At 52.0% G+C, this 57671-nt stretch carries 35 protein-coding genes (2 of these 35 running past the window's edge); 9 read left to right on the top strand and 26 right to left on the bottom strand.

Features of this window, described 5'->3' with window-relative positions; all coding sequences use genetic code 11:
• The 13 genes from EJ361_RS21985 to EJ361_RS21925 form a co-directional block, all read right to left on the bottom strand.
• Positions 1–1924 carry the 5' portion of a glycoside hydrolase domain-containing protein gene (locus EJ361_RS21985; protein WP_126248391.1) on the bottom strand. The gene continues 95 nt to the left of window position 1, outside the view, so the window shows 1924 of its 2019 coding nt (coding positions 1–1924); its start codon is at positions 1922–1924; its stop codon lies off the left edge, out of view.
• A 42-nt stretch (positions 1925–1966) separates the two neighbouring features.
• Positions 1967–3394, bottom strand: coding sequence for a purple acid phosphatase family protein (locus EJ361_RS21980; protein WP_240646707.1), 1428 nt, complete (start codon positions 3392–3394; stop codon positions 1967–1969).
• Positions 3395–4019: 625 nt separating this feature from the next.
• The gene (locus EJ361_RS21975; RefSeq protein ID WP_164714365.1) at positions 4020–4844 is read right to left on the bottom strand and encodes an AraC family transcriptional regulator; all 825 of its coding nucleotides are present in this window, start codon (positions 4842–4844) and stop codon (positions 4020–4022) included.
• A gap of 227 nt (positions 4845–5071) precedes the next feature.
• Complete coding sequence (locus EJ361_RS21970; protein ID WP_126248385.1) at positions 5072–6805, bottom strand: LamG-like jellyroll fold domain-containing protein; 1734 nt, start codon at positions 6803–6805, stop codon at positions 5072–5074.
• A 34-nt stretch (positions 6806–6839) separates the two neighbouring features.
• The gene (locus EJ361_RS21965; RefSeq protein ID WP_126248383.1) at positions 6840–8420 is read right to left on the bottom strand and encodes a DUF5008 domain-containing protein; all 1581 of its coding nucleotides are present in this window, start codon (positions 8418–8420) and stop codon (positions 6840–6842) included.
• 34 nt (positions 8421–8454) lie between these two features.
• A complete protein-coding gene (locus EJ361_RS21960; RefSeq protein WP_126248381.1) occupies positions 8455–9165 on the bottom strand; it encodes a hypothetical protein in 711 nt (236 codons plus the stop codon).
• A 5-nt stretch (positions 9166–9170) separates the two neighbouring features.
• Complete coding sequence (locus EJ361_RS21955) at positions 9171–10685, bottom strand: RagB/SusD family nutrient uptake outer membrane protein (protein ID WP_126248379.1); 1515 nt, start codon at positions 10683–10685, stop codon at positions 9171–9173.
• 24 nt (positions 10686–10709) lie between these two features.
• The gene (locus EJ361_RS21950; RefSeq protein ID WP_126248376.1) at positions 10710–13823 is read right to left on the bottom strand and encodes a SusC/RagA family TonB-linked outer membrane protein; all 3114 of its coding nucleotides are present in this window, start codon (positions 13821–13823) and stop codon (positions 10710–10712) included.
• A 53-nt stretch (positions 13824–13876) separates the two neighbouring features.
• Positions 13877–14911: a DUF5007 domain-containing protein gene (locus tag EJ361_RS21945; RefSeq protein ID WP_126248374.1), complete on the bottom strand. Its 1035-nt coding sequence runs from the start codon at positions 14909–14911 to the stop codon at positions 13877–13879.
• A gap of 3 nt (positions 14912–14914) precedes the next feature.
• Positions 14915–15571 carry a fasciclin domain-containing protein gene (locus EJ361_RS21940; RefSeq protein ID WP_126248372.1) on the bottom strand — a complete coding sequence of 219 codons (657 nt, stop codon included), beginning with the start codon at positions 15569–15571 and terminating at the stop codon, positions 14915–14917.
• 12 nt (positions 15572–15583) lie between these two features.
• Positions 15584–17107, bottom strand: a complete 1524-nt coding sequence (locus tag EJ361_RS21935) for a RagB/SusD family nutrient uptake outer membrane protein (protein WP_240646703.1) — start codon at positions 17105–17107, stop codon at positions 15584–15586.
• Positions 17108–17153: 46 nt separating this feature from the next.
• On the bottom strand, positions 17154–19979 hold the full coding sequence (locus EJ361_RS21930; RefSeq protein WP_394344735.1) for a SusC/RagA family TonB-linked outer membrane protein: 2826 nt from the start codon (positions 19977–19979) through the stop codon (positions 17154–17156).
• A 1093-nt stretch (positions 19980–21072) separates the two neighbouring features.
• A complete protein-coding gene (locus tag EJ361_RS21925; RefSeq protein WP_164714364.1) occupies positions 21073–21951 on the bottom strand; it encodes a helix-turn-helix domain-containing protein in 879 nt (292 codons plus the stop codon).
• Between the two features lie 180 nt (positions 21952–22131).
• Between EJ361_RS21925 and EJ361_RS21920 the strand changes: the two genes are divergently transcribed.
• From EJ361_RS21920 to EJ361_RS21910, 3 genes are read left to right on the top strand one after another with little or no spacing between them, the layout of a single operon-like run.
• Positions 22132–25326, top strand: coding sequence for a DUF1553 domain-containing protein (locus EJ361_RS21920; protein ID WP_205687078.1), 3195 nt, complete (start codon positions 22132–22134; stop codon positions 25324–25326).
• A gap of 4 nt (positions 25327–25330) precedes the next feature.
• Positions 25331–26845, top strand: a complete 1515-nt coding sequence (locus EJ361_RS21915; protein WP_126248361.1) for a DUF1501 domain-containing protein — start codon at positions 25331–25333, stop codon at positions 26843–26845.
• Between the two features lie 53 nt (positions 26846–26898).
• Entirely contained in the window at positions 26899–28215 is a 1317-nt protein-coding gene (locus tag EJ361_RS21910) for a DUF2231 domain-containing protein (protein WP_126248353.1), read from the top strand.
• A 79-nt stretch (positions 28216–28294) separates the two neighbouring features.
• Here the strand turns inward: EJ361_RS21910 and EJ361_RS21905 are convergent, their stop codons facing one another.
• Positions 28295–30046, bottom strand: a complete 1752-nt coding sequence (locus EJ361_RS21905; protein WP_126248351.1) for an SGNH/GDSL hydrolase family protein — start codon at positions 30044–30046, stop codon at positions 28295–28297.
• 153 nt (positions 30047–30199) lie between these two features.
• Positions 30200–31084, bottom strand: a complete 885-nt coding sequence (locus EJ361_RS21900) for a hypothetical protein (protein ID WP_126248349.1) — start codon at positions 31082–31084, stop codon at positions 30200–30202.
• Positions 31085–31692: 608 nt separating this feature from the next.
• Between EJ361_RS21900 and EJ361_RS21895 the strand changes: the two genes are divergently transcribed.
• The 6 genes from EJ361_RS21895 (at position 31693) to EJ361_RS21870 (ending at position 39286) form a co-directional block, all read left to right on the top strand.
• Positions 31693–31908 (top strand): hypothetical protein, encoded by a 216-nt coding sequence (locus EJ361_RS21895; protein ID WP_126248347.1) that lies wholly within the window; start codon positions 31693–31695, stop codon positions 31906–31908.
• A 187-nt stretch (positions 31909–32095) separates the two neighbouring features.
• Positions 32096–33148, top strand: coding sequence for a BF3164 family lipoprotein (locus EJ361_RS21890; RefSeq protein ID WP_126248345.1), 1053 nt, complete (start codon positions 32096–32098; stop codon positions 33146–33148).
• A gap of 6 nt (positions 33149–33154) precedes the next feature.
• Positions 33155–33769, top strand: a complete 615-nt coding sequence (locus tag EJ361_RS21885) for a redoxin family protein (RefSeq protein ID WP_126248343.1) — start codon at positions 33155–33157, stop codon at positions 33767–33769.
• Positions 33766–34638: a GLPGLI family protein gene (locus tag EJ361_RS21880; RefSeq protein ID WP_126248341.1), complete on the top strand. Its 873-nt coding sequence runs from the start codon at positions 33766–33768 to the stop codon at positions 34636–34638. Before EJ361_RS21885 ends, EJ361_RS21880 begins: the two co-directional genes overlap by 4 nt.
• A 105-nt stretch (positions 34639–34743) precedes the next feature.
• Positions 34744–37377 (top strand): TonB-dependent receptor, encoded by a 2634-nt coding sequence (locus EJ361_RS21875; protein ID WP_126248339.1) that lies wholly within the window; start codon positions 34744–34746, stop codon positions 37375–37377.
• Between the two features lie 25 nt (positions 37378–37402).
• Entirely contained in the window at positions 37403–39286 is a 1884-nt protein-coding gene (locus EJ361_RS21870) for an O-antigen ligase family protein (protein WP_126248337.1), read from the top strand.
• A gap of 128 nt (positions 39287–39414) precedes the next feature.
• Here the strand turns inward: EJ361_RS21870 and EJ361_RS21865 are convergent, their stop codons facing one another.
• From EJ361_RS21865 to EJ361_RS21815, 11 genes are all read right to left on the bottom strand, one after another.
• Positions 39415–41091 carry a LamG-like jellyroll fold domain-containing protein gene (locus EJ361_RS21865; RefSeq protein WP_126248335.1) on the bottom strand — a complete coding sequence of 559 codons (1677 nt, stop codon included), beginning with the start codon at positions 41089–41091 and terminating at the stop codon, positions 39415–39417.
• Between the two features lie 30 nt (positions 41092–41121).
• Positions 41122–42789, bottom strand: a complete 1668-nt coding sequence (locus tag EJ361_RS21860; RefSeq protein ID WP_126248333.1) for an alkaline phosphatase family protein — start codon at positions 42787–42789, stop codon at positions 41122–41124.
• A gap of 16 nt (positions 42790–42805) precedes the next feature.
• Positions 42806–44422, bottom strand: coding sequence for a DUF5008 domain-containing protein (locus tag EJ361_RS21855; protein WP_164714363.1), 1617 nt, complete (start codon positions 44420–44422; stop codon positions 42806–42808).
• A 19-nt stretch (positions 44423–44441) separates the two neighbouring features.
• Positions 44442–45122, bottom strand: a complete 681-nt coding sequence (locus EJ361_RS21850; protein WP_126248329.1) for a fasciclin domain-containing protein — start codon at positions 45120–45122, stop codon at positions 44442–44444.
• A complete protein-coding gene (locus tag EJ361_RS21845) occupies positions 45119–46585 on the bottom strand; it encodes a RagB/SusD family nutrient uptake outer membrane protein (protein ID WP_126248327.1) in 1467 nt (488 codons plus the stop codon). Before EJ361_RS21845 ends, EJ361_RS21850 begins: the two co-directional genes overlap by 4 nt.
• A gap of 10 nt (positions 46586–46595) precedes the next feature.
• Positions 46596–49715 carry a SusC/RagA family TonB-linked outer membrane protein gene (locus EJ361_RS21840; protein WP_126248325.1) on the bottom strand — a complete coding sequence of 1040 codons (3120 nt, stop codon included), beginning with the start codon at positions 49713–49715 and terminating at the stop codon, positions 46596–46598.
• A gap of 11 nt (positions 49716–49726) precedes the next feature.
• Positions 49727–50794 carry a DUF5007 domain-containing protein gene (locus EJ361_RS21835; protein WP_126248323.1) on the bottom strand — a complete coding sequence of 356 codons (1068 nt, stop codon included), beginning with the start codon at positions 50792–50794 and terminating at the stop codon, positions 49727–49729.
• Positions 50795–50803: 9 nt separating this feature from the next.
• Positions 50804–51811 carry a hypothetical protein gene (locus tag EJ361_RS21830; protein ID WP_126248321.1) on the bottom strand — a complete coding sequence of 336 codons (1008 nt, stop codon included), beginning with the start codon at positions 51809–51811 and terminating at the stop codon, positions 50804–50806.
• Positions 51812–51822: 11 nt separating this feature from the next.
• Positions 51823–53328, bottom strand: coding sequence for a RagB/SusD family nutrient uptake outer membrane protein (locus EJ361_RS21825; protein ID WP_164714362.1), 1506 nt, complete (start codon positions 53326–53328; stop codon positions 51823–51825).
• Positions 53329–53347: 19 nt separating this feature from the next.
• A complete protein-coding gene (locus tag EJ361_RS21820; protein ID WP_164714361.1) occupies positions 53348–56212 on the bottom strand; it encodes a SusC/RagA family TonB-linked outer membrane protein in 2865 nt (954 codons plus the stop codon).
• 311 nt (positions 56213–56523) lie between these two features.
• On the bottom strand, positions 56524–57671 hold the 3' portion of the coding sequence (locus EJ361_RS21815; protein ID WP_126248315.1) for a SusD/RagB family nutrient-binding outer membrane lipoprotein. 343 nt of this gene lie beyond the right edge of the window; the window shows 1148 of its 1491 coding nt (coding positions 344–1491); the start codon falls outside the window, past its right edge — the gene reads right to left on this strand; the stop codon is at positions 56524–56526.

The following is a 57671-nucleotide window of genomic DNA, read 5'->3' as shown; positions in this document are numbered from 1 at the left end:
TGATGGCGTCCGCGGTTTGCCGGTTATAGGTCTTTATCCTAAATGTCTTTCCGTTAGCCAGGTGAATCCGGATTTCGTCGAACAGCGGCGAGGTGATTTCATATACCGGCTCCCCTACAACCAACGGAAACAGCCCCGTGGCGGCAAATACATACCATCCACACATCGTGCCGTCGTCCTCATCCATCTCGGGAAGAAATCCTTGCACGTCGTTCTTGAAGATACGGCTGGTAATAGGCGTGGGATATTCTGCATTTCCGCCGTAAATGTGCTTCATTTCCTCGGTCAACATCCGGGTAACGATTTTTTGGCTCAATTCCGGGTATCCCAGGCGGTTAAAGATAAACGGCGCATGAATGCCGGCTTCCGCGCCCTGGTTATTTAAACTGGCGGAAAAGAAATAATCCAATTGCTTCATGATCGTGCTGTTGCCCCCGCTGCCGGCGGTCATGACATCCAGGTACTGGGGCACCGCCCAGCGGTATTGCCAACGTGTGCCCTGGTACAGCCCGCTTTTCCGCATATTTCCGAATGTGCTGTCTATGTTTTTGAAATCTTTGTCCCAGGTAACCGTAAACAGCTCTTTCGCGCGCCGGCCATAGTTTCGCTCATCTTCCCGGCGGCCGGTTTCACCGGCGATATTGCTGAGCGCCCAGAGGTCGATGCAGGTTTCAAAAGCCTGGTCGGGCCGCTCGGCGCGGAGGCTATCCACTTCACTTTTGATGGCCGTGTATACGGCGTCGAAGTTTATGCCTTTAATCCCTTTCCGGTACGCATCCAGCAATACGGCGATCGTATGTTCCGTTCTTACGGTGGGAGTGGATTCAAACGGGGTGGCCCAGTTCTTTTTTCCGAATTCGTATAATTTCAGCAACGACTGGCAGAAATCGCTCATTCTTTCAGGGTCGAGCAGGGTAATAAGGGGGAACTTCGTCCGGTAATTATCCCACATCGACCAGGAGCTGTAGTATGTAAAACCTTCCACATGCTGTACCGTGCCGTTCGTGGCCAGGAATTTCCCGTTCCGGGACGTGGTATTGGCTGGGCTGAGGAATACCCGGTACAGGGAGGTGTAGAATAAGGTCCGGTCGCTGGGGGAACCGCCTTTGATATCTACCCGGCCCAGCATTTTTTCCCATTCGGCGGCGGCTGCCTGCCTGATGCGCCCGAAGGATTTTCGTGCCAGCGCTTTATTCTCCATGGCCGCGGCCTCCTCATCGATCGCCGATAGCGCGATCCTGACTTCTACAGGCGCGCCGGTACTTTTTCCGAAACTCAGTTCCAGTTTATTTTTATCGTGGGAAAGAAGGGTGAACGATTGGCTGGCAACCAAATGGAAAAACAGTTTATAGGTACCCGCGTTGCAAGTGGTACCGGCCACAATATACCCGGAAATTTCCCTGTCAGACATGACCTGTGCCGATGCGTCCCGCACGCTTGTGAACGAAGAAGCGGCATTTAGGCTAAAGAACATTTCAGTGCCTTTAGGATACAGGAATTTTTCCACCGCTACATTGTTGCCGGCCGTCAATTCAGCTGCTATTCCATTGCTCAGCGTAACGGCATAGTAGCCTGGCCGGGCTTTTTCCGTGGCTTTCAGTAACTGCAGGACGCTGTCTTTCAAGGCGGGCTTGATACTGAAATGTCCGCCGTTGCCGCCACACCCGATACCAGACAACCGGTTGACGGAAAAACCCGAGATTGTAGTCACGGCGTAATCATAGCCGCTATGACTTCTCGGCCTGGTGTCCGGGCAAACCCGCGCCATTCCGTAGGGAACGCAGGCTGCGGGGTCTAGCTGACCGTGATCGCCGCTTGTACCAATAAAAAGGTCAACCAAATCGGTCTTCCGTTGCGCCAGGGCACTTGAAGCGACGCAAATAGCGGCACAGCCTACCAGAGCCCATCTCTTAATTCTAAACATAAAAAAAAGTATACTTCCGGATGATGATTGGATTTTCCGGGCTTACCTGGGCGCAACGTCTACACGGAGGGTGTCTGCCAGCTGCCGCTTGTCATCGGTGACAATGAAATTTTGCGAACGGGCCGGCCTGATCCGGATGGAACGGGATTGCGCTCCATTATTCCACCTGTAATCTCCCGGCCAGGATGCCGATATTTTCACGGATTGTCCACGTCGTACCATTTGAGTGGAAGAGCGGTTCACATCTTTCATGATCGTAAACTGGTCGGCTACAACACTGTCTCGCCGGATGAATTTAGCATCGAGCCGGTTGTCTTCCACTTCCAGGTACAACATACCGCCATCGTTCATGGAATAGGGCATGGCGTTGTGCGGATAATCTTTCTGGATGTGACCGCTGGCGCCGGCAGATCCGGCAACTACGTAAACGGTCCCTTTATCCGCCGCGCCCGACGCGGTGAAATACGGAGCGGAGTTTTCGCTGCCGTCATATTTCCCGCTGGATGAACTAACGGCATGAACGCTTTCATTATAATCCTCTTCCATCCCATAGTGGCCGTGCATCAGCCTGGATCTTTCGTAATTGTGGCTATGGCCGCACAGCACAAGATCTACACCGAGGCGTTCCAGTATCTTGATAAAATTTTCGCGGATTAGCCGGAGCTCCCCTTCCTTGTCTGAATTATGGCTTCCCATGGTGAAGGGAGGATGGTGCCAATAGGCAATAACCCATTGGCTGGTATTGGCGGCAAGGTCTTGTTTGATCCACGAAACCTGTGGCCCGAGCGTATCGTACAGCCTTTGCTTCATGTCAGTCTCCGTTCCGTAGGAGTCCAGCGAAAGAAAATGGATATTTCCCCAATTGTAAGAATAATAAGCTTCCGTGCCGGATGGGACCCCGCCACATTCTGCAGCGGTGGGCATTGTGAAATTCCTGTAATATGCACCATCCCGCGACGCAGGAGATGAACTGTAGTAGTCATGGTTGCCCGGCGCGGGGAACAGGACATGGTTCTTCAGGATGGTACCTTCGTAAGCGGGAAAGAAATTCTTCGAATATTCCGAATCCTTGCCGCTGGAGTAGGCGTTGTCGCCCAGCAGCAACATGATTTCTGCAGGTTGGTTGCCAGTCAAACGCAGATAGGAATTCAACGTGCCAGCTTGATAACCTTTGCTGTTGGTACCACAGTCCCCGAACGCTGCGATTCTTATTTTCCGCTTTGAGGACGCCGGGGGAGCGGTTCGGAAGAAATTGTCGTTCCCTTTTTGAAGTGTCTTATTGTTGCTAACAATCCGGTAAAAATATTTCGTGTCAGGAAGCAGGCCGGTAACCCGGACGATATGCTCCGTGGTAATTTCACCGGACTTAAAACGCCATTTGAACTTCCTGGCCGTGGCACCGACTTCCACATATGAATCGGCAGGTATATTCGTGCGCCACCTGATGGTTACCGCAGTTCCACTGCCCATTTGCAGATAAGGCCCCCTGATCAGTTGGAGGCTGCTGTCTGCCTTCGGGGAATTGGGAACCTGCGGGCTTCCAGCCACGGCGAATCCATTAAGTACGATCGCCAGGATCGGAAAAACAATTATACGGGCCTTCAGTTGCATGTGCATCATATTTATTTCAACTACCACAAGGCGTTAGCCGCCATGGTAAACATTGTGGCCAAAATTAGCGAAGCGATCATTGCGGCATCTCATTGATATTATTGAAATGCGATGCTTTTTTTGCCATATGGATTTAACGGACTGTACCATACATACGCTGCCATTCCCATATTTTAATTTTCTGTTAAAAAAACATCCGTTAAGAAGTATTATGCATCGATGACAGTGGCGGCGGCTGGCACGCAAGGCATATGTATATGCAGGTTGCTGGCGGCGAAAAATCCGGCAGCAATGCCTATCCGTATCACGTTAGCATTTCGGCCACCCGTCTGTACCAAATACTTCGTGGCACTCGCCAATCACCCCATTTACACTGGTTTTCGAAAATACGGGAGTGCTGACGGAAAAAATGGGCAAACTGGATACTCTTCCGGTTTGCCCATTTTCAGGCCATCAAATACCCTGCCTTTGTTACACCAGGTGCCTACTTCGCATACGCATCCGCCTTATCCTGGAACTTTTTCAGAAACTCCGTTGGGGAGCAGCCTTTTATATCCCTGAAATGTTTATTGAAGTTGGAAAGATTGTTGTACCCGCATTCATAACAGGCGCCCGAAACATTATGCGCCCCCTCCAGCAATAATTTACCGGCATAACCTATCCTCACTTCCTGAATAACATCTGTTAGCGTTTTATTTGTTTTCTGTTTGAAAAAGCGGCAAAATCCGGTGGTTGACATATGTACGAGCGCAGCCACTTCCTGCAGGGATATTTCATTCCGGAAATTGCTATAGACATAGTTGAGCACCTCCCTGATCTTATGGCCATCAGCAAATGTTTCTTTACTATTGTAATAAGGAGAGGATAAAACCTGGTAATTACTTGTTATTGTCAGTAAATGTAACAGCTGCAGGAAAGTAACGATCCGGTTGAAATCATTATCCGTCAACATTTGCCGGATGAATACCCGCGCTTTCCCGACCGTATCTCCGGTAAACAGGACTCCCCTCGCAGCAAGACTGAACAATTCTTTCAGTGGTTTCATTTCCGGGATCTCCAGCATTTCGCTGCCCAAAAAGTCGGGCATGAAATGGATCACATAGACTCGTGGTTCATCGGCAGGATCTTTTACTTCCTGGTACTGCCAGCAATGTGGCAGATAACTGCCCAGCAGCACAAGTTCAGGCGTATCGAACGGCTCGATGGAATCACCAATCAGCCGCTTTCCCCTGCAGTTTTCAATCAGGGCAATTTCAAAATGAACATGGCTCTTGAAAGTAGTATACCGCTTCATTTCCAGTGTTTTCACAGTTACAGTGAAAGACTGGTTGCCGGGGAATACAAAATTTTCGAATATCTGTTTCATTGTTCAACTATCATTTTCTCAAGACGCCATTCCCGGGTCCGGCGCAATCGGATAGCGCTTTATATGTATAAGACTGGCGGCCAGAGAAAAGGACACCCTTCACCCTGACTTTTATCATACGAAGCGTCTCCCACAGCTACAATCGAATGAGGGAAGCGTTCGCTTTGTCATTATTTTACACCTACTTGCTCCGTGATCCATACCTGCCCCTCCAACTGCCAGGCAGGGTCTGGAATGATGTTGAGCCATGTCAGCAGTAACAGCGGCAAATCCTTTCCCGCCGGAACCAGACTGGATAAATTGCTGGAAACCGGCGGATTCAGCACAGTGGAAAAAGGTTCCCACAAATATGTGCCGGACGGAGAGCCCTGTAATTTGAAGTCGTATTCCAGCAGCGACCTGTCTTTGAAAACCGCACCCGCACCATCGGTGGCCGGCCAGTAACCGAGCAGGAAATCGCGGAAAGGATGGTCGTCGCGCACCCTTATCGCCGCCGCATCCTGGGCGATAACAGCGTCTCCCAGTACGGCCTTGAAAATCCGCACTTCCGCCATATACACGTCGGCCGGTATATTGTCTGACCCCGGCAAATGCCCGATGGTGAGTGGCGCCGGGCTATTGATATTTCCCTGTCCGGTAATATCCTTTTCTTCCCCGAACCTGCCATCGGTATAAGTTCTGGCATATCGCTTTCCATTACGGTTGAGCACGGAAACGGCAATATTATGCCATTTCCCGTCGCCGATTACGCCACCCCTGGCCTGAACGTTCCCCTTCCCGACCTGGCCAAAATTCACCTGCCAGAAATTGTTTTCCAGGAACATCACCCAGCCCGGTACGCCTCTACTGAATGACTCACGTTTCCCCAGCACCGAAGGGTACCGGTAGTTGTACGACCCGTCGGGCCGCTGGTTCACTTTAATATTGAGTTCGACAGTGAAGGAAGTCGTATCCCCAAAATTGTATTCATCGATGGCACCCGGTACTGTCCCGAATATCGCATCGTCTTTACCAAAGAGGCGGACGGTACTTCCGGAGAACTTGGTCCCGTTGAAGGGCCGGTCCAGGAAGAGGGGTTTGAACGTGGGGGAATAAACAATGGTGAAAGTATTGAACAATGGTTTACTGAATACGGAATTATCATTCATTTCCGGATCAACCGGGTAATCCCCTCCCATACTGGACGCCACCACCACGAGCCATTTCTCGTCTGCAAACCCTTTACGCGCCCGCAGCTTGAGCATAATATCTCCCAGGTGCTTATCGAAAGCCATGATCGCCTCACGGTACTGCGGTATGGAGGCATCGTATCCGAATGCAGCGCCGGCGGCGTTCACTCCGCCGAAATTCGCAATGATCAGTCCAGCGGTGTCGGCAGACAAGGCATTCAGCACGGCGGTCTTCACAGCTGCATCATCGTTCCCGAAGGCAACTGCCTTATCGGCGCCTGCGGAGAGGTGGGCCGGCAATAAAGGGTTGGCGCTGTAAAAATGGACAGGATAACCGGGCAGGCGGTCCTTTACCAGCCGGGTAAAAGACGGAAAAGCGGACAGGTTGTTTCCGGCGAAATCGTTACTGCGCACTCCATGGCGATCTTTCCCCACTCCGGTCAGCATATCCGCCCAGGAAGCCGCCTGAACGCCCAACGTATCGGTAAGCGAATTCCAGGAATAAATGGAATTGGCCTTCAGGGCCGTCAAATTCGGCGGCGCCACCTTGTTGACGGATTCGCCCCGCCCACCGTCTACGATGATGTACAGGACTTTGGGTTGCGGATCTTTCGTAATGGTATCTTTCCCTTCCGGGAAATTGCGCGTGGCAACGGCATCTTTATTACACGCCAGGAATGCGGTGAACGCCATCGGCACCACGAACATGCTTGTTATCTGATAAAAAAGCTTCATGCAAATGAAAAGTTATCCGGTGTTAACGACGAAATTATTTGATGAGCAGGCGCGTCATATTACCAGCCGGCTGCCCGTTAAAAGAATTAAAATTGCCCAGCAATGTGATGCGGGATTCTCCGTTGACGCCTTTCGATTCCACCAAGCCCGACAACGACCCGTAGAACCGCCCGATGGCGTTGTACCCTGGCGCGAGCTTGCCTGCGGCGTTCAACACCATGATACCGTTTCGCGGCACGCCGTCATACTTTGAGAAAAAGCCGGTAGCGAAAATGAGACCATTGCCCATCTGTGCCGCGAAATTGATACTTCCGCCCTCGAGCAGGCCGGTTGCAAACCCCGGGACGGGGTCGAACTGCTCATCGACCAACACTATTCTGTTAAACCGGGATTTGTTGTAGTTGTTGAAATAACCTACCAATACGTATTGCTTCGTGACGGAATTATAGTTGATACGTTGTATGAAATCATCCGCGGCAGCAGTAAACGTACGGTCGGGACTACCATCCGGGTTGATGCGGACGATATTGGAAACGGGCATATCGTCGTACCGGCTGAACCGACCTACGATTATCATTTTTCCATCCGGCTGCATGATGGCGTCGGAAATAAAACCGTTCGTTACCGGCCGCCCTTTATGCCGGACGAGATCGTAATGGTACGTGGAATCAAGTGAACCGTCGGCGTTAAAGCGCAACAACTGAGACACTTCCACGCTGTCGGTCAACAGCGAATCCCGCAGGCCGTCGCGCGTGCCGATGCCGTACCGTTTCTGGACGAAATAGCTGAATTCCCCTACTGCGATGGTTTTCCCGTCTGCCACGGGGAACAGTTTCATAATACGGCCATCCGTACCACCTTTCCAGACCGGCACCGTGTCTTTTTTCGTGAAAGACTGCACCGTGGTGGTATCCGGTGATCCGTCGGCATTCAGCCGGCAGATGTTGAACATCCGCTTTACGCCCCAGTAATGCCGGTCGAACCCGGAAAAGTTCCCGGCCACCAACATTTTACCGTCGGGCAGCACGGCTACATCCGACAAGGGGCCGTAGGCGCCTCTCCCAAACTTCATGGTACGGTCCAGCTCCTCGTTCCGGCTGATGACGATGATCCGGTTGAGCGGCGAGATCGCGCCCTTGTTTTCATAATCGTTAAAACCGCCGATCAGCAGCCAACGGCCGTCTGCCAGCTCCAGCATTTTGGAGATGGGCCCGTTTGTGCCGATATTGGCCCGGAAAGTGATGTCTTTTTCGATTTTGCCCAATACGTTGAAAACGGGGCCGAAAAATGCCTGGTCGCCCACAACGATCTGCACGTTACCGCTGCTGGCCATCGCCGGCACCTTCGCGCTGAGGTGCATGCTATCCAGTTCCGTTACCTCGGCCACCTGGCCGTTGAATGAGAACGATAACTGCTGCCGGTATGGCACGAGCCCCGTTACCTTAAAACTTACGATCGTGCCGGGCTCCGCTTCCGAAACGGAAGGTGGCTCATCGAGGAATTTGATCCCCAACGGCTGCCTTCCGCCCTCATAGGGGTTGGGATACGTTTCTTTCTCCCGGCGGCACGACAATGCGCCCAAAACGACCAACGCAAAACAAAGTATTTTCTTCATAGTGTCATATCTGCTGTTGAGTATGCTGGCGTGTTCATTGCTTGTACGCCAGGTAATCGTTCAAAAAGTTATCAGAATCGAACGCGAAGTAACCGTCCGAATCACGCAGTACATGCACGGCGGCATGGTGCGGCTGGATGTTGCAGGAAGCCACTGCCACATTGATGAAATTGATACGGCTCAGACTGCCGGGGTCGCGGAGAAAGGAAAGCTGCAACTGCCGGTAGCCCACGTATTTCACACCGCCGGAAGAACCGTAGGTTACACCGATGTTCATGGGCGTATTATTGTACGACAGGTATATTTGCCCACCGTACACCTGTAAAAGGTCGAAATCGATCTGTGGATAATCCCGCAGCAGGTTCACCCCGCGGAAGATATACATCGACATATATTTGTTCCACACTATTGCGGGAATTTCATCGAGCGTTTTAACCGTGTCTTTCCCCATTTTATACAGCCGGTTGTTAAACCCCCTCAGCAGGCTGGTCACGTACCTGTCGGTAGGTGCGAAAAAAGTGAGGGAATCGTTCCGGAGCGCGTTTTCCAGGCCCGCTAATTTGATAACGGCTTCGACCGTATCGAAATGAAGCGGCTTTTCATGCAGATAATCCAGGACCGTACCGTTATACAATGCCGGCGTAGTGCCGCTATCCTGGTAATATTCGTCTTTCTTGCACGCGGAGAAAAGCAATGCCGCGAACACGCATCCGAATATATATTTCAGCGGAAAGGAATTATTCATAATCATCAGTTTGTCCAGTAAGCATTTAATGTCATGAGCGGATTGTTGTCCATGACGGACGGAGCGAGCGGCCATGTCCATCCCCCGCGGGCGAACTGATCGGCCGTAAGGGGACTGTTGCACCATTGCTGGTCCATCACCCTGCCGGTCCTGACGAGATCAAAATAATACACGCCCTCGCCCATCAGTTCCTTGGCCTGTTCTATGTACACTGCCTGCCGGAGGGCATCAATGCCGGAGGGAATGAATCTCGGCGCCCCTGCGCGGTCGCGCACCATGTTCAGCAGCTGAACGGCTTCTTCGGTTTTCCCGGTCTCGAGCATCGCTTCGGCCGTCATCAGTATGGCGCCGGCGTAGCGGAAGATGATGACGTTATCGTCTGGGTTCCCGCCTTCTCCCGCATGTGCATATATGTTCGTAAATTTGAGGAACATGAACCGCCCGTTGTCGGCCATCATATTCTGATCGAACCAGAGCAACCGCCGGGCGTCCTGCTCACCGTCCGGGTACAGCATCCGCAGGAAATCAGCGCGGAAAAAACCCATGCTGAATTTATGCCCCGATTTGAAGGGAACATGTAGCAGCATATCGGAGAAAGAGGCGTACAGCGACAGCGTTTCATTGTAGTTGTAATTCTGCGCGATTTCCACAAGGCCTTCTTCGCTCCGGCCTTTGAAAATATTATGGAATTCTTCGATCGGCAACAACTTGTAAGACCTGCTTGCGATCAGTTCCTTCCCCAATGCCGCAGCTTTCTCAAAATGCTCCTGTTTCTTACCGGGATCGAAACCGGCGTTCCACATGTGCATATACATCAGCAACGCCAGCGCACCGCCTTTGGTAGCTCTTACCGCACGTTTGGACGGGTCTTTATAAGTCCATGGAAGATCGTTTTGCCGTTGCTCCAGGTCGGCGATGCAATTATTGATAACCGTCACCATATTCGTTCTGCCCAGCGGAGCGCTCAGGTAGGCTTCCGTGTAATACGGCACGTCTCCATACAGCCTGACGAGGAACAGGTAGGTCATGCACCGGATAAAAACAGCTTCAGCGATATAGCGGTCTGCGTCCGACTTGCTGAAATCCTGGATCGTACGCGTCCCCAACTCCTTTTCCATAATATTCGCCGACTGGATGACCCGGTAAAATTCTTTCCATTTCGTCATCGACGGAAAGTTGAAATTCGTCGTATTCCATTTTGCATTGGGTGCGATCAGGGCGAGCAGATCGTTCTGTCCGGCGATATCGATATAGGCCCTGCGAACGGGATCGTCCGTTTCAGGTGACATCTTCACCTGGCCGGACCTCAATTCTCCGGAAGCCGCAATAAACGATGTACTCGACAACTTATCGCGAAACTGGCCATACATGTCGCTGATGTACGATTCCGCATCAGCCTCGGTTTTCCAGAAGGCATTCCCGGACAATTTATCTACCGGCTGAACCGTCAGGAACTTTTTGCAGCCGGTGCTGCAAACAATTCCGGTAAAGATGAGCAGGGTTGTTAATTTCCATTTCATAGTGGTATCGTTAAAGCGTCTGCATTAAAAATCTACGTTCAGGCCGAGGTTATAGGTATGTGGCGTGGGATAACCGTCTGACCGGTCGCGCCCCAGGTCGGTTACATTTTCCGCACTGGGACCACGGTATTTCGACCAGGTGAAGAGGTTGTTGACCGAACCGTACACCCGCACGGAATTGAGGCCGATACGTTTTATCAGTTCCTTATTGAGGCTGTAAGACAGCGAAGCCGTATTCAGTTTGTAATAGCTTCCGCTTTCCTGGAAAAGGCTCTGGTTCGCCCTGTAAGGCCGTGTAACGGGAGCGCGCTTATAGTCGTATACATTGGCGAAGCTCGCATTATCTCCCGGTTGCTGCCAGTAGACGATATCGGGCGGCAGCACCGTAATGGCATTGGGTTTATGGGGATCTTGCAGGAAGTTCATCCTTTCCACCAAAGCACTGTTGATCACATCCCTGATCAGGGTAAATGAACCGTTAACGTTGAGAGAATAATTCTTGTACCGGAAGGAAGTATTGAACCCGCCGGTAATCAGCGGCATGCTATTGCCCATGATCACCCGGTCATTGTCTGTGATGACATAATTGCCGTCGAGGTCCAGGAACCGCGCATCGCCCGCGCGGAAGGGCACGCCTTCCGGTGTACGCAGGTACAGGCCTGTGGCAGGGTCGAGCGGCACATCTTCATCGGTCGCATATACGCCTGTGTTTTTGTACAGGTAATTGCTGAAAGTATTGCGCCCTACGCGCAGATAAATATTGTCGGCGGTGAGGAATTGCCGCTCGTTGCCCGGCAGGCGGGTCAGCACATCTTTATTCAGCGCACCGTTGATCGAGAAATTCCATTGCAGCGCACTGTTTTTGGGTAATGGCCGAAACGTGAGGCTGAGCTCGTAACCATAGTTGACCAGCCCTACTTCGTTGCTCAGCAACTCGTCGAACCCGACCATATCCGGCATAGCTTTGCCCCGGGTGAGGAAATCCACCTGTTTATAATAGGCATCAAAGGAAAGCTCGACGTGATTGTCCAAAAGGCCGGTTTCGAAACCGAAATTGTACTGCGTTGTTGTAGTGGGCCGCAGGTTCGGGTTCGGCAACCTGCCGAAACCGATGCCGATACGGGGCACATTGTTGTAGGTTTTACGAAGTTCGTATTGTCCTGAAGCGGAGAAAATGTCGCCGTTCGGCACGATGTTCCGGCCCCACGTCAAACGAACAGACCCGTATGAAAGCCAGGAAAGGTCTTTGAACAGGTTTTCCTTATTGAAGTTCCAGCGCACGCCGGCCGCGGGGTTACGGGCATACCTGTTAGCGATGCCACTGGCGGAAGACGCATCCATCCGGTAACTGGCATCGAAAATATACTTCTTTTTATAGTCATAGCTGAATGAACCGGAAAATGACACACCGGTATTTTTACTATACCCGATCAGCCCTCCTCTGGACGACAGTCCATCGGCGCCAAGCGGCCCCTGAAACTGGTCGTTCGGGGTTTTCTTTTGCCGGATGCTGGCCGATTGAGATGCACCGGCCTGGATTTCGTTGGAGAAAGAAAGCCCGAAGCTATGGTCTGCCCCCGCTTTGCGGAAGAACGACAGCGCATTGCGGTTAAAAAGCGACGTCGCCCGGTCGTTATATCCGTAAGCTTCCGAAAAATCGTTATTGGCTGCGGAAGGGACATAGCTCCCTTCCGTATTGGTAGAGTAGCTGTAAGCCAGGCTGGACGAGATCGAGCCGCCGTTAAACAATTCGTAGTTCATATCCAGGTTGATGCGATAACTGCCGCTTTTGTTATCGTTCTTCGTGTTCAGCGAGGCCAGGGTGCTGTTGGTGCTGAGGAAGAAGCTCGGCGGCGGTAACAGCGACGACGATTTACCGTCTGTTGCCACGCCTTTTTGCAGCAGCCCGGTCCCCGATCCCTTGTTCTTCAATCCGACCGAGGTGGAAATGGCGGCAAAAACCCGCAGTTTCCGGGTGGGCTTGTATTCCATGTTCGTGTTCAGCGAGTACCGGGTGAAGCCGGTATTTTTGATCACGCCCGACTCATTGTAATAGCCCAGGTTCACTTTGTAATTGAATTTGGGGTCACCTCCGCTGATGCCTACGTTGTGCGTCTGGTTGAAAGTTTTCCGGTAAAAAACGCCCTGCCAGTCGGTACTGTTATTGTAGTAAGGATTAAGACTGTCGGCCAGCAACGCCGTATAGGAAATATTATAGATATCTTCCATCGTTCCGTATCTGAATATTTCCGCCAGCCGGAAGTCCCGTTCCGCTTTCCCGCCAATGGTAGCGCGGAGTTTGGGAGGTGTATTCAGGAAGAAATTGCCGGTATACCTGACCACCGGAACGGGCGAATTACCGCGCTTCGTGGTGATGATGATCACACCGTACGCGCCGCGGGAGCCGTAGAGAGACGTAGCCTGTCCATCCTTCAGCACTTCCAGGCTTTCGATATCTTCGGGAGGGATCATGGACGTGGGGCTCACGCCCGGACCGGCCGACTGGAAACCGTATTCGAAACCTACGTCCGGCGATACGGGCACGCCGTCGATCACGTACAGCGGCGAGGTAGGCGTCAGGAAGGCGTCGTCGCCCCCGCCGGTGATCCCGATCGAGGAGATGCCGCGCAGCTGCATGAATCCCCGGGCACCGGGCGCACCGGTGTTGTTCTGGATATTGAGGCCCGCAACCCTGCCCTGCAGCAACTGTTCCACGTTGGATACGGGTATATCCTGCAAGTCTTTCCCGCTCACTTTCACGGCGGCGCCTACCACGGTTTCCCGGGTCTTTTTCTGATAGCCTACGATCAACGCTTCGTTCAGCCTGTTTTCGCTGGCGCTCATGCGGATAACGATGTCCCGTTTTGTCCCGGGCTTGATCCTGAAATCGGAATGCCCGACGTACCGGAATACCAACTGCAAATTGGGGTCTGCCTGTACCGCGAACACTCCGTTGGCGTCGGTCACCCCTATTGCCTTTAGCGGCATGCCGCCCAGGATGCTGACGCCTATTAACCGTTCGTCATTATCCGCCGACCGCACAACGCCTTTGATCAGCACCTTGCTTTGTGCGTATAAGGCCTGGCAGGCAAGCAATAAACAGACCGCCGGCAAAAATCGAGTATAGAAATATTTCATCCGCGAGAATCTTTATGTCTTTTTGAAAATGAACTGTTTATCCATGTTCCCCGTCATTCGTCCCTGAACCGGGGATTTTCCTTGTGAAAATGGAATGCGATCTCCCAATCTCCTTTTTCGAACAGGTTAAAATTGAAAGTCAGGGAAGAAACAGACCTGATGCCGCCCAGCCCGATGCGGTCGTAAGTGAACACCACCGCGGCCTGCGAGCCGTCGTTGTTCGTGTAGCTCGTTTTCAGCTTGATGAGCGGAACCGGGTAAGCCACGTCGAACCCAAGCGAGGTGCCGGTTTTCCGGACGTTAAAACCATGCACGACGGAATCCAGTACCGTCCGGTTAAAGTAGGCAGGATTGATCGGCATGGAGTCCTTGTCGTAGAAGCGGAAAGTCAGGCTATTGCCATTTCCCTTCTTGGTGAAGTAGACCCGTACCTGGTCTGCCGTGAGCGTTTTCCCGGAGGCGTCTCCGGTGATGTTGCTCAATATCGGATTGATGTACAAAGGATTCCCCTTGCTGTCGGTCCTTACCTGCCCTGTCACGGGATCGAGCACATTGGGCTCGTAGCTGCGTTGGGAAAGGGGTTTCAGCTTGAGGTCGCGGAATGTTTTCCGGCCACCGGAGTTGCTCACCTCCACATCGAACAGGTAGCCGGAATCCGGTTGGGAGACCACCTGCGGGGCCATTGCTTCCGCCCACATCACGAACTCGCCGGAATTCGGCCTTATTTCCCAGAATGGATGTTTTTCCACCAAACGCTTTTTAGCAATTTCCTCCAGCGACCGCTCCAGCCCGGTATATCCCTTCTTCCAAACGAGAACGTCTGCACTTTTATCGAAAATATCCACGGGAGTACCTTCGCGGGTGCGCACATTCACGACCTTAAAATTGAGCGGAAGCGACGACTGCCCGGCGTTGAAAACATTCGGATAAAAAGTGGTACGGCCCAGAACCGGCTGATAAAGCGTGGTGGTGTAAACCGCTTTTTCGCTGAGGGTGTCCACATCGTCGGGCAGATACTTCTTACAGGCAGCAGTTGCCAGCAGCGAAATGCCCAGTAAAAAACCATAGAAACATTTATTGCCTGGCATAATCTATTTATTTAAACGTGGGATAAATTCATCGAACCCGAAAGCATGATCGTCTCTTAACACATGCACGATACCGGAGCTGGTTGCGATGTTGACAGATTGCGTTCGCGTGGTGACCCAATCGCGGTTATATTTCGATTTTTTCATATCGCTGTACTCCAGGTAAGAAGGGCCGCCGCCGATGAAACCTTCGGCATTGGTGGTCTTCCGCCGGCCATTCATAACATATCCGTACCTGACGGTCTGCATTTCAATTCCGTCGGCAAAATTCATATCGTCTGTGGATAATGCCGTACGGATTATATACCGCGTCATTATCGTATCGAGCTGCGCGGAGTCGGCCATTTGAAGGTAAATGGGCGAGAGCCCCTTTCCTTTTCGGACCGCATTCAGGTTTTCCACGACATACCTGAAACTGGCATTCACGGGCGCAAAAAGCGTGTACTTCCCGGTCTTGAGGGTATCTGCCAGATGCAGGCGGTCAACGATCAGCAACAGGGAGTCGAATTGGCCGGGATGGCTTTTCATGTATTCGTATGTGTTGCCGGGAAAGGCCGGTTGGGTGTTTTGATAGGCATAATCGCCGTCGTTCTTTTTGCAGGCAGTCAACCACATTGCGAAAAGCAGGGCCAGCGGATAAAGATTTTTCATTGTCGCCATGTGAGCGTTCTTTTAATTCCAGAAAGGATTTTGCTTGAGGAGCGGGTTTTGCCGGAGCACTTCCGCAGCTACCGGCCAGTAAATACCGCCGTTATTGATCAGCTTCATAAAAGCCGGGTTATTGCGTTTGATCCGATGGTAGCGCACGAGATCGAACCACCGGTGACCTTCGCCTATCATTTCCTTGCGGCGCTCCTGGAAAATTGCGTCGATAAGGTCTTCGCCCGAACCTTCCGCGAAGCGGGGCACTTTCCGCAAGTCCCTTACGATGTTCAACGAATTGATGGCTTCGGCCCGGTTGCCGATGACGGCAAGTGCCTCTGCATTGAGCAGTGCAATTTCTTCCAGCCGGGTGTATATCAGGCAACTGGAATACAGGCGGAATGAAGGGTCTGACCCGTCTTTCTGGATAACTTTAATCTTGCAGAAGATGGGTATTTCACTATTGAAATTGGTAAACCAGCGGTCCGTATACTTCGGCTGGCCGGTAACCGTATCGATCGAGAAGCGGGTATCCAGTGGGGAAGCAAAGATGGAAGTAATGGAGTCTCTCGTCACATAGATATCCGGCAGCGATTTCCGGACCAGCGGTTCTGCCAGCGTAAATTCCTCGAAATGCCCGCCGAATGTGCCTTCCTGGTAGTCGAACTCAAAGTTGAGGCCATACAGCTGGTTGGTCTTGTGGCCCTGGAACATGCCATTGGCCGCAGAGATCCACCGGGTGTCGGGCTCATAATACATTCCGCTCCTTTCCTTGTTGTCCAGCACGAATTTGCTATACGTCATGGCGTTCCGATAATCTCCGCGCCAGGCCGCCACGTGTGCAAGCACTGCGTAAGCCGACAGTTTCCTGGCCAATACACCCATCCACCGGGAAGAGGGCTCGTTGTAATAGTCGCCCAGTTGCTGCGGATCGTTAGTGCTGTAATTAAAAGGCAGGTCCGCGGCGGCCGCCAGCATCTCGCTTTCCACGAACGCCAGTATCTTTTGCTTATCCGTGCGGGGTTTGTTTGCGAACGCCCCGTCGTGGGAACTTGCCACAAAAGGCACATCGCCCCAAACGGATGCCAGCCAGAAATACGAAAACGCCCGCAGGAACCGCACCTGCGCAATATCCACCCGCATGTTCTGATCGGAATACTTCGGATCGTTCTGCTTCACTTCCCCCACTTTTTCCAGGAAAATATTGGCGGCGTTCACCACGGCATAAAACCGCCGCCAGTTGGTCAGCCCCTCGAAAAGCGGGAACGCGGCATTAAGCTTACCTTTGATCACCGCATCGAGATCGGGGCGCTGCACCGCCGTAAAATCCCCCATGCGGAGCTCCCCGTACATCCAGAAGCAGCCATTGTCGGTCAACGCCGCACGCATCAGCCCGTAAGTGCCGACCAGCGCGGCACGGGTGTCCCTGTACGACCGCCAGAAGTTCTTGTCGCCAACGGTCTTCGTAGAGTCGATGTCCAATTCCCGGTTACAACCGGTAGTTAAACCGGCCGCAAGCAATGCCGTTAAAATTATCGTCCTGCGTATTTTCATACGAATGATCATTTATCGCTTTGATTGTATTTCGTGTATAAGAATATTACAGTTCCAGTTTCACGCCCAGGGTGTATGTTTTGGGAATGGGCAACCCGTACCCTGTGTCATACCCTTTGAAATCCACCAGCTCGGGATCGCCACCGGAGTAAGGCGTGAAAGTGAGCAGATTGGCGGCATTGCCGTACACGTATAGGTTCCTGGGGCCTTTCAGCTTCCGTCGCTTCCACCATCCGGCCTTCGTTACATCGTACCCGATTGTAACCTGGCGAAGTTTTACGAAAGCACCGTTTTCCAGGAAAAGGTCCTGATCCGTCCGGTAAGGCACCACGCTGCTCCAGGGGTTGTATGTCGGATAATTGCCGTCCCTGCCGGTTTTCATCCAGAAAGTGATCTCCTTCACAGCGTTCATGTCCAGGGAGCTTTCGCGGTTGATAAAATCGAAACGGTCGGCCATCGCTTTGTTCACCACCGACCGGCCGAACGCGGCATAGAGGGAAAAACCGAAGTTGAAGCAACCATAGGTAAAATCGTTACCGATGCTGCCGGAAACAACGGGCAGGTAATGCCCTGTAAGCACTTTATCCTTGTCGTTGATCACAAAATCACCGTTTTGGTCCCGCCATCTGGGATCTCCCTTTTCCAGCGCAATCCCTCTATAGTTCAAGGGTATTTTGGACACGGGGTGCAGGGGCACTTCTTCCCTGCTATTGTAGATGCCATCGTTGCGGAGCACCCAAAATTGATCGATCGCCCGCCCCACTTCGAGATGACGGTCGCCGATGGTGATCTCGCGCAGCCCGCCGGGCAACGCCATCAGCTTGTTCCGGTTGTACCCTGCCGCCACCGAAGCGGTCCAGCCGATAACATTTCCCGGCCTCAGCGGCTGATATGCTGCGGAAACATCCACCCCGGCATTCCTGACGCGCATCCCGTTCGCGAACAAACCGCTATAGCCATAGTCGGAATATGCCGGCACGTTGAGCAACATGTTTTTGTCGGTTTTGCTGTACACACCAACATTCATCGTCAACCGCCCTTTCGCCAGCGAAACGTTCAGCCCGGCATTGAACTGGTCGGAATACGGCCAGGAAATACCGTCGCCGATATACCCGTAGCCGTATGGCCGCATCAATCCGGATATGCCCGCATAGGAACTGATCACCGGTTCGTTGCTCCAGCTCATGTCTACCGTATATTGCGGGCCCTGTGCGAACCGGTCGGTCGACAGCAGCCGCCCTACCCGTCCCCATCCGGCAAACAGCGCAATATCATCGATCATACGGGAAGATTTGAACAGGACAGGCTTAGCGTCCCATTTAACGTTGACCGCCGGCGTCAGGAGCCACCGCGATGAAGCCTGTACATTGGAAGAACCGTCCGTACGTAACAACAACGACAATTCCACTTGCTGTTTAAAACTGTAGTTCAGCCGGCCGTAGAGCGACGACAGCCGCAGTTTTTCCTTGTCCAGGAATTTGTATATGAGCTGATAGGGGAATGCCTTCGGATTTTGGGTATTGTTGTCGATCTGGTTGATCTTGATGCGGTCATTAGGTCCTTTGTAAGCGTAGATATAGTCATACTTATAGAAATCAAGCTGGAGCGACTGCCCCGCATCGAAGCGCAGTGCGTGATCCCCCTTCCAGGTAGTCGAAAAATGGGCTGCGTTATCGAAAATGATCCGCTGGTTGTAGCTTACATAATTGGAAGCAAAATTGTTCCCTTCCAGCAACGTACCGGGAAAGAACATATCGCGCATATCTTCTGTATAGTCGAAAGACAGTTGGGAAGTGAAACTGATGGCCTCGCCCACATCTGCCTTGAGCCGGAAGAAACCTGCCAACGCATTGGCTTTATTATCGTCATACGATTTATCGAACTCCGAGCGGTACCGGCCGTAGTTGTCTTTGTTTGGCGAAAGGGGGTTCACCAGGTCTGGCAGGTATCGCATTTCCGCGAAGCGGTCGCGCAAATAGGTATTCCTGTCCCGTTCAAGCCTGGCGCCGTTCAGCAGGGTCGACATGGTAAGCCATTTCAGCGGCATCATATTGATGGAAAAGCTGGCCGTATACCGGTCCATTGCCGCTTTGTCTGCCGGATTGGCGTTGCGGAGGTTGCCGATGCTCAGCCTAAAATTTGCCCGCGGATACCCGCCGCTGATACTGGCGTTAATACCCCTGACGGCGGCGTTGCGATAGTATAGGTCCGTCCAGTTCGCGGGGCCATAGTAAGCGGGATTGGTGGAATCGCGCAGGAAAGCCGGGTATTTTCGAAGGTCTGCCGCAGTACCATACTTTTCATAGAAAGGTTTGCGGAAATTGTTTTCCGTAAGGGCATTCATGGTGGAAACATGCGGCCGCTGTACCCATCCGAACCAACTGTTCACGGCGATATAGTTCTGCTTTGCCGTTGCCTGCTTCGTTGCAACCACAATCACGCCATTTACGGCACGGGGGCCATATATCGCGCTTTCCGATCCGTCTTTGATGACAGTGATGGATGCGATGTCGTTCACATCGATCCGGTTCAGCATTTCAAACGCACCGCCCTGCCGGGTATAACTATATTTCTGAATATCATACACGAAGGGATGCGGCGAAAGCAGCGGGATGCCGTCGAGCACCACCAGCGGCTGCGTTTCAAACATGTTTTTCCGATGCGTATAAGGCACCGCCGCACCACGGATGAGCATATTCAGCTCTGTACCAGGTTCCCCGGAAGGTTCCTGAACGTATAGGCCGGCAACATTACCTTTCAGCAGTTGCGGCAACGACGCAAACGGTGCGCTTGCCCAACGCCCTTTTGAGCCACTGGTAGCAATAACGGCCGAAGAAGACCGTTTATGCAACAATGTGTCCTTCCACGCCAGTTTTTGCCCGTTACCAACTGGAAATTCATCGTCCGGCTGCGGACCCGCAGCTTTTTTTGTACCGGCAGACTGGCCAAGGGCGCTCATTTGCAGGCATAGCACAGTCAGGAACGTACAATAAATACGTACAGGTGTAATCATAAGCGATATTTAATTACAGAAAGTTTTATGGCAAAACAGCCGGCCACAGTCGGCGATACGAGCCAACTACAGTCATCGGTATTAACATATTACCTGGTTAAGTTCCTGGAATGAGATTGCATGACAACCGGGCAGGTTACATCCCGGGTTATAATATAATGGTAGACTGATTTGTTGATACATACTTCGTTTAGTTCACATTAGTCAGGAAAAATTCAGGGCTGAAAATAAACGTCCTCTCTTCAACTTTGAAAAATCGTATCGGGTACAGCTTTCGAGGAGCCTTCAACTGCAAAACATCATCTACTTTTACTTCACGCACAAAGTCGCCAGTCCAAATAACTTTACATTAAAAGGAACAGCATAAAATTAGTCAGACAGGTATAGACCACTTCACTAGTTTTTAGCAAAAACAGATGGAATATTTGCAGATTGCTCACTTGTGAGGTTCACTGCAATGAAACTGCAGCGCTCAACCAATTAGGGATGCGAACATTCCGGCCGGTTAAAAAAGACCCTTATCCGCGCCAGCCCTTCCGTCATATAAAGAAAAAGCAAAAAACAGAGCGCTCCTGGCACGCAGTCACGCTGCTTTAACAAAAAAACCCACCTAGACAGACGGGTTCTATTCTTCATCAAAACCAGTCATCCTATTAATGTGGAACACACGAGGTATAACCATACATAGAAAGAATAGTGGTTAAATGGTTCAGACATCACACGGGCGACGGCGCTTCAACAATGTCAATAACGCCGCCACCGTGCATCGCTATGTAACTTAAATACATTACTTGTAAAAGACTATCTACCCCGCAAATTTTCAAAAATTTGAGCATAGTTAGTGCCATCCATATTTTCAATAATCGATGCAATTTTTGCAGTGGTAGTAACAGGCGCAGCGGAAGCTTGGTATGAAAAATTAAATGACAGCGGATAGGTTAATCCCCGCCCCCTACTTCACCGCCTCATGCTGCTTCCTGTACGCCCCTAACGTTTGCCCGGTTTGCTTCCTGAACACCCGCGACAAATACGAAAGACTCTCAAACCCCGTTTCCTCGGCAATTCGATAAAAAGGATATTCCGTTGTCACCAACAACAGTTGCACCCTTTCGATCCTTTTTGCCTGCAGGAACGCCAACGGGCGCTCCCCGGTATTTTTCAGGAACAATCTCGAGAAGTAATCCGGGTGCTGGCTGGCTCTTGCGGCCAATAATTCCACCGTAATATTTGCCCGCAGATTGGTCTGCATAAAATAAATGGCATCCAATATCTTGGAATGGATCGTCCTTCTTTCCTCCATGAAAAAAGTGTCCGCGCCCATAAACCGGGCAATCAATTGCAGCAATAATCCCGAGACTTCTATAAATTCCGAAGGCCGCAGGAGGTTATTCAAATCCTGAAACCCTCTCAGGATATCGGTTTTCTCATAATCTTTGGGGTCATAGGTATCCCCCAGCGTCCGGTTGGGATTCAAATCGAGGATACGCTTTATACAACGGATATCCTCCGCATTGGCCGGCAACTTGAAAATTTTCCTGTTGGTCGCAAACAGGGACGTGCCATCCGACGATTCTTCCGTGAACGAGATGTAATACTGGCTTAAATGATGCGTGCATGCATAATTACAGGTGGTGAAGCTGGGTATCAGATATATAAAACCCGCTTCCAGCGAAACCGTTTCCGCATGGTTATACAACTTGCCCTCCCCACCGTCTATATAATACAAACGGTAAAAGGTACTGGTGATGTTCCGGTACTGCCAATTTTTATCCAACTGTACATAATCGGTGTTCAGCAGCATAAACGCAGATCGTAGCAAATTGATGTTCATAGACGTAACAGGTCGGATTTGTTCAAATATACGTTGCCTTTGTGTATTGTACATATCCCGCATTTGATATACTTTTAAAAAATACGATGGGTCGCTTTTGTTCGTACCTGAAACTTGTAAAAATTCCACCTGATGCGACGGTTTCTGTTAATTCTGTTTCTACTGGCATTCATCATCGTTATGAGTGTATTCGTATCCTCTTCCGCCAATCCGGACCTACCGGCCGATGTAGCGGCCGCCTATGATGCGCTCCACGGGCCGCTGGATTACAACAGCGATGTAAAGCCTATCCTTTCAGACAAGTGTTTTGCCTGTCATGGGCCGGATAAAGCCAAACAAAAGGCCGGCCTCCGGCTGGATATTGCAGACTTTGCCTACGCAGATCTGCCGGAGAATGCAGGGAAAGTCGCCATCGCCCCCGGGAATCTGCAGAAAAGCGAGGTTTTCCACCGGATCATTTCCACCGATCCCCAATATTTAATGCCCACCCCCAGTTCTCACCTCACCCTTACCGCCGTGGAAAAGGCAGTTCTGATAAAATGGATAAAAGACGGGGCGGAATATAAACCCCACTGGGCTTTTGTAAAACCATACAAGCCAAACGTCCCGAAGATCAATGAAAACGAATGGAAGCGCAATAACCCCATAGACAACTTCATCCAGGCCAGGCTCAAAAAGGAAAAATTATCCCCTGCCCCCGAGGCGGATAAGGAATTGCTGCTCCGCCGCGTATCGCTCGACCTTACCGGCTTACCACCCACCTTAAAAGAGATCAATGATTTTGTCGGGGATAATTCGCCAGAAGCATACGAAAAACAGGTAGACCGCCTGCTGAACTCGCCGCATTTCGGGGAAAAGATGGCGGTAGACTGGTTAGACGCGGCCCGGTTTGCCGATACGCATGGTTACTCCATCGATGGAGAGCGGGATATGTCGCCCTACCGGGATTGGGTGATCAAAGCCTATAACACCAACCTTCCGTACGACCAGTTCCTGGAATGGCAACTGGCGGGAGACCTGTTCCCCCATCCAAACAGGGAAATGATCATCGCAACGGCCTTCAACCGCAACCACCCGCAAAATATGGAAGGCGGTATCGTGGAAGAGGAATTCCAGACAGAATATGTGATAGACAGAACGAATACCTTCGGTACCGCCATGCTGGGCCTTTCCATCGGCTGCGCCAAATGTCACGACCATAAATACGATCCGATCACCCAAACGAATTATTACGAGATTTTCAGCTTCTTTAATAATATAGATGAAGCGGGACAAATCTCGTTCAACGGCGCTACACCCACGCCCACCTTATTGTTACCTACGGTAGAACAGGAAAAGGCCATCCGAATAATTACCGACAGTATCGCGCAACTGGAAAAGAAGCTTCAGGCGTCGGCACGCAACGCCAACGCTGGTTTTGAACAATGGACCAGTAAGAAAGAATACCAAAAAACGGCAGCATTCAAGATCCCGGCAGACGATCTGCAGGCATATTACAATTTCGATAATGGTGATTTTAAAAACACCGTAAATCGGATGCAGGCAGGAGTTATGGGCGGGATGAAGAATGACCCGGGAAAGGGAAGCGACTTCGCCGCGAACGGCCCCGGAAAAGCGTTGCGACTCAACGGCGACAACTGGCTGGATGTAAAACCCGTCGGTGTATTCCGCAAATCCCAACCCTTTACGATCTCCTTGTGGATCAACTTACCAAACGCATTAAAACAGGGGGTTATTTTTCATAAGGGCGACAGGGAACGCTTGTACAATTTCAGAGGGTATCATTTATACCTTAAAAACAATAAACTGGAAATCATGATGGCCCACACCGCCCCTTCGGACGCCATCACCCGGATCACTACCGCCGACGTTCCCCGCGACAAATGGGTCCCCCTTACCGTAACGTACGATGGCTCGTCCAAAGCCGCCGGTTTCAACCTTTACATGGATGGCACGCTCCTGCAAATGGAGACAACCATGGACCAGCTCAATAAAGACATTCTTTTCGGAAATGTAGTGAACGGTGTAATCGGCGCCAACGAGATCGGGTTGCAAATTGGCGGCTGGGACCGCGGCTTCGGGATCGCCAATGCCCTCGTCGATGATATTGCCGTGTATAGCCGCTGCCTGAGTCCGCTGGAAGTGCGTATCCTCGCAAAGAAAACAACCTGGGCAGCCGTTGCGGCCCAACCAGACCGTTCTGCCCTGCAACAGTACTACCTGTCTGCCGTTGAGCCAATTTTACGATCCGAAAGAGCGGAACTCATGCGCCTGCGGAATAAACTGTCGGATACAGGCGCCATGGTCAAAGAGTTAATGGTCATGCAGGAGATGAAAACGCCTAAAAAATCCTATCTGTTAACGCGGGGGAATTACGACATGCCGGCCGAGCCCGTATTCCCGAATACCCCCGTCAGCATCCTTGGTTATCCCAAAGACCTTCCCAAAAACAGGTACGGCCTGGCCAAATGGGCCACGCATCCGGATAATCCTTTAACGGCCCGGGTAGCGGTGAACCGCTTCTGGCAAAACTTTTTCGGGACGGGGCTGGTAAAAACAGCCGACGACTTCGGGAACCAGGGCGAGATGCCCAGTCACCCCGCTTTGCTCGACTGGCTGGCGGTAAATTTTACAGCATCCGGCTGGGATGTAAAAGCTATCAACAAACTCATCGTCATGTCCGCCACCTACCGGCAGGATTCCCGGGCATCGGGCAATGCAAAGGAAAAGGACCCTGAAAACCGGTTATTGTCCCATGGCCCGGCCTTCCGCCTGTCGGCCGAAATGGTGAGAGACAATGCCCTGGTAGCAAGCGGATTGCTGAATCCGGAAGTCGGTGGCCGCAGCATTAAGCCCTATCAACCAAACGGCCTGTGGGAGATCAACAGCAAAACTTACCACGCAGATACCGGGAGCGCCGTCTACAAGCGCAGCCTGTATGTGTTCGTAAAAAGGTCGGTCCCCAACCCTACGCTCGCCACCTTCGATGCGCCGTCCCGCAGTTATTGCATCGTCAACAGGCAAAAAACCAATACGCCATTACAGGCTTTGGTGACGCTGAACGACCCCTCCTATCTTGAAGCGGCAAAGGTATTAGGCGAACAAATGACGGTGGAAGCAGACGGCAGGAAAGCCATCGCCGATGTATTCAGGAAACTCACCGGCCGCTCAGCGCAAAACAAGGAAATTGATCTGCTCCTGCAACTCCGGCAGGCGGAACTGGGGAAATTCAGGCAGTTCCCCCAAAAGCAAAGCGGCTGGCTGCATGCCGGTCAACATACCATTAACAAAGCGCTGGATAGCGCCATGGTGGCGGCCAACACGGTAGTGGCCAGTACCATTCTCAACTCGGATGCATCACTCATAAAAAGATAAGCGCATGTGCGACCATCATGAAGAAAAGTTCCGGCCCAACACCCCCGATTTCTCCAAACTGAACCGGCAGGCCGGGCGCCGCAACTTCCTGACCCAAACTTCCATGGGCATCGGCGCCCTCGCATTGGGCTCGCTGTTGGGAAACAGATTGTTCAGCAATGCGCCCAAACCGGTTATCGGGAATGCTTCGGGCGATATGGAACAGGAAATCCTGAAAGCCATCCCTCACTTTGCCCCTAAAGCCAAAAGGGTCGTGTACCTGTTCATGGCCGGCGGCCCTTCCCAGTTCGAAACGTTCGATTACAAGCCGGTGCTGGAAAAACTGAGGGGCCAGAACCTCCCGGATTCCGTCAGGAACGGCCAGCGCCTTACGGGCATGAGCTCCGGGCAGGCGCTGTTACCGGTGGTGCCTTCCGCATTCAGATTCAATCAACACGGCGAAAGCCGGACCTGGATCAGTGATTTGTTGCCTTACACGGCTAAAGTGGTGGATGAGCTTTGCATCATCAAATCCATCCACTCCGAAGCCATCAACCACGACCCTGCCATCACCTTCCTGCAAACCGGCAACCAGCTGCCCGGCCGCCCCTCTATCGGCTCGTGGCTAAGTTATGGATTGGGCTCCGACAACGAAAACCTCCCTACATTCATCGTGCTGGTGTCAAAAGACGCCTCCAAAGACCAGCCGCTGTATGCGCGGTTGTGGGGAAACGGGTTCCTGCCTTCAGAATACCAGGGCGTGCAGTTCAGATCCGGGAAAGACCCCGTGCTGTTCCTGAACAACCCGGAAGGGTATGATGGTGCTGACCGGAAGGAAATGCTGGCATACCTTACCCAACTCAACCAGCTGCAAAACAGCGTGTACGGCGATCCGGAAATCGATGCCCGGATCGCGCAATACGAAATGGCATTCCGCATGCAGACTTCCGTTCCGGATGTGATAGACGTCAAAGATGAACCGGATGAGACATTCGACCTGTATGGCCCCGGCTCCCGCGATGCCGGCACTTACGCAGCCAACTGCCTGCTCGCCCGGAAGCTGCTGGAAAAGGATGTGAAGTTCGTGCAACTGTACCACCAGGGCTGGGACCATCACGGCAGCCTCCCGGCCAATATGCCGGGGCAATGCCGCTCTATCGACCAGGCTACCGGCGCACTGATCACCGATCTCAAACAAAGAGGCTTGCTGGAAGACACGCTGGTGATCTGGGGCGGAGAATTTGGCCGCACGGTATATTCCCAGGGCAAGCTCACACCCACGGATTATGGCCGCGATCATCACCCCCGTTGTTTTACCATGTGGATGGCCGGCGCCGGTGTGAAGCCGGGCATCACTTTCGGGGAAACGGACGATTTCAGTTACAACATCGTCAAAGACCCCGTACACGTACATGACTTCCAGGCCACTTTACTGCACCTGATGGGCATCGATCATGAACGGCTTACCTACAAATTCCAGGGCAGGCGCTTCAGACTGACCGATGTGGAAGGAAAAGTAGTAAGGGATATCCTGACCTGATCCAATCACCGCATCATGATGACATCAAGTTTGCCGCTCAAAACAACGCTCGTATGATATTGCTGGATATTTTCACTTTTTCGGGACGGCTTCATCCGTTAATCGTGCATTTGCCCATCGGCTTCATTCTGCTGGCATTGCTTTTCAACCTGCTATCCTACAGCCGGAATTTCGGGTACCTGCAGCAGGCAGTCCCCCTCACTTTGCTGACGGGCTTTATAGCGGCTGTTTTGGCTGCCGTGTTTGGATATCTGCTTTCCTTAAAGGGGGATTATGATGTGGATGCGTTAAACCGGCATAAGGTATCCGGCATTTCGCTGGCGGCGATCGCTGGTTTACTGTACTTTTCAACGACGGAATTTTTCCTGAAAGAAATCCCGGTGCCGCGCCCGCTGTTTTCTGCATTGCTGACCGGGCTTGTAGTACTGATGAGCTATTCCGGTCATCAGGGCGCCGGCCTTACCCATGGCCATGATTACTTTACCATGCAGGTCCTTTTAAAGCAGGAAAGGCCGAAACCGGCTAACCTCGAAAGCGCCCTGCTGTTTGAAGACGTGGTGCAGCCCATCCTGCAAACCAAATGTGCGGGGTGCCACCGGAGCGGGAAAAGTAAAGGCGACCTGGTGCTGGTAGACCTTCCGGGCATACTGAAAGGCGGGAAAACCGGTGCGGCCGTACAACCCGGCAACCTGGACTCCAGCGAACTGATCAGGCGCGTAATGTTGGACCCCAACCACAAAGACTTTATGCCGGCAGACGGAAAACCGCCGCTGACCAGCAATGAACTACAGCTTATCAGCTGGTGGATAATGGAAGGAAAAGCGGAGCCCGGGAAAGCCCTTGCATCCATCCCTGATACAGTGGCGATCAAAGCGGTGGCGGCACAGTACCTGGGGTTCTCCCCGGCACCAGCAGCAACCCATGACATTACCCAAAACATCAATCCGGACATCCCTGCAACAGCCGACACCACATTATTAGGCAACCTCCGGAAAGCAGGGCTCACGGTAAGACTTATGCTGCATAAACCCCTCATGCTGGATGTAACATTACCAGCGGGGTCCGGCATACCGGCGGCGAATGTTAAAACTTCCATTTTGCCGCTGGCAAAACATATCATCTGGCTGAATTTGTCGGGCAACGGGTTTTCAGATAACGATCTTGATTTCCTATCCGCGTTAAGCAATATGGAAAAGCTCCGCCTGGATAAAAATCCGGTAACGGACAAGATCTGCGGGCAGCTAACGGAACTGAAACACCTGGAAGCGGCAAACCTGAATGAAACGGGCATCACGGCTACAGGGCTGGATCAGCTGAAAAAGAACAGGGCCATTAAACGGGTGTATAGCTGGCGGACGGCTGCGCGGTAGGCCGTTGGAATATGGCCTAAGGAAGTATCGTGAACCGGCATTTGAACTGGAAACACATCCGCCTATCGTGCATTGGCCATTACCTGCCGATCAGCTTGCTGATAAACGCCCCCAATCGCTCATACCCTTTTGCATTCGGATGGAGCCCATCGCTGAAGAGCGATTCATCCAGCTTTTTCCTGCTATCCAGCAATACACCGCCGGCATCCGCGTAATGGACTTTTGCATCCGAAGCCACTTTGGCGTACAACCGGTTCAACCCGGCAACCCGGGCTTCCATTCCCCGCCGCGGAAGAATCCCCAGCACCAAAACCTTCGCCGCTGGCTGCTTCTTCCGGATGGCCGCCAGCAATAGCCTGAGCCCCTCCGCGATTTCAGTATCGGAATTGATCTGCAAATTGTTCGTCCCGATCAACAATACGATCTGCTTCGCAGAAAACCCGTCCAGTTCCCCGTGGTATACCCGCCACAACACATTCTCCATCCTATCCCATCCGAAACCCAGGTTAACGGCGTTCCTGTCTTTGAAATATTTATCCCAAGACGCGGCGCCCCTCGCCAGGTGCGCCCTCGGCTCGCCCGACCAAAAATGGGTGATCGAATTGCCGATCATGACCAGTTGCGGCGAATGTGCTTTATTGTAGTCCAGCACTTCGTTATGCCGCTTCTCCCAATCGTAACCGGGCAGCTCGCGGTATTGTGTCACCGGCCGGGTCGTGACCACATTCCCTTCCCGGCGGTCAAATATTTTCCGGATCGTTTTTGCATAGGCGTTGGCGTAGTTCATCATCCCGATATCATTGGGATGCACACCGTCCACCATGCTTTCGATATCCTGGCCTATTTCATTTTTGGTAAGCAGATGGATGTTCTTTATCCCTTTTGCCTTCAACTGGTTAAAAGCTTCGTTCAGCGCCAGGTTCGGCCTTTCGGATTCCGCCTTCCGGTTTGGACTGATCAGCTCGTCCGTATAGCCGTCGTGCTCCGTCAACAGGATGGGAATACCTGGCCGTTTGGCTTGCAATTGCAGCACAGCGGCCGTTATCTTTTCCATTAACGCTTCTGTTGGCGTACCCGTGAGGTTGGGCAGGCAGTCTAACACGTATAGACCGGCATCGATTTCCACAACGAGATCGATCACTTCTTTCTCCAGTTGGCCGTTCCCGGAAAATCCGAGGTTGACGACCGGGTGGTCCAGTTTCCGCTGCAGGATGGCCGTCCACGCCAGGCCGGGCCGGGTCGCACACGCGCCCTGGGCGATCGAAGTCCCGTAAACAACGATCGGTTTTTCGCGGCGAACGGGTATGGGCGTAAAAGACTTATCGGCCGGCACATAAATTTCCATCCACTTCACCGAATTGTACAACGGCAGGTACAGGGTATATTCCCGGTCCTGATTGCCGGACAGCTTTTGAAAACGGTAGGTGATGGTATCCCCGAAAGCAAAGGTCCCGCTGCTCCAAATCCATCCCCCATCCCTGTTTTTGGCATACAAATCCACCCCGCTGACGCCCGTGGCCGGCATGTGCGACATTTGCAAACCGCCTTTTACGGTATACTTCACAACGATCTCCGGGGAGTTCGAATGGAACCGGAGGCTCATCCCGGCGCTGTTATTGGACAAGTACCACACGGCAGGCCGTACAACGCCTTCCGCCTTTGCCCGCAGTCGGTCGTATGGGTCTTTGACCTGTTTGGGCCAGGCTTGTCCTTCGAGGACGGCGATGTTTTCTTTGGCAGGGTCCCATGCCTTGTAAGTCAACTTATCCTGTGCAACTCCAGTTTGGGTACCGGATATGAGAAGCGCGGTAAAAAGCAGAAAACGGTTCATTCGCCCAATATAGCGCGAATCATCCAAAGTTCATATGCAGGTGATAGGCACCGATGACATGTACCTCTGTCTGGGAACAGGACTTGTTTACTCCACACTCGCCCATGGATAAATCGTCACTATGCCGATTCATTCAGAAAACAGGCTTATCAATCATATGAACGGTAAACCGTAGTCGTACACCACTTTATGCGCATTTAACTTATGCACCATCTCTAAATGGTCCACCAATATGTTGGGAATGAGAATGATCGTACCATCCTTTAATTCCAACTTTACGACTGCAAATGCATTATAAGGATTTCGAGATCCATTAACGATCTTAATCGTGCATTCCAACAAGTCTTTTTTATCGTATTTCACCGGATTGTCTATCTCTCCATAATAAAAAACATCATTTGCGCGCGACATGACCAGGATTTTACCCTTCGCATATTTTAAGTAAGTAAAGAAGAAAATCAGGTGCACACCACCTCCTACGAAGAAAAACATAATAAATATATACACCCAAATCCCTATATCTATTGGATGAGACCACGTCTTAACCCACATGTAAAACACACCCATAAATATGGGCAAACTCATCCAGCATTTAGACCACAAATACTTCCGGATCGATTTCGGCGTCAGGAAGTATCTAAAATCCTGGGTCACGAAATGCTTCAAATTGCTTTGCAACCAGGTGTTTTCTTTCCTGAAACCGGCCGGATCGAACGGGGCTTGCCCGAAAAACGTTTGTATGAAAGGAAATGCATCCTGCAAACGGGTAAAACTTTTTTTTAAAAGTGTCTGATTGCCGTCAAAGTAATGAAGGATGAATTTTTGCTGATAATACACAGACAACTTCAGAAAATCGTTATGCTTCCCTTCAATGGTGATGGAAGGGTTCGTCAGGCTAATTTGGATATTCTCCCTTTCGGCTTTCCAGGGGAAACTATTGATCAATGCAATCGTCTCCTCAAAACTCCGCTCCCCGATATCCACGAATTCCCCGACCTCGAAATTTTTATATTGAACTTTGGAAACCAGCTGAGTCATAGATCAACAATGATAAGAAAAAAAAACAAACCCGCCTGCACCCGTTTGCCTTTTCCACCGGGCACAGCTGCGCCTATACAGGCAGACGCCGGCCGCTATCGGCACGAATCTGGTATGCTCCCTACTAAATAAACATTGCCGGTCCCTACGCCACAACACTGGATAAAACAAATACATCCATTATTCCAGGAACCGGAACGCATATGAATGCTGTACATTCCCTGTGTGAAACATACGACCGAAGCGAACTTCGTATTGCAGGTCAATATAAATCGGCAATCAAAGTTATTGTCATGGCCCGGGCGCGGCCTACCATTCCATTGATCAATACATATTATATACAGTTATTGAAGCAAACAGCCCGCAACAGGAAAATTACGATACGCTCCGACATCGAAGGACTTTCAACCATCCAGGCATCACACAAACTCGGCACCGTTCATTCACTGCTATATATTCGCAGTATACCAACGCTTTCAAATCTAGTACGGAAATTTTCCGGGGTGGAAATCGCGACAGGTAAATAAACCATCACTTATAGCAAAAATAAATGTTGTCCCTAACCAGCATCAATTCTATCTTCAACTACCCAAAAAAACTATCCAATTATGAAGAAAAAACTATTCATGGCCTTTGCTGCCATCATGGTGCTTTCAGCCGGCATCTTTACAAACAAGGCGCACTCTCAGGTTGAAACACTTAGCGGATGCAGATGGACAGGTAACCCCAGTGATTATTGTGTGATTATTCTGAATGGTGGGCTGTGGGGTGTCACCAGCTGCGTGAACAGCGACAATGGCGGTTCTTGTGGAATTCAGCAGTAAGCACACTGATTCACACAAAATCCTTTAAGAATGTTATTGGGTATTATTTTTCAATACCCAATAACATTCAATACATTAGAAAAAATCCGGAAAGCAGTCAGCCATCAGGAGATGCCCATTCCTTATTTTATGTTTGCCCTGTCAAAAAAATTCCATCTATTTTCCATACCCCCTAAACAGTTTTTCAATGCCTGTAAAATTATCCTTGCTACTCCCCTTATTGGCACTTATAAGCTGCTTCGCCAGTAGCAACGGCAATAAAGAAGAGAACCAATTCCCGAAAATACAATCCATAAAAAGCCAGCATATACTAAAAACAGAAAGCAACATCGCCAGTTTGCATATACAGGATTCATTCCTGGTATTGCGTCATACGCAAAGCTCATATGATTACTTGCTGAGCTTTGTTAATTTAAAAAGTCAAGCGACCGACATATCATTCGACAAAATAAAATTCGGAGGCGACCCGGGAGAAGTATTGAGCCCGCTATCCTGTGGCTTGTATAGCGACAGCCTGTTCCTGGTGCAGGATATTTCTTCAAACAAACTGGTAGTATTCAATCTGGGGAAAACACCGGATAAAAAAGCACCAACCTCCTATAAAGAATTCAATCTTCCGAAGTTCCTTTATTCCATGTGCCTGCTCGATACGGCGCTAAACGTTATCGCCAATGGAGATAATGCTTCCTTGAAAGAACTTCAAATAATTACCGCAAAAGAAGGAAAAATCGTTAAGGAATTCGGAGAATATAGCAACGCTTCATCAAAAGAAACCGCGCTTGAATGGAAAAACAAACACGAAAGCTTTCTCTTCATCAAGCCAGATGGCAAGAAACTGGTAAGCGCCGCCAGATATACCGACCAGATCGAACTGTTTGACCTGGTTAAACATGAAAAAATAAAAACCGTCAGAGGGCCCGATAACTTTAAACCGGAGCTGGGATACCAATCAATGGGAGGTTTCAATAAAATAATAAGAAACAGCAAAACCAGGTACGCATTCTTAGGCGGCGCAACAACAGACAACTACATCTATCTGTTGTACTCGGGGAATAAATGTGAAGGCCCGCACCAATTTTACGGGAACAGCATATTCATATACAGGTGGAACGGCGCTCCGGTTGCGCGACTAAATCTGGATAAATATGTGAGCAGCATCGCCGTTTCCAAAGATGACAAGGAATTGTACGCAGTAGATCCGGCCGGCAAACAAATCATCAAATCGTCCATTATATTGTAACACCAAATGAAAATACCCTACAGCATTGGCACAAGTTGCTATTTCATCTTGCTTATTTCCCTAATTGCAGTTGGATGTAAAAGCAATATTACGACAAAGCAGCCGGATGAAATTAGCGCCCCCGAAACAAAAAAGTATTCATTCCCCAAAAATCTTTTAACATTTCAGACTGGCACATTCATCAGCGAAATTGATAGTGCCACCATCATGAATGCTCCATATAAACTCATTGTAAGCATTGACTTCTCCTGTCCCGTATGCATTGCCGAAGTGGACAAATGGAGAAACTTCTATATGGAGAACCTGCAACAACGTCATGTAATGATGGTGCTGCTGTGCCAGTCTACGGATAAATACAGGTACATGAAATACCTTTTCAAGAATAAAAAATTAAAGGAATTTCCGTTTCCGATCTATCTGGACATTAACAATGAAGGATTGAAATTCAATCCCGATCTGACAACTGCAACCGGAAAAGTAAAAACGGTGCTTGTAGACGCCGATTCCAAAATCCTGTATATGGGGATACCATTTGATCGGGAAGAAAACAAAAAAGACCTGATAAAGGCAATTGATTCGATCGGGCAGGTCCCATTTGCTCATCTCAATAAACAAAAATGAAACCGACATTCCTTCTGCTTATCTTTATTTTAACCGGCGGCAAATCCCTTTTGGCCCAATCCAAACACACTTTAACCGGCCAGGCCATTGTGGGCAAATTACATTACAAATTTCATTATATGCCGGATACAACCAGGCGGGACCATATTCTCCTGGAAGATATGGAACTAGCCTTCGGCAAATCGGAAAGCTCGTTCACAAGCTACTCGAAAAAAATCCGGGATTCCATTACGCAAAAGAATATTCAAAAGCAACTTGCAGCAAACCCGGCAACCCCCTACAATGAAGTGCAAACATTGCTTAATTCCTTCAGCCAAACCACACATGATGTTACATATACAACAATATCGAAGCAGCAAATAGTGTACGTAGGACAACAAATCGCAAACTCCCATTACCTCATACCTGACACCGCGAAAGCAATAGAATGGACGATCCTGGATTCAACAAAATCGATCCAGGGAAATATCTGCCAAAAAGCAATGGGGGAAAGCCATGGAAGAATGTATACGGCCTGGTTCTGCAGCGACATCCCCTACAGCTTCGGCCCCAGAAAGCTCAATGGCCTACCCGGCCTGATACTCGAAGCATACGACCACAATCGCGAAGTCGTATATACATTCAATAATCTCGACTATACCGTAACCAATGAAAAAATCGAGATCCCCAAAAACGCTACCAGGATTACTTACAAAGAATATAACAAGTTATACAACGCTTTCAAAAAGAATCCCGCAACATTCTGGAATAATAGCGCCGATAACGGCAAGATAAAATTTGTAACGGGGGTAAGTGTCAATACGGGCACCCAGGGGGCGAGAGCAAATAATGTGAATAACACTAACAACAATCCTATCGATCTGAAATAGCCGGCAATGGCTCACATATAGAAATTCCGGCTCCCGCTCGTCCAGGAAGGGACCCGCTGCCTCGCCCCTTCCCAGCAGCAATATATCCCCTTACAATGCAATCGTATGACAAGAAGAAATATAATCTTGCTGATACTTCTGGTGACTTCCTCCATTCAAGCGGAAGGTCAGGACCATACGATGCATATCTTCGGGAAAGTGGTTGATTCCGCCCGGCAACCGGTAAACAAGGCATTTGTGAGTATCATCAGGCGCAGCAACCAGTCGGGGATTTCCTTTACCACGACAAACGAAAATGGGAACTTCAGCTTTCAAATTTCGAACAAATACAATATCGACAGTCTGGCCATCAAAACAAACGCCATCAATTTCCAAAAACTTGTCACACAGCCCATAGCGGTCGACAAAGAAAACCTGGTCCAGCTTAAGCCGAACCAGATAATGCTGTCCGACGTCGTCGTAAAAGGGAGCAAACCGATCGTGCAAAAAGGAGACACGATAAGTTATAATGCAGATGCGTTTAAAAGGAAAGACGATCGATATCTGGGGGATATTATCAAAAATCTGCCCGGGATCACGGTAGACGACAAGGGGGTAATCAGCTACCAGGGAAAGCAAATCAATAATTTCTACATCGAAGGAGATAATTTGCTAGACAACCGCTATCAAATAGCAACCGACAATATTCCTTCTTCAGATATTTCGAAAGTACAGGTGATCGAACACAACCAGCACGTAAAAATGCTGAATGGTATTGTACCGTCAGATCAGGCCGCTATAAACATAACATTAAAAGACAGAGGTAAATTCCATATTATCAATAACGCCGAAATCGAAGGCGGCACGCCGGGAATATGGAATGGCGCATTTCACAACATGGTGTTTAACGACAGGTACAAAGCCATCAATGAACTGAAATCAAATAACAAAGGGATAGACTATTCCCGCGAAACAGGCGTGAACGGATTAAGTGGTGCGCCCGACCTGGCTAAACATATTTCCCTTTTCAACAGAGCGGTGATGTCGAACCTGAATAATATGTACAAATTCGACAAATTCAGCAGTCTCCGCTTAAACGGGTACTATGTACACGATCTACAAAAGACCGAAAGCAAATCTTCCATTAGCTATTACCTTCCGGAGAATGATACCGTCAGATACTTCGAAGGAAATAACGCCGCAATGGGTATTGACGCATTTAACATTCAATTAAATTACAATGTAAATAATTTCAAAACATTTTTTGACAATACGCTTTCATTCAATCAATCCCGTTCCAACCCTGAAGATGCCATTATGGCGAACGGGCAAAATATACGGCAAGTCCATTCAACCAGGAACATTAACATCAGCAATACTGCGGTCGGCTATTCTTTGTACAGGAAAAAGCATTTATTCAATTATCATTCGTCCGTACAGTATTCAAACACTCCGCAAACGCTTACGATACTGCCGGGGGCGATGCCTGATATCCTGAATGACAGCATCCCCTATTCAAACGCCCATCAATTCCAGCGTACATCCACCTTCTATACCAATAACAATATCGCGTACAGTCATATTTCCGGGCACTGGACCTTTGGGTCAAACGCAGGTATAAACTATCAAAACAGAGACTTTCATTCCGACCTCCAATTGCAACAAACCAATCATTCCACTACGGAACTGGCCGGTTTTTCGAACAGCCTGCATTGGAAGAAAGGGCAGATCTATCTTTCACCACAGGTAACTTATAAAACTGACCGGAACCAACTACATCTTTCTGCACCTTTTAACTTTACGCACATCAGGTATTTCAACGATTCCGTTGCTGACAATAAAGACAGGCTCGATCATATTTTCATCAACCCCTCGATCAGCTGGCAAAGGAAAATCGGGAAGGAAAATCAACTTTCGTTCTCTTACAGCTTCGGCCAGCAAGCAGCAGGCGCTTCCCAAATATTTGGCGGCAAAATCCTGAACAATTACCGCAACTATTCTTCCTTCAACAGGCCTTTGCTGACCGGTAGCTCACAGGCGTTTGAGATCGGGTTCAATTTCAAAAGAATGATTCTGGCATTCTTCGCTAACGCAGCCGTCACTTACAGCCGACACAGAAACTATTTTATAGACGCGAGCATCATCCAAAACAACTTCACTGTAACCACCGCCCTGCCCATCAATAATGCGAGCGATAATATTTCCCTCACCTGCAATGCAAGTAAATACATATATACGCTCAATACGATGGTGGCCATCAATTCCAGCCACTCTTTCGGCAGATCGCAACAAATGCAGAACGGGGTACTTTTCGATGTACACCACAAAGCATCGGGGTACAAGCTCCATGTTACGCCAACTATTTCCAACTGGATGGATATAAAATTCTCTGCAGCCTATTCCATCAACACGAGTACTTCCACCACTGCAGGATTTCAACGTCAATCGAACAGCCAGGTCAACGAGACATCATCGATCATTCTGTACCCGATGCAAAATCTTGCCGTTTCATTCGGCAACCAGTATTTACAATCGTTCCACCGTGGACAAACCATATCTTCAGCGCTGCTTATGAACAGTTATGTTCAACACAATTTTACCCGTCCCGCCTGGCGCAAGCTGCAGCTTCGACTGAGTTTTAACAATATCGCAAATGTCCGCACTTATAATGTAGTATCTACTTCAAATAATATGATCGCCACTTACAGTTATCTGCTACAACCAAGAATGCTCCTGCTTTCCGCTCATTTCGACCTGTAGCCGTCCGGCTTAAACACACCAGCTAATGCTTAAATTCACAGGAATCGCCGCTCTTAGGTCCAAAGCAAATTTGCGTATTTTTATAACTTCGCTTATCCTCATAACCTGCTTTGCGTACACGCTATTTACCTGCAGGTTTGCTTTTAACCAGGAACTGGATAACAACCCACAGTATTTCGCCGCGTGGGCGGTACTTACCGGCTGGTTTGGGTATGTAATCTTTTTGGCGTTCCGCTTTTTCAAAAGGCCAATCAGTTGGTATCAAACAGGCACGCTACTCCTTTCCAATACATTTTTACTTTTAATCATATACAGTCGTCATTATACTTTAGCCAATGAATATTTCACCTGGATTGTAATCCTGTTCATATTGTTCATCCCCATGATATCCGCCAACACGAAAGTGGTTCATACGGTAATATTCTGGCTTGCCTTGTCTTTGCTGTGGCAGCTTTACCTGGCATTTGACCAGATGGACTATTTCAGGTTCAGGACCACTCATTTCAATATTACAGGAAGTTTACAAAATAGCGGTGTATTGAGTTGCTACCTGGTTTCCCAATTGCCGTTCCTGTATTACATTTTATTCAACACCAATGCTTTGGCTTTCAACCGATCGGGGCACCAGACACCGAAAAGCAGCCGGAAATTCATACAAGCCGCCAAAATAATCGCGTTCGGTATATGTACTATATTCATTTCATTCATTATCTGGCGATCTGAATCCCGTACCGCCATTGTAGCGCTGGGAACGCTCATATTCTCCTTCCTGGCCATCAACTATCATACAGCGATCAGGCGTTATTGCAGGCAACTGTCAAGGCCGTTCATTGTTTCATTGGCGCTGATATTTGTAACAGGTATCTGCTATGCTGCGTATTATCTATTCAATCTAAAACAGTTGTCAGCCTCCGGCAGGTTATTGAAACTACATATTGCGTATGAACACTTGAGCGGGTGCTACCTGTCGGGAACCGGCATTGGCCGATTTACCTGGCATTACCCACAGTGGCAGGCAAGCTATTTCGCCAACCAAACCCATCCGCCGGAACAATATTTTTTGAGCGCATCTGAGAGCTTCGTTCTTTTCAATGAATATGCACAATTGCTGGAAACAGTAGGATTGTTCGGATTTGGGGGTTTTATAGTATTATTATTCCTCTTCTTTAAAACCAAATCCGACCGCAACAAATCATTATTGAATGCCGCCAAACTCACCGGAATTACAATTCTTGCCTGTGGCTTTACATCTTATCCGTTTCATGTAAACATATTGCTGCTGGAACTATTATTTTGCCTTGCCCTGGGCGCAATCCTGAATGAAAACGTCCGATATAAGCCAAGAGCGCTTAACAACCTGAAACCTCCCCATCAGGCAATAGGGATAGCCATCTTATCCGTAACACTCCTGGTTGCAGCATTGGGCGCTTTTAAATCGTTTGAGCAATGGCAGGCAAAGCTGCAATGGGATAAATTGCGCGGCTGGGGATACGCCGATCCGGAAGTGCGAAATGAATTTGGAAAATTATATCAGGAATTACGATACGACGGCAAATTCCTGACGGAATATGGCTTACTTCTCGTTCATGACAGTACCGGCAATAAAAAAGGAATTGAGATACTGGAAGAATCTAAAAAATATTATATCTCCTCAATTAATGTAACGGCATTAGGCATGGCTTATCAAAAAAGCAGCAGGTATAATAAGGCGATTGAAAATTATGAGTGGCTAAGCAATTATATTCCATCCCGATTCGGGACAAAACTAGCCTTGCTTAAACTTTACAAATTGGTAAATGACAGCGATCGGGCATCAAAAACTGCCAATATAATTTTGACTATGCCAGTAAAGATGCCGTCGATCGAAGTAGACAGAATAAAAAGGGAGGCCGGAAATTCCATCAAGTGATCACGTTGCAGATGGAAGCCTGCCGGTGTACAACACATTTACAGCAGCCCGCTGCAACCCTGTCGCCGCTACACAAAAAAGGGAGGCCATGGAAATAGCCCCCCTTTCAACAAAAGTTGTATGACTATTTATTCTACTATCTCCACTTTGCCGTCCAGTCCCCAATCAGGTTTCATTTTCACGCCCATCCAGGCCAGAACGTTCGACGTCAGGTCCATGGCGCGTGGCACCAGCAGCGTAGCGTCGATGGAAGAAGGATTGAGCACTTCGGTACGCGCGTCCCAACGCGGTGAATTTTGTATTACGAGGTCTACCCCGCTCGGACTGTAATCCTTGATCGTATTGCCTGCCGGCTGTTCATTCGCTTTCCAGTAACCGATGAGCGAGGCATAGGAAGGATGCTGGTTCGTCACCGTGCGGAAAGCCCAGGCTTCGATCGTGGCCGCCGGGAGAACGGTATTCCACACCCGCACATCCGCGATGTAATTTTCACCCGAGGTATTGGCCCCGTTGTAGCCATAGTTCAGCGTCCCGTCCGACCCGATCGCCAGCGGCAAACCCGTATCGAGGTTGCCCTTGTTGGCAATGCTTCCTCCGGATACGAAAAATTTCCCGTCCATATAGAAGTCGACCGTTCCCTGCCGGTTAAACGTTACCGTAATGTGGTGCCATTTGCCGTCGGCCACGGGAGGCCCGTTGCGGACGTCTATCCGGCCGGTGCCGGCGCCCTTGAAATTCAGGCGCAGGTTGCCGTTCTGCTTATAGATCACCCAGCCGGTATTGCCGCCGCTGCCCCAGTTCTTATTGGCGATCACCGGGTGATCTGCCCCGGAATTGAGCTGGGTAAGGATATTAAATTCGATGGTAAAATTCTGATCAGCACCTACTTTGAAAATGGGATCGTTCGTATACGCCGCTTTGTCGGCCCCGTTTTCCCGGTTGAAGAAAGCATACTTCCCATCGTAAGGCACATTCACCAACGGCATTTCCACCTGGCGCGACACGAACGACGGGTGATGATACAGCAGGAATATATTCCTTTCATTGAACGAAGCGCCGCCATAAGCGCCGGTTTCGAGGCCACCGTGATTGGACGTTACCACCACCAGCCAGTCTTCCCGCGCAAAATCCCTCCGGCTGCGCATCGCGTTGAGCACATCGCCCACATAACCATCCACCGCTTTCAACGCATCCATATAAGTTCCGGTTGCTGCACTGAACCCGCCGGCCACCCCGGCACGCTGTACCCCGTTAAACGCCACCACCATCACATCCGGACTGCCCGACTGCAGGCGTTTTACCGCGCTGTCGCGCGCCTGTACATCGTTCCCGGCCGTATTGACCCAGGTGTTGGCGCTGCCGCTTTTCAACAGGGTATCGTTCAGCGACGCACTGCTGGACACGCTGACGATATCGAGCGTAGCATTGGTTGCCAGCCGCTGGAGGAAAGACGGGAATGCCTGCAGGTTGTGGCCGCGGTAGAAGGATTCCTTCACCGCGTTCTTCAGATTGGTGACACCGGTGAAAAGGCCCGCCCAGCTGGCGGCGTCTTTGGACAGCGTGTCAGACACCGCGTCCCAGCTATAGATGGAATGTTCGAGCAGGGATTTCAAATGCGGCATATCCGCATCTTTCACCACCTGGCCGCGGGCGCCTTCGATGGCGATCACCAGTACCTTCTTTTTGGTCCCGGTATTGATGGAACTGTCTTGCCCCAGGCGCTCGTCGAACAGCACGGGTTTGTTGCAGGCTGCGATGGCCAGCATCCCGGCTGCAAAGGCGCAAAATATCTTCAGTTTATTCATGGTAAGCTCTGATTCGATTGTTAATTTCTGCTATGGCACCCTGCTGATCCCGTCCAGCCCCCAACCGGAGTCGGCCGCTATTTTCAGCCAGGCGAAAATGGAGGGCAATACATCCACCGACTGCGGTACGGCTGCGGGCTGCGGCACGTTGCAGAAGGAAATTTCCTGCGTGATCCAGTTCGGATTGCCGAAAACCGTCAACGGGTTATCGCGGCCGCTGGCGTCGGCCAGCTGATTGCCGTTGGGGCCCGTCCCCTTCCACCAGCCGATCATCCGGCTGAAATAGGGATTGGTATGCTGTGTGGTATCGCATCCGCTGTACTTTTTGAAATCTTCCTTCTTCCAGAGCGTATCCCAAACGCAAACGTTCGACAGGAGGAAATCATCGTTCCCCCAGTTGATCCGGTATTTGCCGGTTACATCGTCCCCGATCACGAACTTCAGCTGCTGCCCTGCCGGCGCGAAGGGCGACAGGTTGTTGAGGGAACTGCTGCCCGCCGGCTCGCCGTCCTGGAACAGCAATACCTCGCCCGGGCCGGAGCGCCTGTCTACCGTGATGGCGATGGTATGCCAGCGGTTGTCGTTGATCCCGGCCGCGGAAGAATTAATGTCTACCCTCCCGCTGCCGCTACCGGCCTGGAATTTCCATTTCCCGGCACCCACCGGACAAAGCAACCAGCCGGGGTTATTACCGCTGTTCCAGTCTTTGTTGCCGACGAAGGGCACATCGCTGACGAAACCGCGCGTCCGCACATTGAACTGTACGGTAAACTGTTTGATACTGTCGAAATTGTACAACGGGTTGGCAGAAGCGGCATATTGCCCGTCTGACGCGAAACGCGCGGCCCGCAGGGAAGTAAGCGGCTGTTCCACCTTGGTCCCGGTGAAAGCTTTGTTATGGAAGAGCGTAAAGATGTTCCGCTCTTCCGGCGAGCTGCCGCCTTCCGCTTTGGCGATACCGCCGTGGTCGGAAGCGATGATCACCAGCCAGTCTTCCTGCGCCGCGCCGGGCCGTGCCTTCAGCGCAGCGAGGATATCGCCGATAAAGGTATCCGCCTGTTCGATGGCCTGCATGTATTCCGGCACATCGGGGCCGTAGCCGAATTGGTGCGCGGCGGTTTTCACCCCCGTAAAGCCCACGAGGAGCAGATCGGGATCATCCTGCCGGAGGCGTTTCACCGCACTGTCTTTCACCTGGGCATCCGCATCGGGGAGGTTGATGGATACGTCTGCACCGCTCACCAGTTGCTGGTTCAGCGCCGGCCAGGATTGGATGGATACCGTGCGCAGCCGGGGCAAGAATAATTTCACGTAGCGAAAAGCCATCGGGAATTTAACGGCGTCGTAACCGGTAAAGGAATTGTCTTTCACGCCATGCTTGTTGCTCCACACGCCGGTGAGCAGCGAGGCCCATCCGCTGCCGCTTTGCGTTGGCTGCTGTGTGAGCGATTCATAGCTATACACGGCATTCGGCAGCAGCGCCGCGATGGCCGGCACCTGCGCCACTTCCATCGCATCCCCGCGCAAGCCGGAAACACCGATCAGCAATACTTTTCTCTTGATCCCGGAGGCGCCGGGCGCCGTGGTCGTATCCGCGGGATCGATGTCGTTTGGCGGCCCCACTACCAGCAGCGTGTCTTTAAAACAGGCCGACAGGCCCAGCAGCCCTATCAGTAAACAGATATAAAATCTTTTCATAGTTGAATTTTTGAGATCAATAGCGCAGGAGTACGATACGGCTGAGCGACAGCAGGTCGAATTCCGTGAAGGAGCCCACCATCAATGTGGCATTGGCATTCGGCACGTTCAGCAAGCCATCTACCCATCCGCCCATACTGCCCATGGTGTTGTACCCTTCGCTTAATTTGCCGTCTCCGTCGAGCACCACGGTCCCTTCGCGACGAACGCCGGAGAAGAGATCGAACGAACCGGTGAGCAGGATTTTCCCGTTTTTCAACTGGAACCCTTTGCGCACAAGCCCGTTTGGCCCGCCGTTCACGCCCGTGCCCACGGAAAAGGACGGGTCCTGGCTGCCGTTGGCCTTCAGCACGGCCACCTTGCGGCTTTCCGTGCCGTTGTATTTCATAAAGGCGCCGGCGATGAGGATGCGCCCGTCGGCAAGCACGCAAACGCTGTTCACACTTGCATCCGGACCAGTACCGGGATTGAAACCGCCGTCTGCAGAGCCATCCCTGTTCAGCCGGGCGATGTTGGGCATAGACTGGCCGTTGAACCGGGTAAAGTTCCCGGCGATGAGCATTTTGCCGTCTTCCAGCATCACGGCGTCGTTCACCGGGCCATTGGGGCCGGCGAAGCTGCTCCGCGCAGCCGCGTTGAAATGGAAGGAAGAATCGAACGTTCCGTCTTCATGCAGGCGTACCATCCCTTCCATCCTGATACTGTCTACCAGGACCGAATCCCGCAAACCGTCTACCGTTACACCGGCGAAGTTTTTGCGCATGTAATATTTGAAGGTGCCGAACACGACCAGCTTTCCGCTGTCGGGCGTTTGCAGGATGTGGTGGATATCTCCGTCGAAATAAGCATTCAGCGCAGGTATGCCCTGCTTTTTACCGGATACGCCGGTGATCTGCAGACTGTCCAGCGACCCGTTATCGTTGAGGCGGGTGATCCGGGACACATACCCCGACTGGAATCGGTCGTCGTAATTAACGAATGTTCCCCCGACGATTATTTTACCGTCAGACTGTACGGCGATGGCATTAACGCTGCCGCCAAATCCTTTCCCGATTTTAAAATCCCGGTCGATGTGCCCGTCTGCATTGATCCGCGCGAGGCCATGATAGCCGTCTTTGGCGCCGGAGTTATCGTAGTCGTCGAAGTTGCCGCCGATGAGGTATTTACCGCCCGGAACATATGCCAGGGTTTTGATGTTCCCGTTATCGGCGCCCGGCATCGATGCAAACTGCTGGTCGATGGTGATGGGCCCGGTGACGCGGAACCTCGGCCCGGGAAATACCTGGCGGGCAACAGATAGCGTGATCAGGCCGCTGCTGGCGGTTGCCGGCACCTTTACCGACACGGCTTCGTCCGTTACGGAAGAGATCTGTCCTTCCACGCCATTGAATTTCACGGCAAGGCCGCTGTCTTTATACCGCTGAAACCCGCTGCCCTTGATGGTAACCGTTGTGCCGGCGGCGCCGTAGCCCGGCACCGAAGCCGTTTTGTCGATTTTTATCTGCACCGGCTCTTTGGCACCGGCATAGGGATCGGTGCCCGAAAACGGGTCTTTCTTGCAGGCCGCCAGCATTGCGGGCAGTGCCAGCATCCATACCGGGAACCAGTTGTTGTATGTTCTTTTGCTGTTCATGTGGCCGTGATCAGTATGTTTATTGAATATATTCCTTGATCGTATTGATGAAATTATTGCCGTCGAAGCCGAAGTAATGTTCGCTATTGAGGACATGCACGATGGCGTTGCGCGTCTGCATATCCGACGTGGCAGCGTACGACACGAAGTAGGAAGGCCTTTCCAGGCTCCGGATATCGCTGATCACGACCTTCCTCGGCCCCACGTCTTTCGTACCATTGTAGTCGCTGAAAATGACGCCGATGTTCATGATGTACCCCTGCCAGGATTCCATGTTCATACCGGGGTACAGGTCGGGCAGGTCGGGCGCGAGCCGGGAAATATCCTTGAGTTTATATTTGTCCCTGAAGATGTAGCGGGAGAGATATTTCCGCCATACTTCCGCCGGCACTTCATCGAGCCGCAGCGAATCCTTGAACGCTGCGTACCGCCAGGCATGCACATCGTTCATCGCCCGTTTTATCGCCTGGTCAGTTGGAGCGAAAAAGGTGACCGACGAATCCCGGATAACATTCTCCAGGCCGGCCAGCTTGACGACCGTGACGAGGGTATCGAAATAAAAGGGATTGGTTGCCAGCCATTCGTAGGTATCCCCATCGTACACGCCGCGCTGGAGGCCGGAGTCTACATAGTAATCCTTTTTACAGGCTGCCGTTCCTATTACGGCCCCGAGCGCCATCATCCATATTAGCTTTCTCATCGTGTCCAGTATGAATTTAAAGTGATGTTAGGATTGAAATTGCGGGCCTTTTCATCGATGGGCCACGTCCAGCCACCCCGGTTGAACTGGTCTTGCGTGAGGTAGCTTTTCGCCTGCTCGGGGTCCGTGATCCGGCCTGTCCTAACCAGATCATACCATCTTACCCCTTCGCCGATCAGCTCGCGCTGCCGTTCCAGGAAGATGAAATTCTTCAGGTCCTGGCCGGAGCCGGTATAAGGTTCGGTACCGGCGCGGGCGCGAACGAGGTTCAGCATTTCTCTGGCCGGGCCTTCCTGCCCGAGGTTCGCCAGCGCTTCCGCACCGGTCAGCAGTTCGCCGCCGTATCGGAACATAATGAGGTCATCGTCCAGCAACCAGGAAGCGGAAGTGATCATGTTCACCACGTTGCTGTACTTCATGAACATCGACTGGTTGTTGTTGGCATAGGGTAAATAGAACCAGAGATCGCGGCGTTTGTCGGATTTGTCTACCGGGAATATCTTTTTGATATAGTCCGAAGAATAATACACGTCGCTGGAAGCATATCCGACCACCAGCGGGGAATGCAGCGTCCATTGGCCAATGCTTACGTACCGGGTGGTGGTGCCGTAGTTCGTGTTCACGGAAAATTCGAACAGGCTTTCCCGGGTCCGGCCCTTGAAAATCCGCCGCCACTCTTCCAGCGGCAGCAGTTCAAAGCGCCCGGAAGCCTTCAGGGCCTGGATGGCTTCGGCGGCTTCTTTCCAGTAAGCGCGCTGGTTGTCTTTATCGAAACCCGCCGCCCACATATCTACATTCGCGATCAGGGAATACACGGCGCCCCGTGCCGCGCGAACGCCCCATTTGGTGGGGTCGTCGTACTGCCAGGGCAGGTCTTCCCGGATCCCGTTCAGCTCTTTCAGGCAGAACTGCAATACTTCCACCATCGGCGTACGGGGCAGCGACCGGCGGTCGTACGCCTCCGTGTACAACGGCACGTCGCCGTAAATGCGCGAGATATAGAAATAGGTGAACGCCCGCAGGAAGCGCAATTCGGCCATGTATTGCTTCTTGTCGGCATCAGACAGGGCCGCTACGTCCGGAATACGGTCGAGGCTGATGTTACAGGCCGCGATCGACTGGTAAAAAGGATACCAGTCTGCCAGGCTGTTCATGTTGTACCTCGACAGCCGGCTCTTGTTGGTCAGGTCTTGCTGCGCGATGGCGGCGAATACGTCGAAGCTGGGCGGGGCATCGATCTCACCAGCGCGGAAATCGCCGTTCCCCGGCACGTACGGGCCGTTGGTGAGGATATCGAAAAGAAAGCCGTAAGCATTGGCGATGGCGGATTCGACATCGCTTTTCGTTTTCCAGAAAGAGGCGTCGCTCATACGATCGGGCGGCGCCACCGTCAGGAACTTTTTGCAGGATCCGGCGCCGAGCGCCAGCACAATGAGGAGGAATATACAGGTAAGTCGCTTCATGCCAATTTTTTTAGAACTCAATATTCAAACCGAACGAAAGGGACCTGGCTACCGGGTAAGTGTCCAGCCGGTCGCGTCCCAGGTCGGTCACCGCTTCCGGGTTCGGCCCGCTGTACCCGGTAAACAATAATGGGTTGGAAACGGTGGTGTACATTCTGAAAGCGTTCATCCCGAATCTGCGCAACCACGTCCGGTCTACGGAATAGCCGACTGTTACCGCGTTGAGTTTGATGAAGCTCCCGTCTTCCTGGAACAGCGTCTGGTAAATGCGGTAAGAATCGGAGGTGGAGTAATAATCGAACGGATTGGGGTATTTGGCCACATCGCCATTCCCTTTCCAGTAATCGAGGTCCCGCAGGTCTACGAAAGTAGCATCGTCGAAGGGGTCTCTTAATTTCGTCATACGCTCGGCGAGCGCCTTGTTCAGCAGGTCGCGCTTGAAAAGGATGGTGCCGTTGAGGTTGATGCTCCAGTTTTTGTAAGTGAGGTAAGAGGAAAACCCACCGGTGATCCGGGCGATGGGGGTGCCGGCTACCTGGAGGTCTGCATCATTGAGCACGTAGTTGCCGTCCACGTCCCGGAACTTCGAATCGCCGCCTTTATAGAAATCCTTCCCTTCGTTCCGCATGGGCAGGCCGGTGATGGGGTCTACGGGCACGTCGGCATTTGTGCGATACACGCCTTCGTAGATGTGGAGGTAGTTGGAAGTGGCGCTGTATCCTACGCGGTTGATGATGGTTTTGTCGTCAGACAGTAACTGCGCGGCGCCGCCGGGCAGCGAAAGCACTACGTCGCGGTTCACGGCTCCGTTCAGGCTGATGGTCCAGTTGATCTTGCTGGTGGATTTGAATGGCCTTACGGTCAGCATCGCTTCGTAACCGTAGTTATAAATCGATGCGTCGTTCGTGAAGGTTTGTTCAAACCCTGTACCCGTCGAAAGTTTGCGGGAATACAGCATATTGTACACCGTTTTGGTGTAAGCGTCGAGCGTAAGCCCGATGCGCCCCTTGAAAATGCTCATATCGAACCCGTAGTTGAACTGCTCCACTTCTTCCGGCAACAGGAACGGGTTGGGCATCTGGCCGAGGTGCGGCGAAATACGGGTAACGCCGTTGTAGTTGCCTTTCACGTCGTACCAGCCCATCGAGGCGTAAATGTTGGTCGTGGGGCGCAGGTTCACGCCGTAGCTGAAACGGAGGTCGCCGAAATCGAGCCATTCGGCATGTTCGAACAGTTTTTCCTTGTTGAAATTCCAGCGCAGGCCAACCGACGGGCTATGCGCCCAGCGTTCATTTTCCCCTGCAAACGAGTTACCGTCTGCCCGGTAGTTGAAGTTGACCACGTATTTCTTGTTGTAGTCGTAACTGAGGTTGGCGGCAAAGCCCACGCTGTGCACTTCACTGAAGCCGCCGGCATCGGGGGTTCCGCTCACGGAAGAAAAATAGGAGCTGAAGCCGTAGGGGCCATGGTAGTTATCGTTCGGGCCGTTAGACTGGTTGATGACCTTGTTCTGTACATTCACGATCGTGGCTTCGGAAAACACGGAGGCATACACGCTGTGCTTTTCTTTCCAGGTGTTGTTGTAGTTGATGCTGCTCCGGTTGTAGAGGTTGCTTTTCCTGCCGCTGAAACCGTACACCGCCGGTTTGTCGTTATTGGCGAGCGCGGGAATGAAGGTATCTTCCTGGTCGGAGGTATAGTTGTAGCTGGTGTTGGTAGACAATTGCAGGTGCGGCACAAGCTCGTACATGATATTGAGGTACGTCCGGATATCATAGGTACGCGTATCGTTCACCCGGTAGATGGAATTGGTGAAATGCCCGACGTTGTTGAAGTAAGACGGGCCGGGGAGCAGCGATGAGCTTACATTGCTGCCTGCGCCTACATCGGTAAGCCCGTTGCCGCTGCCTTTCAGCTTTTTACCGAGGCCGGCAGACAGGTAGCCCGACAGCTGGAGGCGGGGCGTGGGGTTGAAATTGACGTTCTGGTTGAGGGAATAGCGGTCGAACCCGGTGTTGCGCACCACGCCTTCTTCGGTATAATAGTTCAGGTTGGTTTTGTAGTTCAGCCGCTGGTCGCCGCCGGAAACGGATACGTTATGCGTATGGTTGTAGGTGGTTTGATAGTAGATATCCTGCCAGTTGGTGGAGTTGTTGAAAAACGCGTTGAGGCTGTCTGACAGGAACTGGGTCTGGCTGATGCGATAGATCTCGCTGAGATTATTGCCGTCCCGGATCATTTTTACCCGGTACGCCCGTTCGTCCTTTCCGCCGATGGTGCTGCGGAGCTGGGGGGTGAAGTTGATGAACATATTACCGGCATAGCGAACGATCGGCACGGCCGACTGTCCCCGGCGGGTGGTGATCACGATTACACCGTTGGCGCCGCGGGAGCCATAGAGAGCGGTGGCTTCCGCGTCTTTCATCACGTCGATCGACTGGATATCTTCCGGCGGGATGAGCGACAGCGGGCTGGTGCCCGGGCCCTGCGACTGGAAGCCGTATTCGAACCCGGCGTTGGCATCTACCGGCACGCCGTCGATCACGTACAAGGGCGACTGTGGCGTGAGGTAGGCATTATCTCCCGAGCCGTTGACCATCATCTGGGAAAGGCCGCGGATGGAGGAAGCCCCCCGGAAGCCGGGCGCCCCGGTATTCTGCTGGATGTTCAATCCCGCAACACGCCCCTGCAGCAGTTGTTCCACGTTGGAAACCGGAACGTCCTGCAATTCTTTCCCGGTGATCCGCGTTACAGCGCCCGTCACCGTTTCACGGGTCTTTTTCTGATACCCTACGATCACCGATTCCTTCAGCGAGGTGGAAGACGGCTTCATGACGATGCTGAGCGAAGTGCGGTTGTTCACCGGCACCACCAGCGTTTCGAAGGAAATGAAGCGCAGTTCCAGCCGGGCATTGCCGGGAACGGAAACGGTGAAATGGCCGTTCTGGTCTGTTGCGGCCATGGGCTTTGGCGCGGCGCCCTGCTGATGCAGCAGCACGGAAACGCCGGGCAGCGGGCCGCCTTCTTCCGCCACTACCCTTCCCTTCACGGTGATCAGTTGTGCATTCGTTGCGCTGTAACAAAACAGGAACAGCACTATCAGCGAAAAGCGATTAAAAAATAATTTCATATTCAAGGGAATTAATCGTCGTTAAAAATGGGATCGCGGCGGAAGTAAAAAGTGATGGTCCAGTCGCCCGGTTCGTAAATGGCGAAATTCAATCCGAAACTCGCATCCAGCCTTTCCCCTCCGAACCCTTTCCGGCTATAACCGAATTTCACGTTCGCTTTCCCGCTGTTGGCGTAGGCAGTGTTGAGCTGGGTCAGCGGGATGGGATATGCCACATCGTAAGTGACGCCCATGGCGGTTTGCCGGCGATTGAAGCCGTGCAGGATCTTATCCCACTGCGTATTGCTGAACTTCGAGGGATCAATCGGGTTGAAGCGTGGGTCCACGAACTTGAACGTCAGCGAATGGCCGGTAGCATTTTCTTTGGTGAAGTATACGGAGATGAGGGTATCGGTGAAAAGACTGTCTTTCGTGAAGTACATTTTGCTCACGCCCGATGGGTGAATGGTGTAAGGCACGATGTTCGCGCCTCCGCCGGAAGGCCGCGGGCGGGATTCCGTTTTGCGTTCGCGGGTATACACATCGAATTCATACGGTTCGTACGGCACTTCCTTGACGGGCCGCAGCCAGAAGTCCTTGATGATCCTTTCATTGCCCTTGTTGCGGACCTTGATATCGAAAAGGTACCCGGAATCTGGGTAACTGCGGATGAGGGTCGACGGCGCATTGCGGAAGATGAAATCTCCGGAGCCGCTGCGCACTTCCAGGAAAGGCGCTTCCACCCAAACGCGCTTGGCTTCTATTTCGGCCAGCGAGGTTTCCAGACCGGTGTAGTCGCGTTTCCATTCCTGCACTTTCACTTTCTGGAAAAGCTCGGGCACGTTGGTATGGCCGCCGTTTTTGGTGCGGGCGTTCTCTATTGAGAAAATGAGCGGGTACGTGGAACCATCGGCGCTGAACTGGGTCAGCTCCAGCGCGGTGCGGCCGAGAATGGGCTCGTAAACCGATTTCTTATTGAAGCTGGCATCCTGGCTGAGGTAATCCTTCTTTTCGGGCAACTTTTTGCAGGCGATGGCCAGCACCATCACGACCGGTATTGCCAGGCAGCTGTTCCATTTCATTTGCTGTAATTTTTTCATGTTGATCGTTTATTGCTCCCTGATGGCGGTGTAACGTAAAATTTCCTCGACCTTATGCTCCTTTCCCTGCGCATCGGTGAACTTGAACTTGAGGTTAAAGGCCAGGTTATCGGGATCGAAGCGGGAACCCGTGTCTTCGATAGTCTGGTTGGCTGCGGAAGGGGCCGCTTTCACCACCGCCGAGAAGTCCGGGTTAACGGTGATCTGCATCTGGTCGCCGGCAGGGCCGTTGGTCAGCGCTTCGGTTTCCACCGTTTGTCCGTCTATCGCCTTGAGTCGTTTCACATAAAAGTTCCAGAGGTTGATGGTGCCGTTGGGCTGGGTACGCGCGCCATCGGCGAACACTTTCATTTCCGACCAGAGGTTCTGCTTTTCCCGCGCTTTAAAAACGAAGGTGTTGAAACCCAGCACGTGCCGGGCTTCCAGGATGTGTACCGTACCGTTCTTCGTTACGATGTTGGTGGTGCCGGCAAATGAAGCGAGCCAGTATTTGGTAAAGCGCGACCCGTTCAGGTACGCCATGCTGATCACTTCGGCGCCGAGGCCGGGCGCACCGGCGGCAGCGCGCGTGGTATGCCGCATATTGAAATGGCGGAGGGAGAGCGACAGCAATTGCGTACCGTCCTGACCCGTGAAATCGACCATTTTGTAGGCCCCGCGGAACAGGTAATTGCCCATAACGGCGCGCCAGGACGATGAATCCACGTCATCCATACCGACGGGCGCCAGGCCGAGGGTTTTACGGTAAACGTTGTAACTCTCCATGGCAGCGTGGAGACTTTGATCTGTGGGGGCGAACAGTGTCACCGAATCTGTTTTGAGCAGGTTTGCCAGGCCGCTTTTTTCCAGTACGAACAATACGTCCCTGAAATTTTCCGGTTGGGATTTCAGGTAGTCGTAGGTAGTGCCGCCGAATGCTTCCACAGGGCGGGAATGGCGGTAGGTATCGTCTTTCCTGCAACTCCAGACGGCCCCGCAGAATAGACACAGCAAAAATATTGTTGGAATGCGTTTCATGAAGCGAATGGTTATTGTTGCCAGTATTTGTTTTGTTGGATGGGAGAAGCGGCACTCAGCTGCGATTTGGAAACCGGCCAGAATTGCGCACCCTTGCCCAGGTCGGCCGGGGAGAAACGGGAATATTGCTCCAGTTTTTCGAACCGCGCCAGGTCGAACCAGCGCCAGCCCTCTCCCAGCAATTCGCGCCTCCGTTCCTGCAGGATGGCGTTTGCCAGTGCGGTAAGCGGGCCTTTGTATTCGCCGATGCCCCGCTGCCCGCGCACGCTGTTGAGCACCTGTGCGGATTCCCCGGTTTTGCCGAGGTACAGGAGCGCCTCCGCCCGGAGGAGCAGCAGTTCTTCATACCGGAACACTACGATGGCGGATTGGTAGCTGCGCAGCGGATTGGCGCCCGTTACGCTCAGCAACCGGATTTTGGAGAAAAGCGGAACGGGATTGCCGAAGCCGGTGAAATAATTCCCCGCGCCGGCGCCTCCATCGGTCAGTTTAAAGCGCTCGTCGTTCGGTTCGTCGAAAATCCGAAGGATGGAATCGTTGCTGATAAAAATATCGGGCTGTGCTTTGGAGATGAACGGCTCCGCCAGCACCCATTCCTCGATATGCCCCGAGGCTGAAGATTCCTGGTAGTTCTTGTTGAACGGCATGGCGAAAATGATGTCTTCCGCCTGGCCCGTAAACACACCCGTATTTCCCGTCAGTGCAGCCGTATTCACCATGGCGTAACCGCCTTTCGAACGGTTATCGATCACCAGCCGGGCGTATTTATCCGTCGAAAGATAATCCCCGCGCCACGCGGCGATGTGCGCCAGCAACATGTAAGCCGATCCTTTCCCGGCGATCACGCCCTGCCAGAAGGCACTGGGCTGGCCCCAGTACTGCGACCGCAGTTCCGGGCTTTGCTGGTCATATTTCCAGGGTAGGGCTTCCGCCGCCGCCTGCGCGTCTGCTGCGGCCATATCGAGCACGCGGGCCTGGGGGGCACGTTCCAGCGGTACAAAATCGCCGCTCACGGCGCGCGTCACCAGGGGCACATCGCCCCAGATACGAACGAGGTAGAAGTACGCCAGCGACCGGAGGAACCGCACATGCGCCAGGTCTACCTTCATTTCCTCTTCGGTATACCGGAAATCGTTTTCATGAACGGTCCCCAGTTTTTCGAGGCAGAGATTGGCCTGGTAGATCACGGCGTAGAATCGCCGCCAATTGCTCCAGTTTTCCAGCGCGGGAAAAGAAGCGGTCAACTGGTTGGCCGTTACGGCGCTCAGGTCGCCCCGCGAAACGCTGGTGAAATCCCCGGCCCGCAGTTCCCCGAACACCAGCCAGGCGTTATTGCCGGCCAGGGCGGAACGCAGCAGCGCGTAGGCGGAAAACACGGCGGAACGTGCATCGTTTTTAGTGGTCCACATTTTTTGTTCGGGCACGAGGTGCGAAGGCTGCACATCCAGCTTCGTCCGGCAAGACGCCGCCAGCATCATGCCCGACAAGAGGAAGAAAAAGATGTATGAACGTTGCATATGCATGTAGGAGTAGCTTTTAAAGGTCTGCGTTGATGCCGATGGTGAAAGTGCGCGGCAATGGCTGCGGCACGCCGTAATGGATGCCGGTAAGCCCTGCCAGTGAAGGGTCTCCCCCTTTATAGGGCGTCAGCGTGAACAGGTTCATCGCAGTGGCGTATACCTGCAGCTTGCGCAATCCCGAACGTTTCATAAAACCGTAACCCGCCAGATCATGCCTGAGCGTAAACGCCTGCAGCTTCAGCCAGGAGGCTTTTTCGAGGAAAAGGTCCTGCTCCGCCTGGTAAGGGTTCACGAGGCTCCAGGGGTTGTACCGGGGATATTTTTCCAGATTGGAAGCCGATTGCCAGAAGGTCAGCTCCTTCACCCCGTCGAGGCTGTTAGCGCCTTCGCGGTTGGCGAAGTCCAGCCGGTTGGCGGCATCGCCGTTGAGCAAATGATTACCGGCGGCGAAGGTGAACAGCACATCGGCCGACCAGCGGCCGTACTCCACCGTGTTGTTCCATCCTCCGCGCAACGGCGCAATGATGCGGCCTTTCATGACACGGTCGGCGTTGGTGATGGTGCCATCTCCGTTCACGTCTTCCCAGCGCGGATCGCCGCCGCGGAGCGGGATACCGTTGTAGGTAAGCAGCTTGCCGCCGGATGCGCCGGGCACATCGGCGTCTGTCGCATAAATGCCCTGGTTTTGCAACAGCCAGAACTGGTCCATCGGCTGGCCGGCCTCCAGGTGGCGGACGCCATATTCCATGGATGGCACATTGCCGGGCAGGCGCAGCACTTTGTTCCGGTTATACTGCATGTTCAGACGGGTCGTCCAACGGAGCCCGCGGCCGCTGAGGACCTTCCCTTCCAGCCCCAATTCCGCACCTTTATTATTCACTTCCATCCCGTTCACGTTCTGACCGCTGAAACCATAGGCCGCATCTACCGGCACCTGGGCCATCAGTTCACGGCCGGTACGGGTATAGAGGTTGAGGGAAGCGGTCCATTGACGGAAGAGGCCCAAATGCACGCCGAGGTCCAGGTGATCGTTATAAGGCCAACGGATCCCGCCGGCAGTATAACCGTTCCTGAACGGCATGTTCAGCGAAGGCATGGAATTATAAGTGGAAATATTGAGCGCACCCGCCCATCCTGCGTCTACCGTAAAGTAAGGGCCATAGCCGTAGTAGTCGGAAGAAGGCATGACCGCCGTGCGGCCCGCGTTCAGTTGTAATTGAACGGCTCCCAGCGTACGGTCTTGCGAAGAGGCCTTTTTCACATCCCAGCTGAACGACGCCACCGGCGAAATCGCCCACCAGTAACCATTCCCGAAGAGCGAAGAGCCATCGCTGCGCAGCGAAAGCAATGCATGAAATTTATCACCGTAATCGTACGCGACATTACCGTAGAACGACAGTGTCCGCTGTTTCAGGAAATCCTTGAAAGTGTACACCAGCGATTTGTCGTGCGTGATCGCCTGATTGCCGCCGGTATTCACCTGGATGATCTTGATGAAATCCGACGGTCCGCGCCAGCCGCGGATGTAATCATACTTCAGCTGGTCCTCTTCATACGTCTGCCCCAATTGCGCTTTGAACGAATGCAACCGGCCGGCCGCACGCCCGTAAGTCAGGAAATTGTTCAGCCGGATGCGGCGGTTCACACCCGTAAAATAGGAGTTGTAGCTATTGTAATCGTTCAGGGCGCCGGGCACGAACATATCGCGGTCATTGTCGTTATAGTCGATGCTGAATTGCGACCGCACATCCAATCCCCTCGCCAGTTTCACGCCCACATCCACCATCGCCTGCACGGAATTCGCGAAGTTGTTTTCCTTCCCCGTTTCCAGCAATTCATAGTAGCGGCCGAGATAGGCCTTGTTGGGCGGCAGCGGCGCCTGCTGGTTGGTGATGTATTCCATTTCACCCAGCCTTTCCACGAGCGAACGGTTGCGGTCGCGGCGGGCGGTGAACATCTGGACGTAGGTATTGATGGTCAGCCCTTCTACAGGGATGATGTTCATGTCGTAAAACACGTTGTATTTCCGCAGCGCCGTATTGTCTGCCACGCCGTTTTCGGTGTGTTCCCCGACGCCGAAGCGGAAATTGGCCCGCCGCGTTCCGCCCGTGATATTGAGGCTGGCGCCGTGTTGCAGGGCGTTTTTGTAATACAGGTCATCCCAATCCGCCGGTCCGAAATACACCTGTTGCGTAGAATCCGCCAGGTAGGCCGGAAAGTTGGCCCATTGGGCGGGCTGGGCGTATTGCCGGTAAAACGGCAGCAGAAAATCGCGCTGGTAATATCCGTTTACGGTTTTCACCCGGGGCTTCACTGCTACGCCGCCGTATACATTGAGGCCAAGATGGTAACGGCCCAGTTCGGGATCGCGGGTGGTGATCACGATGGCGCCGGCCGCCGCACGGGTACCATACATGGCTACCGCTTCGGGGCCCCGCAACACATACATTTCCTCGACGTTTTCCAGGTCTATCATTTCCGTGACATCGATGCCGCTGCCGATGTCGGTAAAAGGATGTTCTTTTAACGTCAATGCATAAGGGTGATCGTTCCGCACCAGCGGCATCCCGTTCACGACGTATAGCGGACGATTGGCGAACTGGTCTGCCACATGCCCCGCCGGCATGGAAAGCCCCCTGATCAGCGGCAGCGGTGCGATGCCGGGCTCGCCGGAAGCGCGCAGTACCGATACGCCGGGCACCCGCCCGTCCAGCAACTGCCCGGAATACGTATAAAGCAGCTCCCTGGCGGAGGGGAGATGCAGACTGTCTGCAGATGCGGGGAAGAATACCGGCTTCTTCCAGTTCGAACGGCCGGCGGCGGTATCTGCCGGCGCGGATTGCGCAACCACGTTCCCCGCGCTGCAGCAGGCTGTCAGCAAAAGGAACAAATTGCGTAACCGGTGAAAGTGTAACAATGATATCATCAGTATGGAATAATATGTTTGTTCGGAATGCGGCGGGATAAGACATAGCTTCCCCACCCGGTTTCGCCGGCCCGTTCGTAACAGGCATGGCAAAAGCGATGTACGCACCAACGTGCGTATTCAGTTATCTAACGACGATCAAAAAAAGGATTGGCTTACTTACATACTAATTTTGGTTCAGCTTAACAGAAATTCTAGTGGTCTACCATTAAAGACACAGCAATTTCCATATCCCCCCAAAAGACTGAAAAAAAAATTCCGTCGGGTTACCTGATCAGCCACATCTGGCCATTGAGTTGGTCGATCCCGCCATACTGGCGGTTGAGGGCGGCCTGCAGATTTTGGCCGTTGTCGATATATTCGAATGGCGGGTAAAACCAGCGGAGGGGGATTTTCCCACCGTTCTGGTTGGAAGGGCCGATGCCGAAAACGGGCACGCCCGTCCTTCGCTGGTTATAAAAAGGCTCCCATCCACCCATCTGGAAAAAGTCGATATACTTCTGGGTAAGGATTTGTTCCAGCCCCTGTTGTTCATTGTCTGCATACCTGACCGTTTCCTGCGCCAGGTAACCGTTCACTGCTTCGCCCGACAGGCCGTACGATTCCATGGACGCGCGGATCCCTGATTCGTAATACGGAGCGGCGTTTCCGCTGATCCAGCCGCGGCAGGCCGCTTCGGCGATGGTAAATTGCAATTCCGGGTAACCGAACAGGATGGTGGGCCTTCCGGTTTTCGAGGCAAACCAGCATGCAGGGTCCGGATGGGAATAGTATCCCGCGGCGGCGGAATCGCTCATGGGCTTTTGCAGCGTTCCCGTTGCTGCGCCGCGATACGAACGGAAATCGCCGGCAGATTCCGGAAGTGAATCCGCCAATGCCGAAGGCAACGCGACCACCATGAGCCGCGGGTCTTTCAGCTTCACCATTAACGACACGAAAGTGGCTGCCAGCGGACTGTTGCGGGAACTGGCCCCGGGGGTTGCCGAATAGGATGGATTATAATTATCAACGCTGGCGTCGCTATAGGTAACCACGAGGTTGTCTGCGTTGCTGCGCGGTAGCGGACATTGGTCGGGATGGGAAACAATGAAGGCGAATGTTTCGGGAATCTTCAGTCCGGCGTCCCCTGTTTTTTTACTGAGCCCGATCAATACCCGCAACCGGAAAGCATTGACCATGCGTTGCCACCTGTCGAGGTCGCCTTTGTAGAACACATCGCCTGCAACGGTTTTGCCGCCTTCACGGTTCAGTGCGCCCAGCGAATCGTTGGCGCGGCGCAGGAGCTCGAGGCATTGCAGGTACACATCGCGCTGGGTATCGTACACCGGCGCAATGATCCCCTGTTCCGCCATCATGGCCTGGCTCATGGGAATATCACCTACCTGGACCGTCATCTGGATATAAAACCACGCGC

It is taken from the genome of Chitinophaga rhizosphaerae, assembly GCF_003958645.1.
In the GTDB taxonomy this organism is placed as follows: domain Bacteria; phylum Bacteroidota; class Bacteroidia; order Chitinophagales; family Chitinophagaceae; genus Chitinophaga; species Chitinophaga rhizosphaerae.
The sequence above is the reverse complement of the archived record's forward strand: the minus strand, read 5'-3'. Positions and strand labels throughout refer to the sequence as shown.

Excerpts from the sequence above, each read along its gene's own strand:
- EJ361_RS21970 (WP_126248385.1), bottom strand. The coding sequence starts at position 6,805 with ATGAAGCTTTTTTATCAGATAACAAGCATGTTCGTGGTGCCGATGGCG.
- EJ361_RS21890 (WP_126248345.1), top strand. The coding sequence starts at position 32,096 with ATGCCTGTAAAATTATCCTTGCTACTCCCCTTATTGGCACTTATAAGC.
- EJ361_RS21860 (WP_126248333.1), bottom strand. The coding sequence starts at position 42,789 with ATGAAAAGATTTTATATCTGTTTACTGATAGGGCTGCTGGGCCTGTCG.
- EJ361_RS21950 (WP_126248376.1), bottom strand. The coding sequence starts at position 13,823 with ATGAAATATTTCTATACTCGATTTTTGCCGGCGGTCTGTTTATTGCTT.
- EJ361_RS21900 (WP_126248349.1), bottom strand. The coding sequence starts at position 31,084 with ATGACTCAGCTGGTTTCCAAAGTTCAATATAAAAATTTCGAGGTCGGG.
- EJ361_RS21830 (WP_126248321.1), bottom strand. The coding sequence starts at position 51,811 with ATGAAACGCATTCCAACAATATTTTTGCTGTGTCTATTCTGCGGGGCC.
- EJ361_RS21910 (WP_126248353.1), top strand. The coding sequence starts at position 26,899 with ATGATATTGCTGGATATTTTCACTTTTTCGGGACGGCTTCATCCGTTA.
- EJ361_RS21850 (WP_126248329.1), bottom strand. The coding sequence starts at position 45,122 with ATGAGAAAGCTAATATGGATGATGGCGCTCGGGGCCGTAATAGGAACG.
- EJ361_RS21840 (WP_126248325.1), bottom strand. The coding sequence starts at position 49,715 with ATGAAATTATTTTTTAATCGCTTTTCGCTGATAGTGCTGTTCCTGTTT.
- EJ361_RS21920 (WP_205687078.1), top strand. The coding sequence starts at position 22,132 with ATGAGTGTATTCGTATCCTCTTCCGCCAATCCGGACCTACCGGCCGAT.
- EJ361_RS21895 (WP_126248347.1), top strand. The coding sequence starts at position 31,693 with ATGAAGAAAAAACTATTCATGGCCTTTGCTGCCATCATGGTGCTTTCA.
- EJ361_RS21880 (WP_126248341.1), top strand. The coding sequence starts at position 33,766 with ATGAAACCGACATTCCTTCTGCTTATCTTTATTTTAACCGGCGGCAAA.
- EJ361_RS21835 (WP_126248323.1), bottom strand. The coding sequence starts at position 50,794 with ATGAAAAAATTACAGCAAATGAAATGGAACAGCTGCCTGGCAATACCG.
- EJ361_RS21925 (WP_164714364.1), bottom strand. The coding sequence starts at position 21,951 with ATGAACATCAATTTGCTACGATCTGCGTTTATGCTGCTGAACACCGAT.
- EJ361_RS21940 (WP_126248372.1), bottom strand. The coding sequence starts at position 15,571 with ATGGCGACAATGAAAAATCTTTATCCGCTGGCCCTGCTTTTCGCAATG.
- EJ361_RS21865 (WP_126248335.1), bottom strand. The coding sequence starts at position 41,091 with ATGAATAAACTGAAGATATTTTGCGCCTTTGCAGCCGGGATGCTGGCC.
- EJ361_RS21855 (WP_164714363.1), bottom strand. The coding sequence starts at position 44,422 with ATGAACAGCAAAAGAACATACAACAACTGGTTCCCGGTATGGATGCTG.
- EJ361_RS21945 (WP_126248374.1), bottom strand. The coding sequence starts at position 14,911 with ATGCCAGGCAATAAATGTTTCTATGGTTTTTTACTGGGCATTTCGCTG.
- EJ361_RS21845 (WP_126248327.1), bottom strand. The coding sequence starts at position 46,585 with ATGAAGCGACTTACCTGTATATTCCTCCTCATTGTGCTGGCGCTCGGC.
- EJ361_RS21915 (WP_126248361.1), top strand. The coding sequence starts at position 25,331 with ATGTGCGACCATCATGAAGAAAAGTTCCGGCCCAACACCCCCGATTTC.
- EJ361_RS21935 (WP_240646703.1), bottom strand. The coding sequence starts at position 17,107 with ATGAAAATACGCAGGACGATAATTTTAACGGCATTGCTTGCGGCCGGT.
- EJ361_RS21875 (WP_126248339.1), top strand. The coding sequence starts at position 34,744 with ATGACAAGAAGAAATATAATCTTGCTGATACTTCTGGTGACTTCCTCC.
- EJ361_RS21980 (WP_240646707.1), bottom strand. The coding sequence starts at position 3,394 with ATGGGCAGTGGAACTGCGGTAACCATCAGGTGGCGCACGAATATACCT.
- EJ361_RS21885 (WP_126248343.1), top strand. The coding sequence starts at position 33,155 with ATGAAAATACCCTACAGCATTGGCACAAGTTGCTATTTCATCTTGCTT.
- EJ361_RS21825 (WP_164714362.1), bottom strand. The coding sequence starts at position 53,328 with ATGCAACGTTCATACATCTTTTTCTTCCTCTTGTCGGGCATGATGCTG.
- EJ361_RS21960 (WP_126248381.1), bottom strand. The coding sequence starts at position 9,165 with ATGAATAATTCCTTTCCGCTGAAATATATATTCGGATGCGTGTTCGCG.
- EJ361_RS21965 (WP_126248383.1), bottom strand. The coding sequence starts at position 8,420 with ATGAAGAAAATACTTTGTTTTGCGTTGGTCGTTTTGGGCGCATTGTCG.
- EJ361_RS21870 (WP_126248337.1), top strand. The coding sequence starts at position 37,403 with ATGCTTAAATTCACAGGAATCGCCGCTCTTAGGTCCAAAGCAAATTTG.
- EJ361_RS21905 (WP_126248351.1), bottom strand. The coding sequence starts at position 30,046 with ATGAACCGTTTTCTGCTTTTTACCGCGCTTCTCATATCCGGTACCCAA.
- EJ361_RS21955 (WP_126248379.1), bottom strand. The coding sequence starts at position 10,685 with ATGAAATGGAAATTAACAACCCTGCTCATCTTTACCGGAATTGTTTGC.